Source organism: Paenibacillus hunanensis (genome assembly GCF_014645615.1).
GTDB lineage: Bacteria > Bacillota > Bacilli > Paenibacillales > Paenibacillaceae > Saccharibacillus > Saccharibacillus hunanensis.
Genome location: NZ_BMMB01000002.1, coordinates 115,344 through 173,014, shown reverse-complemented (window position 1 = coordinate 173,014; position 57,671 = coordinate 115,344). Strand labels below are relative to the sequence as shown.

Below are 57,671 nucleotides of genomic sequence, written 5' to 3'. Positions count from 1 at the left end.
TCACCATTCGGTTCACTTTTCCGAGGATTATCATCGTTATGTCGATGAGGTAACACGCTTCAAAACGTTGTCGGATGATCCGTCCCTCTACGTACACAACCCGTCACGACTCGATAAAACGATGGCACCAGCAGGCAAATCGGCTCTGTATTTGCTCATGCCGACACCGAATCTGACAGGGGAGACCGATTGGGAAGCGAAGCGTGAAGCGGTGAAGGAGCAAATGCTGAATCGTGCCGAGCAGATTCCGCAACTTCGTGGTTTGCGTGATCGGATCGAGGAAATGCAATTTTTCACACCGCTGGATTGGGAGCGTCAGCTGGATGTGTACCAGGGTGCGGTATTCAACCTGACACATAACCTTGGGCAAATGATGGCATTCCGTCCGCATAATCAATTTGAGGAAGTCGAAAATGTATGGCTCGTTGGTGGAGGTACGCATCCGGGCAGCGGCTTGCCGACGATCTTTGAATCGGCACGCATTAGCACAGCGCTAATCTTCAAGCAGGATGGGGTATCGCATACTCATTCCGCAGATGCAGGTACGGTGCTAGCAGGAGCGGAGCCATCATGAGACGCAAACGAATCGCCATCGTCGGCGGTGGAATCGGCGGCTTGACTGCTGCATTACTGCTGAGCCAGCGCGACGTGGAAGTGACCATTTTTGAGAAAAGTGATCGTCTTGGTGGACGAATCGCCTTTGAAGAGCAGGATGGGATAGCGATCGATCAGGGCCCGACGATCGTGCTGTTGCCAGAAATGCTGCATAGCATTATGGAGGAAGGCGGCATTTCACGGGATCGGCTGCCATTAATCGAATGTGATCCGCTATACCGGATTCATTATGCGGATGGTCGTGTAATGACCAAGCATCGTGGTACAGAGCCGCAGGCAGAGGAGATTGAACGTCTGTTTCCTGGCTCCGGTGCAGGCTTTCGCCGTTTTATGGATGATATGCGTCCGTTATTTGCACGCGGACAGGCTTCATTTTTGGAACGCGATTTTCCGAATGCGAGCACGTTTTTCTCGCGTAGCAATCTGGCGCTGATGCGCAGCTTGCGTGCGTATCGTAATCTGAGCAGTGCAGCCGGCATTTATTTCCGTAATCAGCAGCTACGTGAGGCCTATTCACTGCAAAGTCTGTATATCGGTGGTATTCCGGAGAAAACACCGGGACTTTACACGATGCTACCGTATGCAGAGCATGCCTTCGGTGTCTGGATGCTCAAGGGTGGATATGCCGCATTGCCACGTATTATCGGCGAAGAGCTGCAACATCGTGGTGTGGATATTCGCCTCGGAAGTAGCGTGAATCATATCGAGGTGCGCAATGGTGTGTGTCTTGGTATTCAGACCGATGGAGAGAAAATGCCATTTGATGCGGTATTATACAATGGCGATTTCCCATTGATTCATGATCTGTTAACTGATTCACAGCCAGCCTTGAAGCCGCAACGTCGTCCATATCAGCCATCCAGTGGTTGTGTGTTGATCTATGCAGGTACGAATCGTCGTTGGTCTGATCGGCTTGCGCATCAGTTCTTTCTACCAGAGGATCTGAATGCAAGTCTGCGTCAAACCTTTGGTGAACGAAAATTGCCAAGTCAGCCATCTGTTTATGTGTTCAATCCGGTAGCACTTGATCCAGAAGCAGCACCCCAAGGACAAAGTGCATTATATTTTCTGATCCCGGTAACCGATGAGCAAGGAATCGCGTGGGAGCAGGATACAGGTGAGCTGGTGGAACGCGTATTATCCATGGTAGAGGAACGTGGCTGGGAAGGACTACGCTCGTCGATTACTTGGAAAAAGGTTCGCACACCGGCAGATGCCAAGCGTAGCGGATTATATGGTGGAGGTAGTTTCGGAATTGCGCCTATTATTCGTCAATCCGGTGCTTATCGTCCACAGCCCCGTCCGTTTCCGTCAATTCGCCGTCTATATGCGGCAGGAGCCTCTGTTCATCCCGGCGGCGGTGTACCGATCGTTATGCAGGGAGCACGAATGGCCGCACAGCAAATGTTAAAGGAGTTGGGACTTTGAAATACGCGACCGAAATGGACCTGAAAAGCTGTGAAGAGATGATCCGACATGGCTCATCGTCCTTTTATTACGCATTTAGCTGGTTATCCAGTCCGCAAAAGGAAGCAGTTCATGTTATTTATGCCTTTTGTCGTATGATTGACGATAGTGTGGATGAGCCAGAGCGCTCACCGTATACAATTCAGCAGCTGCAAGCGTTGTTTACGAATCTGGAGCAAGCGGAAGGTCATTTTATCTGGCCTGCGCTGCGCTGGCTGTTTCATGAATTTCCAAGCCTGTCGAAGGAGCCGTTCAAGCGTCAGATGGATGGGCAGACGTATGATCTGACCTTTACGCGTTATTCTACGATGCGCGAGCTGGAGCATTATTGCTATCTGGTTGCTGGTACGGTGGGAGAAATGCTGCTGCCTGTATTAAAGGGTGAACATAGTGAGCTTATTCGTCATTCCGGTATTGCACTGGGTAAAGGCATGCAGATCGTCAACATTATGCGTGACATCGGTGAAGACAGTCGCCGTGGTCGTCGCTATATTCCGCTGGAGCTGATGAAACGTCATGGTTATACCGAGCAGGAGCTAGAGAACGGTATCATTAATGAGCGCTTTATCGCGATGATGGAGGAGCTGCGTCTGTTAGCCGAGCAGTGGTTTGCTACCGGACTGGGTGATCTGGACGAATATCCAGAGCGCAGTGCATTTACAGTAGAGCTGGCAGCGACCTTCTATGCTGGCATTATGGATGTCATTCGTGAGAATCAATATGATGTGTTCACACAGCGTGCCATCGTTAGCGATGAGCGTAAGCTGTATATGCTGATGGGCATTGCGGAACGGCATGGTGTGAGCAAGGACATGTTAAGTCGTCCGGCGGTATCGTAGGATGGGCTGGATTTTTTGGATATGGTATGGAATTGGAGCCGTGCTCCTGTTAACGATTGGTGTACCGAAGATGCTTGATTTCTCAAATGGGTTATTTCTTGTCTTCTATGCGCTGTATGCGTTATCTCTCATACGGCGCAGTCAACCCCAATACAATATGTCCGACTGGTCAGTCAGTAAACGGGAGACGATCACGTTCTCCCGCTTACTGATGGCTGCGGTGCTAATGTGGCTTGGCGGCATGGCGCTGGAATGGATGGGTGTACATACAGGCTGGCCATTTGGTGAGTACGAATATAGTAGCATTTTAGGTGGTCTGGTATTTGGCGTACCGTGGACGCTTGGTTTTGCATGGATCGCAGTCGTATCCAGCGGTATCCTGCTGGCAAGCGGACGTGCAGTAACCGATTCGATGCGTGCGCGTCTGTTACGTGCTGTACAGGTTGGGGTATGGATTATTATTCTTGATCTGGTGCTTGATCCGGTGGCTGATGCGCGAGGCTTCTGGACATGGGGCGGAGATAGCGGATTTTATGGCGTACCGTGGAGCAATTTTATCGCCTGGTTTATCGTGGGCGGGGTACTGTCATTAACGATTCCGATCATCCGACTTGATCTATCGGTTGCCCGTCAATCGGTCTTTCTGTATCAGGGGATTTTATTCATGTTCGGGCTGTTAGCATGGCAACAGGGATTGATCGGTTCGGTTATTGCGGGTGTGATTGGTATTGCACTGGCAGAAGGGAGCTATCGGTATGATCGCCGCCAACAAGTCAGCCGCGTTTGAGCAGGTATTTCGTTTGTATAATGAATGGTATCTGCTACGGCGTCAATTTCATTCGTTTATGATTAGCGGAGAACTGGATACGGTGCCTGCTGGACAGCCGGCGGTCTATATGATGAATCATAGCTCGTGGTGGGATGGACTGCTGGTGTATCATGCGCTCAAGCGCACATCGTCTGCCGAGCATTATATGATGATGGAGCAGCGCCAGCTGGAGCGGTACCGCTTTTTTGGCAAAATCGGTGCGTTTTCGATCAACAAAGACAGTCCGTCTGATATTCGGCAATCGATGCGTTATGCAGGACAATTGCTGGAGCAGGGGCAACGGGTATGGATTTTTCCACAGGGAGAGATTCGTCATCTGGAGACGCGCCCACTTGATTTTCGTGCAGGCATTAGCTTACTACTGCGCCAGTCCAATCTACATATACCGGTGATTCCGGTGACGCTGTATTATGGGCTATTTCAGCATGCACGGCTGCAAGCTAGTCTAATGGTTGGACAGCCGCTGCTGGAGGACTGGCGTGCTCTATCTGCGGCTGCCTGCGGTGAACTATTGGAGCAGCGCTTAACGACTCAATTGGATCAGCATCGTGCAGAGATGATTGCCGCACAGGGTGAATGGCTACAAGGACGCGATCTGATTCCGCACCGCCGCTCTACCGACGACAAGTATGACCAATACCGCAAATGGAGAAAAAGGTGAGCCGATGGAACTGCTGTTATTCGTCATTACCTGCTGGCTACTGCTTCAGCTTGCATTTACGGTCTGGAATTTGAGCCGAATGCCGAAGCTGGGCAAGCCGGTGCAGCGTCAGAAGTGGGAGCAGGAGTATGATTTTCCAGATGTACATCATCAACATGGAAATAAACCGTTACTGTCTGTACTGATTCCTGCGCGTAATGAAGAACGCAATATTCGTGAGTGTCTGGAGTCGGTCACTGCCTGTCGCACCGATTCGATCGAGCTGGAAATTCTGGTGATCAATGATCATTCGGAGGATGCTACCGAGTCGGAGATTCGTAAAGTGATGGCGCAGGATGATCGCATTCGTCTTTTTCATGGTACGACATTGCCCGAGGGCTGGCTGGGCAAGTCATATGCTTGCCACCAGCTATCCTTGCATGCACGCGGAGAATGGTGGCTATTCGTCGATGCGGATGTACGGCTTCAGTCGGAAGCGCTGGAAGCAGCGATGGTCACGGCGCGTTCGCAGCGTACAGGCTTGATCAGCGGCTTTCCGCGGATGGAGACAGGGACGTGGCTGGAGCATATTGTGGTGCCGATGATGGCGTTTATTATTGGCTATCATTTACCGATTATGATGATTCGGCGCAGTCCGCGTCCAGTCTTTCTCGCTGTGACAGGTGCGTGGCTCATGATCCATCGGGATAGCTACACTCGCAGTGGTGGGCATGCCCATATTTATAATCATATCGTGGAGGATATGGAGCTGGCACGCGCGGTGAAGCAGGCAGGTGATCCGGTGACACTGGCAGATGTGCATCGTCATACGTCCGCACGCATGTATCGTAATGCGGCTGAGGTATGGGAAGGATATAAGAAAAATATTTTCGCGGGTACAGGGCGTAATCCGCTGCTTGTATTCGGCGTGACGATTTTTTATTCGTTATTATTTATATTCCCACTTGTGATGCTGCTCTGGAGTATAGCAACAGGGCAGCCCGTACTTGCTACATGGTCAGGAGCAGCTATGGCAATAGGAATGGTCACGAAGGGAATTATCGATCGATTTAGTGGCAAATCCTTTTGGCTGGGCTTGTTCATGCCGATCAGTGCGGCATGTCTAATCCTGATTCTACTTGATTCGTGGATTGCCAGTCTGAACGGAAAAGGATACCGCTGGAAAGGCAGGACGTATGGATGAATAGTTACGGACAGCCCGGTTCACGCCGGGCCATCATTATTGGCGCTGGATTTGGCGGCTTATCGTGCGCAATTGGGCTTGCCTCGGAAGGTTATGAGGTTACCATACTGGAAAAGCAGCCCACGATCGGTGGGAAGCTACAGTCGCTGGAGCTGGACGGCTACCATTTTGACCGCGGACCAAGCACCATTACGATGCCACATGTGTTTCGTAGTGTATTCGAACGTGCCGGGCGTCAGATGGACGATTATGTGCAGCTGTATGAGCTGGAGCCGCGTACACGTAATGTGTTTGCAGATGGTCATACCGTTGATCTTAGTCGTCATGCAGAATATACCGCCGAGCAGATTGCTGCCTATAGCCCGGAGGATGCGCGTAATTATAGTCGCTTTTTACAAGAGGCAAGCGCGATGTATCGCGAAGCGGATCAACAATTTTTGAACACATTATTACTATCCTGGCGCGATAAATTAAAGCCATCGATGGGACGCAGTCTGTTACGCGTGCGTCCATTGACAACATTACAAGCGTTGCTCGGACGCTACTTTCGCCATCCGAATACTTTGATGCTATTAGGACGTTACGCAACGTATGTGGGCGCATCTCCATACCAGGCACCAGCGATCTTCGCGATGCTGGCACATGTGGAGGCAGTAGATGGTGTGTATGGCGTGTATGGAGGGACAAGTAATATTGTCCGTGGTATGGCTCGCCTTGCTGTAGAGCTTGGTGTCACAATTCATCCGAATACCGAGGTCACGCGCATTCGTGTACATGCTGGAGCCGTCAGCGGTGTAGAAACGAATAGTGGCGATTATGAAGCATCCCTTGTCATTGTAAACGGCGATGTGCTCAGTGCCAGCCGTATGCTGCTATCCGAGAAGGAGCGTCCTTCACTTCCAGATCATCGCATTGCATCGTACGAGCCATCATTATCCGGCTTTGTTACACTTGCAGGTGTGGCAAAGCGCTATGATCAGCTTCTACACCATACGGTCTTTTTCCCAGAGCAGTATGAACCAGAGTTCCAATCCATTTTCACTCAAAAAACAGCACCGTCTGATCCAACGCTATACATCTGCCACTCCGGTCATTCCGAAGCGGGCATGGCACCCGATGGCGGTAGCAACCTGTTCATCCTTGCCAATGCGCCTTACACCTCCAAGCAATGGAACTGGCAAACCCAACAGCAAGCCTACGGCGAACGCATCGCGACCATGCTAGAAGGCTACGGCTTAACCGGTATCCGCAGCGGCCCTGTCTGGCAACACTACACACCAGAAGACATCCAGCGCGACACCTACGCCCATCGCGGAGCGATCTACGGCATCTCATCCAACGGTGCCAAGCAAACCTTCTTCCGCCCCGGTAACCGTAGCCCTGACGTAAAAGGCCTATGGTATGTCGGCGGCACGACTCATCCCGGCGGTGGAACCCCCATCGTTACCCTATCCGGTCAACTGGTAGCCAAGCATATTGCGAGCCAGCGTTAGGTGCTAAAGAATAAAGGATTGTGACAGGGATGAAATTGCCAGATCAAGTGGGAGTGGATAGGCTTCATCATAGATAGATGCAAATGCATCAATTGCGCAGACTTCGTAAGGATCAGAATGGCTAGCTATATGCATCTTTTATAGTTAACTATTTTTAATATTTAACAGGTTTATATAAGCTGTATAAACGATTATTAATTTTAAATAGCTAAAATGATCTCTTTTCTGCTCATATTTCATGACATAGGCTGCGATAAGCACGGAACGAAGGAAAGGAAATAAGGGAAAAGGACTCCTTTGGAGGGGCGGGAATCTTCATTCACTGCTAATCCAAAAGATTCCCGCGGCTCCACCCGAGTCCGTTCCCTTATTCCTTCCCGAAGTGATTGACGCAGCAGCACAACATTCAGCAAGCGATCATCCACCCACGAGCAATTCTTTTCCCACTCGACCTGTGGCTTTCCCTCATTTACTGCTATAGTTGATATAACGAACGCCACAACTCACCTAAAGAAAGGAAGCGGATATGACTCATCCATCTCAAGAAGGACATATTTCAGATCGCAAAAGCGCACATGTCCGATTGTGCCTTGAAGAAAATGTAGCCGGTGAAGGTATCACGTCGGGCTTTGAACAATATCGGTTTCGCCATCAGGCGCTACCAGAGCTAGATTTTGCAGCGATTGATCTGACGACTTCGCTATTTGGCATCGCGCTAAAGGCTCCACTGCTGATCAGCTCCATGACCGGTGGCAGTGCAGCGACTGGCGAGATCAATCGCAGACTTGCACGCGTAGCACAGCGGCGCGGCTGGGCGATGGGGCTTGGCTCGGTGCGTGCAGCGATTGAGCATGACGAGCTAGCAGCAACGTTTAATGTGCGTAGCGATGCACCGGATATCCCGATCATTGCGAATCTGGGAGCGGTACAGCTGAATTACGGCTTTGGTGTGGAGCAATGCCGACGTGCAGTAGAGCTGGCCGAGGCCAGTGCGCTCGTACTGCATCTGAACAGCTTGCAGGAGGTGTTTCAGCCCGAAGGCAATGTGAATTTTGCAGGGTTATTACAGCGAATGGAAGAGGTGGCGACAGCACTGGATGTGCCTGTAGGTGTCAAGGAAGTAGGCTGGGGCATTGATGGCGAGACAGCGCAGCGTCTTGCTAGTGCAGGTATGGCATTTATCGATGTAGCTGGTGCTGGCGGTACATCATGGAGTCAGGTAGAGAAATTCCGTAGCCATGATCCGGTACGGCGTGCAGCCGCCGAAGCCTTTGCAGGCTGGGGTTATCCGACCGCAGATTGTATCCGTGATGTACGCAACCATGTGCCTGATATGCCACTGATCGGTAGTGGAGGTCTGTACAACGGTGTAGATGCCGCGAAGGCGATTGCGCTTGGTGCAGATATGGTCGGGTTTGGACGCTCCTTGCTCGGTGCGGCAGTAGAATCAGAGGAAGCACTGGAGCAGGTATTGGAGCGCGTAGAGCTTGAGCTGTCCGCGGCGATGTTCGGCGTAGGAGCAGCTTCGGTGGAACAGCTTCAACAAACAGAGCGGCTATATCGCATGAATTAGAGGCATAGTATGTATGTAGATGGTATGTAATGCATCGATATACAAATGATCGTCCATGAATGATGAGGATGAGTATTGGATCATCCCGAGTTGTTTTAGCATATCGTAACAAAGCATCTATATTGCAGCAAAGATTCGGCTACGTGCCGGATCTTTTTTTTGTCTGCATCATTAAGCGCTAAGGTACTGTTGATATCGTCTAAGCGATTGTACTTCTGTTCATATCACCTGTATTCCATACTATGAAGTTTTACTCTTACACGCACTCTATATATCTATACAGATGGATGAAAATAATGCCTTTGCTCCGAATAAGCCTTCCTTTTATACAATAAATTCCTCACTGTCCTAAAAAAATTTATTCATTCCCCTTCTGTCCTAGTCTGAAATTGTTGCATTAAATGACGCTTAACCGAAATTTTCTGAAAATTTACGACAAAAAACAACAAAATACTTTAATAGCTATACAAAATAAGCTGCTTGACGTCGATAATAAATGGGTACTTTGAACTATTAGTCTATATGTCACTATGTCACAGGTATATACATCATAAGGAGGACAACACGTGAAGAAGCATTCATTTATGAGATTGGGACTGCGTCCTAAACTATACTTAATTATTTTAATACCGTTATTGTTAATTTGCGGACTCACGATGTGGACGACGCAGCTGCTCATCCAAAAGTCATCGCTATCCACATTACAGCAGAACAATCAAATGCTGACGACAAACACGATCGCGCAGCTGGATAAAAATGCAATTCAGCAAATGTACACCAGTACGAATCCCGAACAGAGCACGCAATATAAAGAGCTGCGTCAGCGGCTAAACAATGTGCGTCTGGAGACAGGTGCGCTGTATGTGTATATGTTCAAACGGGTGGATGACCGCTGGCTTTACACCGTCGATGGTGCTGCATGGGATGACAAAGATTACAGCCCATACGATACCGAACTTACACTCGGCGCCGATCGTACATCCGCATTGCTGGCAGGACAGGCGATCACCACGAATGTGTCAAATGATCCAGAGTGGGGTGAGTTATTTTCCACCTTTATGCCGATTCGTGATGAGGCCGGTAAGGTGATCGGTTATCTCGGGATCGATATTTCAGCGAACACGGTCAATTCGGTTTACTCGGTAACGATCAAGGAAGCGTATAAGCTTGTCATTCCGATTTTTGCAGGTGTATTCATTCTGGCGGTAGCTGCGGCAATGCTGTTCATTCGTCGTATGCTGAAGCAGGTGAGCGAAATCAAGCATAGTATGGAAAAGGTTACCGCAGGTGATCTGACGGTTCCGTCTCAGCGTATTACAGGCGATCAGCTGGGCGAGATCAGTGATCTGAACAATGCGATGATTCAGCATATTACCGGGATGATCGGCAGTATTCAGCATAGCTCTACGACACTTCAGCAGTCCTCTGGCTATATCCAGGAAGTTGCAGGTAGCACACTGCGTCAGACGGAAGAGCTATCACGAGCGATTCAAGAGATTGCCAGTGGAGCAGGGCAGCAAGCAGAGCAAACCGAGCATTCTGTCGATCAATCGGCACGTCTGGGCGGTATTATCGATGAGATTGGCACGTATGTAGATCAATTTGGCGCGACGGCAGAGCAGCTTACCACCGTGCGCAATACGGTACTGCGTGAGCACGAGCTGCTTTTACAACAGGGCAAGGAAAGTGTAGCCAGCGTACAGCAGCTTCAGCAGCTATCCAGCACACTGGCAGAGCAATCGCGTGAGGCGGCTGGCATTAGTGGACAGGTGCAGGATATCGTGAAGCAGACGCAAATTCTGGCATTAAATGCTTCGATTGAAGCATCTCGTGCAGGTGAAGCAGGTCGAGGCTTTGCTGTTGTTGCCCACGAAATGGGACAGCTTGCACAGCAGTCTGGAGAGTCGATTCGCGAGATTGATCGGATCATGGGACACTTTGTAGAGCAGATTCGCCTCATTCATAACGAGTTTGAGCAAAGTCTAACGGCTGCCGAGCAGCAGGAAAATCGCATTACAGAGTGTATGGATTCGTTTGAGCAGGTGAGTCGTGTATCCGAGGATGTACAGCGTCTGGCACATGATCTGTCAGAAAATACCGACCGTATGCAGCATATCCGCCGTGAGGTAGAAGAGCATCTGACCCACATCGCAGCGACAACAGAAGAAACCTCCGCGATGACCGAAGAGGTGTCTGCGAGCGCTACAGAGCAGCAGCAATCGGTAGCTGAATTGTCGGACATTTCCGGTAATTTGAACCGCCTTGCTGTAGATTTGAAAAAACAAGCGGAACAATTTATCGTTTAATCGTTTGCCACGCCTGTGGTTGTCATATATAATAGTGTGGAAATTCATGAAGAGTCTGTCACCAATTCAAATATAGGAGTTGTCAGCATAAATGGCTTTGAAAGCTGGTATCGTTGGATTGCCAAACGTCGGTAAATCCACACTTTTTAATGCAATCACACAGGCGGGCGCAGAATCCGCTAACTATCCGTTTTGTACAATTGATCCAAACGTCGGTATCGTTGAAGTACCGGACGAGCGTCTGGACAAATTGACTGAGCTTGTTGAACCGAAAAAAACCGTTCCAACGGCATTCGAATTTGTTGATATTGCTGGTCTGGTGCGTGGCGCAAGTAAAGGCGAGGGTCTGGGTAACAAATTCCTTGCTCACATTCGTGAAGTCGATGCGATTGTACACGTTGTTCGTTGTTTTGAAGATGAGAACATCACACACGTAGATGGCAAAATCGATCCGATCAGCGACATCCAGACGATCAATCTGGAGCTGGTACTGGCTGACCTGGACAGCGTCGAGAAGCGTATTGATCGCGCGAAGAAGAATATGAAGGGCGGCAACAAGCAGTACGCTCAAGAGATCGAGATTCTGGAACGCGTGAAGGAAACGTTGTACAACGATATGCCTGCACGCAGCATCGAGCTGACCGAAGACGAGCGTCTGATTATCCGCGACCTGCATCTTTTGACAATGAAGCCAGTATTGTATGCGGCTAACGTAAGCGAAGATGGTGTAACAGAGGCAGACACAAATCCTTTCGTGCTCAAAGTAAAAGAATTTGCCGCTGCTGAAAATGCAGAGGTTGTTCCGATCAGTGCGAAGGTAGAAGCAGATATCTCCGAGCTGGAAGATGAGGATCGTGCGATGTTCCTCGAAGAGCTGGGTCTGCAAGAATCCGGTCTGAACCGTCTGATCAAGGCGGCGTATCGTCTGCTCGGTCTGTACACGTACTTTACAGCAGGTGTGCAGGAAGTACGCGCATGGACAATCCGCAAAGGAACGAAAGCTCCTGGCGCAGCAGGCGTGATTCATAGTGACTTCGAACGCGGCTTCATCCGTGCAGAGGTAGTGGGCTATGAAGACCTTGTGAACGCAGGCTCTATGAACGGTGCGAAGGAACGCGGTCAATTGCGTCTGGAAGGTAAAGACTATGTCGTGAAAGACGGCGACGTTATGCACTTCCGTTTCAACGTGTAATATCGAATCGCACTCTGTATAAGAGTTCGTGCATAAATAAAAGCCTGATCGGCACAGCATACGAGATGTAGAATTACATCCGTTGCTAACCGATCAGGCTTTTTTGTTGTATATCGTGAATGATAGGTGATAGAAGGAGCATCGCAAGCATAAGTCATAAGGTAAGACGAGCTTGCGCACATAGGTAGAGTAGCAGTATCGCAGGGCTACTTAATCTTACTTAACGAGACGGTTCCATAAATGGTAAATACACTTCGTCTGTACTCGACAGCATAGGGATATCTTCAAATGGCACATAAGCTGGATGCTGACGCTCAAGTGAAGAATGAAGCTGTACACGTCGATGCGCCTCATCCATATAGAACAATAGCTGTCTTACAAATGAAAGCATGTTATTTCCATATAGATTTAATAATTCAAAATGATATTGTCGGTAATGTCCATTACCAATGACCAGCATTTGATTATATTTCACACCAGGGCTTGAAGTCATAATTTCTTTGTAGGAAGAAGCTGAGACGTAAAGTTGTCGAATGTCAGTCAAAGCCATCGTTGAGAACACGAAGGGTTGATTTGGCTTTTTGGTGCACATGACTAATTCCTGATCTGTGACTACCAGCAGATGAAGTGGTTCATAATCCGCTTCTTTTTCCCGTTCGGTCAAATCGATCGTATCTGAGAAGTTTTGCTGAGTGAACTTTTTCCATTGGGGTTCACTTACATTACTATGCGCAGCATGAATAACTTCATCAGGATGTAGTACACCGATCGAATACAGGCGCTTTGCTAAACGAATACTTTGTTCCATCTCAATCTTGTCTGCCTTCAATCGGATACGTGTGAGAAGGAGAAAGGCTGCACCCATCAATCCAAATAGTAGAACCCACCAATTGAATGCATCACTGAGGCAAAATAAAACCATACCAATTAAATAGATGCTGAGGGAAAAATACATCCACTTTAATTTGGCAGCTTCTGAAATACGATAGTAGCTGAATCCTTTACCTGCCCTGTAATTCTCTGTACGGGGATTGATGGTCAGGCTATGGATGTAGGTTGGTGCAAAAGCGATCAATAAAGCAATGGCAAAGAAGAATATAAGCCCGAAGCCTGAAGTAGACCATGCGATGAAAGCAAACAGTGCTAGTGCAAACCATGCCACAGAATTAAATATATAGGCTTTCCACTCGCCACGCTGAATCTGGCGGAATCGTTTCATAAAATGTGCTCCTCCTGCTGTTATGTACGGATCGGATCATGATCACAGCCATGCATCAACAAAACGACAATGCACCACTTCTACGATAAAAATCCGATCCAATCATGCATCATGGCTACAAAACTATACGGACGAAGGCTGTACGCTAAATGGTACATACTCCTCTTCCGTACTCGACAGCATCGGAAAATCCTCTAACGGAACATAGTCGGGATGATCCCGCTCGGGTAGCTCATCCTCATCGAATTCACGCAGATGAGCATCGTCCATACAAGCAAGCAGCTCCGATACAAATAAAGACAACCCGCTATACAGCCTGCTTGAAAATTGAAAATGATACTGGTGATCCTCACCATCACCAATCACGATCATTTGCTTGTTCATTTTAGGCCCTGACTCGCCCCCAACCTTTTTGTAGGAGGCACTGGATACATACAATTGCTGAATATAAGCTAAAGGTATAGTCGAAAACATAAATTCCTCATCAGGATGCTGTGTGCACATAATTAATTCTTCATCCGTCACGACCAATAGGTGGAGGGGCGTCTGCACCTCATTCGGTTCATAATCGATCCAGTCGATGCTTTGTGGCTGATCGTTCGCTAATGCGAGCCAGGCCTCAGTGGATATGTTGCCATATGCCGCATAAATGCGTTCGTCTGGTGTCAATACCCCGTAGGCATACAATATTTCGGCACAGGCGATTTGCGTGCGGATATCATGATACGTTTTTTCCTTCAGCCAGTAGTAGACGCCGGGGAAAAGAAAGGCTATGACGATCCCATATAAGAATGTCCACCGATCAAAGCTAGCGTCAAAGCAATACACAAAAAGCAAAATTACCGAGCAAGCAAAGCCAGTCCAGCTCAGTATCATTTTCGTTTTTTCGGGCATCCGATAATACGTAAACCCTTGATGAGGCTCATAGTCATATGTGCGTTCATTCTTTAGGAGTGCAAAGTACGCAAAAACCGCATACATCACGAAGCCGACGATTGCGACTACCAACAGAAAGCCCCATCCATTGTAATACCCTACCGCTACAATCAAGCTTGCCATCACGAGCACGCCTAACGAAGCAATCAAATAACCATACCATTCCCCGAGCCGAATTTGACGAAATGTGTGCATAGAGAACTCTCCTTTTCAAATGGGCGATTGTCTGTTTATTGTGATTCATCTGTATAGCTGAACGATTGTTGCCGGATTGCTCAAATTCTTTATGTATGGAGTCTATTTCCATTATCGGTCGAGGGAGGGCGATGTATGATATATGCTGGAGATAAAGGTAGATATAGGCATACAAAAAGCGGCGAGCGTAATAGAATACTTCGCTCGCCGCCTGGATCAATCTATAGTAAAAATCAGATGCAGTGCGTACCTAGATAGAATAGATCAGAGATGATACCTGCATGCACAGGCATGACAATGCGCAACAGATTATTGTATGCTCACAATTGACCTTCCTGTATCCTTATCCATCAATGATTCAGTGTTTTCATCCCGTTTTGCTCATAACGCTCGCCCGCCGCACTTCCTTTTGGTGCTGCGGCATCGATACGCTGTAGCTCTTCCTTCGTCAATTTAACGTTGACTGCACCGACATTTTCCAGCAGATACTTGGTCTTTTTGGTACCTGGAATCGGTACAATATCGTCACCCTGAGCAAGTAACCAGGCAAGAGCAAGCTGGGAAGGCGCACAGTTTTTCTCTGACGCAATTTCGCGAATACGATCGACCAGATCGAGATTCTTCTGGAAGTTCTCACCCTGGAAGCGTGGGGAGAAGCGGCGGAAATCATCCTCAGCCAGATCGTCGAACGAGCGAATCTGTCCAGTCAGGAAGCCACGTCCAAGCGGGCTATATGGGACAAATCCAATCCCAAGCTCACGACATATCGGCAAAATCTCATCCTCCACATCACGGCTCCATAACGAATATTCCGTTTGCAATGCCGTGATCGGGAATACTGCATGCGCACGACGAATCGTTTCCGGGGCGGCTTCGGACATACCGAGATAACGCACCTTGCCCTCACGCACCAGCTCACCCATTGCACCGATCGTTTCCTCAATCGGCACATTTGGATCGACGCGATGCTGGTAATACAGATCGATCGTATCGACACCAAGCCGTTTTAGACTTTTCTCACATGCTTCGCGGACGTATTCTGGCTTGCCACTAATGCCCAGATAAGAGCCGTCCTCCCCGCGCACATTACCAAATTTTGTCGCGATGACGACTTCGTTTCGATGCTGGCGAATAAATGGACTAATAAACTGTTCATTTTCCCCGTTACCGTACATATCTGCCGTATCGAAAAAGGTAATGCCACTATCCAGTGCAGCGTCCAGCGTGCGAAGCGATTCCTGTTCATCAGGATCGCCATAAAATTCCGACATGCCCATACAACCAAGTCCGAGACGAGACACAAGTAATCCCTGTTGACCTAATGCCACCTTTTCCACTTGTACAACCTCCTCATAATCTATGGATATGTGATGAGATGAAGCACAGACAAAGTAAACGGATAGCTATTATCAAACAGATTCATAGCTGCCCAACAGTCTTAGTATAGATAACCAGCAATCACAGAAGCAAACCTACCGATACGCCACATCGATAAATTCATATTTGAACATAACAGATAAGTAAATTCATTTATAGGAGTGAGGTGTATGAAGGGAGTTATCAATTAGGCTGTAGTAGAGACACCAAGCAGGAGCGAGAAGGATAGAGTGAAGGTACCCATCTTATGTAGGGATGATATCTATACAGAATGAAGTGGATCAAGAGAAAATTCTTCTATTTTCGTTGATTTAAGGATAGGAAAATACGATGTTCTGTGCTATAATTAAGAGTCGTAACCTTGTATTTTTGTGCATTCGTCATTGGAGTCATGAATCGGCAGAATGCTGTCAGAAGCAGGGTTTTTCTTTTTATACAAATGGTTGAACCTATTTTCTGCTCTATGATATCGATAGCGGAAGTGGACATTTTTTTAGATAAGCCGTTTCGGCTACATGTATTCCAAGCAAATGAACAATTAAAGAGGTGGTTACCCGTGTTAGATCGTTTACAGGCTTTAGCAGACCGTTATGATAAATTAAGTGAGCTGTTGTGTGATCCGGACGTGGCAAGTGATTCCAAGCGTCTGCGTGATTATTCCAAGGAACAGTCGGATTTGCAGCCGACCTATGAGGCATATATTGAGTATCGTAAAGTAACAGAAGAGCTGGATGCAGCCAAGCAACTGCAAGGTGAGAAGCTCGACGATGAGATGCGTGAGATGGTCAAGTTCGAAATTGATGAGCTGTCCACACGCAAAACAGAGCTTGAGGAACTGATCCATGTTTTACTTCTACCCAAAGATCCAAATGATGATAAAAACGTTATCGTGGAGATTCGCGGCGCAGCTGGTGGAGACGAGGCGGCATTGTTCGCAGCGGATCTGTATCGTATGTACACACGCTTCGCTGATACACAGGGCTGGAAAGTGGAAGTACTCGATACAAACGTCAGCGATCTGGGTGGCTTCAAGGAAGTAACATTCCTGATCAATGGACGTGGTGCGTACAGCAAGCTCAAGTTTGAGAGCGGCGCACACCGTGTACAGCGTATTCCAACGACTGAATCCGGTGGGCGCATCCATACGTCTACTTCTACTGTAGCTGTGATGCCGGAAGCGGAAGAAGTGGATATTGAGATTCATGATCGCGATATTCGTGTCGATACGTTCTGCTCCAGTGGTGCAGGCGGGCAGTCTGTTAATACGACCAAATCGGCTGTACGTGTAACACATATGCCGACTGGTATTATGGCAACCTGTCAGGATGGCAAATCGCAAAACTCTAACAAAGAAAAAGCACTTCAGGTTCTGCGCGCGCGTATCTCGGATATGATGCGTCAGGAAGAAGAAGCAAAATACGCTGGTGAGCGTAAGAGTAAAGTCGGTACAGGTGACCGCAGTGAGCGTATCCGTACGTACAACTTCCCGCAAAGCCGTGTAACCGATCACCGCATCGGCTTGACGCTGCACAAGCTGGATCAAGTGATGAATGGTGAGATCGAAGAAATTGTCTCCGCGCTGACATTGGCTGAACAGGCTGATCTGATGGCAAAAGAGGCGTAAGTATTGACCTTGATATCTTTTACGATGAAGCCGCAACAAAGCATAAGAGAAGCCTATGTTGAGGCTTCTTCTTTTTTCAGACAGCATGATGTGATGGAGCCGGAGTCCAATGCAAAATTGCTGCTGGAATGGGTGCTTGGCTTGTCAGGCGCAAGTTATTATATGGCATTACCTGATCCATTTCCAATGGAGCACCAGGCAGCATGGGAAGAGGCAGTTCAGCGCAAAGTGGCAGGTGAGCCTGCGCAGTACATCATCGGTGAACAGGAATTTTACGGCGAGGTGTTCAAGGTGACACCTGCCGTGCTGATTCCGCGCCCTGAAACCGAGCTGCTAGTTGAAGCTGTCGTCGAGCTGTCGTCCCAATTAGGCTCCCCTCATTCTGATACAAATGAGGCACAGACTTCATCTATTGTAGAGCAGGATCAATTGTTCCACGGGGAACGTTTGCCCCATCGTAGCGAATCTGCTTCTATGTCAGATGCAGTCCATTCTATCGAGGAAGCAGCTCAGACAGCAGATGGATCAGGTCGCGTGGAACATAGTGCGCCTCGCTACGTATGTGTGGATATCGGAACGGGTAGCGGAGCGATTGCGCTCACACTGGCACGGCTGTGTCCACAGTGGGAAATATGGGCAAGCGATATTTCACCGGATGCGCTACAGATTGCGCAGCAAAATAGCGAGCGTCAGGGGCTATCGATCGGCTGGAAGCAGGGTAATCTGTTAGAGCCGTTTGCTGGCTGTGCTGTTGATATCGTTGTGTCGAATCCGCCCTATATTCCCGATGCGGATATCGCTGAGCTACAGCCAGAGGTGCGCGAGCATGAGCCGCTGACTGCACTGGCAGGTGGACCGGATGGATTAGGGCCATATCGTATCATGATGTCGCAGTTGTCCCTGCTCGCCAGGCAGCCGCGCATGGTTGCCTTTGAGCTTGGGATGGGACAGGCACAGGACGTAGCACAGATGGTCCGTGAAACAGGATACCCGAAAATTCATATCATAAAGGACCTTGCAGGCATTGAGCGGCATGTGATCGGGATGCTGGAGTCGTAGTGTCGCAGGGCTACACTGAAAAGGGGACAGAGATGATCACAAAGCTGAAGCGGATCGATTGGACACTTTTTACGATTCTTTTGATATTGATGGCGACAAGCCTGGTCGTGATCTATAGTGCGACCCATTCGAGTGCGAAGTTTGGTGATTCTACCAGCAAGATGGCGATGTATTATGTGCTGGGGTTTGTTGTATTTTTCGTTATGGCTTTTGTCGATTACCGCTTCTGGCTGAAATATTCATTATATATTTATATTGTCGGTCTGGCGCTATTGCTGCTCGTTATGGTGATCGGTAAAACGCTCAATAATGCGCAGGGTTGGCTCAATCTGGGTGGTATTAGCTTACAGCCAGCAGAGCTATTCAAAATGGTGCTAATCATGTTCTTATCGGTGCTACTAGCCGGCAAGCGAAAGCTCAAGCTAGGCTTCTGGCGCGATATTACGCCACTACTGGGTATTACCTTGATTCCATTTGGACTCGTTATGGTGCAAAATGACCTGGGTAATGCACTCAGCTATCTCATCATTATGATGGCACTCTTCTGGATCGGTAATATGAAATATACGCAGGCAGCGCTGATTACCTTGCTGGCGATTACGATGGTAGTCGTTGGGATTCGCAGCTATGTCGCGTATCATGATAATATCGAGACGTATCTGAAGAACCTGAATCGTGAGCACTGGATGGAACGGATTGATCCATGGCTCATGCCAGATGAAGCGACGGAAAAGGCGATTTATCATACACGAAATGCCAAGCTTGCGATCGCGTCAGGTGGATTGAGTGGAGAAGGCTATATGCAGGGTAGCTCGGTGCAGGCAGAGCGTGTGCCGCTGACCTATTCGGATTCGATCTTTGTCGTGGTGGCGGAGGAGTTTGGCTTTGTCGGTGCAGCGGTGCTATTGTTGCTTTACTTTACACTGATTCATCGTCTTGTGCTGGTGTCGCTGGAATGTCGTGAGCGTGCAGGACCGTATTTGATTATCGGTATTGTAGCGATGCTGCTCTATCAGATTTTTGAAAATATCGGTATGTTTATCGGCTTAATGCCATTGACCGGGATTACGCTGCCGTTTATTAGCTTTGGTGGTACATCGCTGCTAATGAATATGGCGTGTATGGGACTCGTCATGAGTATTCGTGTGCACAGTCAAGTGGAGACGGATGAGCTGACAGTCGAGAGACCAGGCCGCTATACGAGAAGCACTGCACAGTAAGATGAGATACCGTATTCCAACGCAAGCAGGACGGAAAAAGGAGAACCCGGCGCAGCCTGTGGCTCTCCTTTTCGCTTTGGAGAATGATTAGCATTCAAATGATGAATATAGATGTGAGAACATAAATCGAAAGGAGGAGGATACCGATGGAACATCCATCTAAGCAATCTATAGATTCAGTGATAGCTGGCGATTCATCTGTAGCGGGTTCATCCATGCAGCGGTGGTCTGCTATCGAGCCCAATATAGCAGGCTCTGCGTTACAAGAAGCAGGAGCCGTACTCGCATCCGGTGGTATCGTTGCTTTTCCAACGGAGACGGTATACGGACTTGGAGCAGATGCACGTAATACGTCGGCAGTTGAGGCTGTGTTTGCCGCTAAAGGCAGACCGTCCGATAATCCGCTGATCGTACACATTTCCCAGCAAAATCAGCTTGATTCCATCGTACAACGAGTATTACCGCTGGAACAGCAATTGATGAACACATTCTGGCCTGGTCCCCTTACGCTCGTTATGCCAGTGATTGAGGGAGCGCTATCTCCACGTGTAACAGCAGGGCTGGATACGGTGGGAGTACGTATGCCAGATCATCCTGTAGCGCTGGATTTGATCACTGCGGCAGATTGTCCGCTTGCAGCACCCAGTGCTAACCGTTCGGGGCGCCCAAGTCCAACCACAGCAGCGCATGTGGCAGATGATCTTGCTGGACGTATCAACGGCATCGTAGATGGGGGCAGTGCAGGTGTAGGTGTAGAATCGACCGTTATTCAGGTGGAGGAGGATGGTCGTATTCTGATCCTGCGTCCGGGCGGTATTACACGTGAGCAGCTATTAACGGTAGCGGATCGAGTAGAGCTTGATCCTGCTTTATCCGGTGTAGCAGCAGAAACGGCACCGCGTGCACCTGGTATGAAATATACACATTATGCACCTAAAGGCAGTATGAGTATTGTAACAGGTGAGCATATGAACGAAGTAGCTGCTTTTATGCAGGAGCAGCTAATCGCAGCACAGGCACGTGGCGAACGGACAGGTGTATTGGTTTTCGATGAGGACAATACCGTATACGAGGGCTCGTTACGTTTAACACTAGGAAGCCTGTCACATCTGGAGGAAGCTGCCAGTCGCCTCTATAGTCAACTGCGTGAGTTCGATGAAGCGGAGATTACCTTTATTCTGGCACAGGGCTGCGCTGAGCAGGGTGTTGGATTGGCTGTGATGAATCGTTTGTACAAAGCTGCTGGCGGTCAGTTTATTCGCGTTTAGTATAGGCAAATAATCTATACAAGTAATATATAACGAGCAGAAAGCCCCAGCCGACAACGATATACGAGTAACTATACAAGCGATATCATATGTATCCTCTATAGTAGAAAATACGAGTATAGTAGAAACTACGAGGAACATGCATACCCTATTTTTAAAAGCAAATTCACTACACCTACAGCCGTAGTGCACATGTACAGAGTTTGATATAATACATTCACGGATCAACGCCTCATCGCAGGCGGTTCCGAATGACAAAGGAACGGGAGGCAGGAGCATGCACCATATTTTGTTCGTATGTACCGGCAATACCTGCCGGAGTCCGATGGCAGAAGGCTTTATGCGTAAGCTAGCAAAAGAACGCGGCATTCCTGTCGAGGTTCGTTCCGCTGGTGTAGCTGCAATGGACGGCATGTCCATGTCCCGACACGCAGAAGCTGTACTGCGCGATCATCAGATTCAAGATCATATTACGTCCTCGTCACTATCTGCTGATGTACTGGAATGGGCAGATCTCGTACTGACCCTGACCGGAAGCCATAAACAAAACGTACTTGCTCGCTTTCCTTCAGCCGCAGGTAAAGTATATACACTCAAGGAATACGCCGAAACCGATGAACACATCCTCAGCGACCTTGAAGAGCTGGATCGTCTGTACGCATCGATCGAAATTAGACGCTCTCTCGGCGAATCCATCGATTCCAACGACTATGAGCGCCTGATCGAAATGCAGCAACGCATGCCGAGCTTCGACATCGTCGACCCTTTCGGCGGCACCCGCGACGACTACGAAATCGCCGCCGCAGACATCCGCTCGGCCCTGGAAAAGCTACTCGACAAACTCGAGGCGTATCGCCCACGTTGATCGGTTGTTATGATTTTACTGCTAAATAAACCTGTTAGAATTTAAGACATGTTCACTTGTATGCACGAGTCTACGAATGCGACAAGCACGGAACGGAGGGAAGGAAATAAGGGAAAAGGACGACCTTTGAGCATGGGAATCTACAATGTATTGCTAATCCGCAGATTCCTGTGCGAGACCGGAGTCCGTTCCCTTATTCCTTCCCGGAAGTGATGGTTGCCTTCCACCCATACTCTTGCAAACAACAGGAATAAAATTTCAACAACCATGTTGATTTTACAAAAAACATGCCTTATGATGAAAGCACAAGGACAGATCCGATGTAACTGGCGACAAGAGTGGAGCTTAACCACGATGGAGCATCGGAACATACGGCCGGTCGCCTGGGCAAAGAGCAGATGCACATTGATGATGTGCATCCTGCTCTTTTTTGTTCTTTTGCATATTTTACAAACGACTGTCGCCGTTATCTCATGTCCGCGCTATAATGATAGAGGAAAGCGACAGGCTCTAACGAGTCTGCCGACTGCACACCGTTCATCTGGACGCTGCACAAGGAGGCTCATATGATGAAGGATCATGAGAAAATCGGTACGATCCGAAGCGATGCAGCACGTATTGCTCGTGAGGTAGCCGAGGTTGCGAAGCTTGGACCGAACCAGATTCTGGTTATCGGTGCAAGTACAAGTGAGATTGCTGGACAGCATATTGGCACATCCGGTACGCTGGATATTGCTCAGGAGCTGGTTGAAGGTATACGTGAGGTTCAGCAGGAATTGGGCTTTCAGCTTGCTTTTCAATGCTGTGAGCATCTGAATCGTGCGCTGGTTATTGAGCGTGAAACGCTGGAGCGTTATCGACTGGATGAGGTTGCGGCTGTGCCGGTGCCCAAAGCAGGCGGTTCGATGGCTGCTTATGCGTATCGCACGATGGCTGAGCCATGTCTGGCGGAAACGATTGAAGCACATGCCGGGATTGATATCGGTGAGACGCTTATCGGAATGCATTTAAAACGAGTCGCTGTACCGTATCGTACCGAGCTACGCTATCTTGGCGAAGCGAGAGTTACGGCAGCACGCACACGACCGAAGCTGATTGGCGGCGAGCGCGCAGTCTACGCACCGATGCCAACGGTAGAAGGAACTTGTGATTGATGCGGCGTGTTCCTACGCATGACCGCTTATTATTTTAATTTATGAATAATGATCAGGGGGAAATGAACAATGATGGAGCAATTGAGAAACAGCGATCCTGCCGTACTGGAAGCAATGGGACTGGAACTGAAACGTCAGCGTGACAATATCGAGCTGATCGCTTCCGAAAATATCGTAAGCGAAGCGGTTATGGAGGCAATGGGCTCTGTACTGACGAACAAATACGCAGAAGGCTATCCAGGCAAACGTTACTATGGCGGCTGTGAGCACGTGGATATCGTCGAAGATATCGCACGCGATCGCGCTAAAGAACTGTTCGGTGCTGAGCACGTGAACGTACAGCCTCACTCCGGTGCACAGGCCAATATGGCTGTTTATCTCGCTGCACTCAAACCAGGTGACACAGTTCTCGGTATGAACCTGGCGCACGGTGGCCACCTTACACACGGTAGCCCGGTTAACGCATCCGGCTTGCTGTACAACTTTGTTGCTTACGGTGTACGTGAAGACAACTTCCTGATCGATTATGATGACGTTCGCAAAGCAGCCTTCAAGCATCGTCCTCGTCTAATCGTAGCGGGTGCAAGTGCATACCCACGTACGATTGATTTCGAAGCACTGGCATCGATTGCTAATGATGTAGGCGCATTGTTCATGGTCGACATGGCGCATATCGCAGGTCTGGTTGCAGCTGGTGAGCATCCAAGCCCGGTGCCACATGCTCACTTTGTAACAACTACAACACATAAAACACTGCGCGGACCACGTGGTGGTCTGATCATGTGCCGTCAGCCATGGGCAGCTGCGATTGACAAGGCGGTATTCCCAGGTACACAGGGTGGCCCACTGATGCATGTGATTGCTTCCAAAGCAGTTGCTTTTGGTGAAGCTCTGCAACCATCGTTCAAAACATATGCACAGCAAGTTGTGAAAAATGCGAAGGTTCTGGCAGATACACTGATCGCAGAAGGCTTGACAATCGTATCTGGCGGTACAGACAACCACCTGATGCTGGTAGATACACGTAGCGTGAACATCACAGGTAAAGAAGCTGAGCATGTACTCGACTCGATCGGTATCACTACAAACAAAAACGCGATTCCATTTGATCCAACCAGCCCATTTATCACAAGCGGTATTCGTCTGGGTACACCAGCGGCAACCTCCCGTGGTATGGATGAGCCTGCAATGGAGCAGATCGGTAAAATTATCGCTGCAACACTGAAAGCACCAAAGGACGAAACCGTACTTGCACAAGCTCGCAAAGATGTAGCAGCGCTGACTTCCCGTTTCCCGCTGTACGAGCAAGTAAAGTACTAATCCGCTAACCTATCCAGCCCGCGATCAACCAACAGGATTCTCTTGTTGTGATCGCGGGCTTTTTGTTCAGCTTGGCTTTTCGCGCTATTCTGGAGCAATCCATATTATTTGCTGTCCGTATCCGTTATTTTCATGTATAATATGACAAAAAAAGGATATTGGAAATCTTCCTATTATGGTAGTAAATAAGCCGTTTTTTAGATAAAAAGCGGATGTATACGAGGCAAATCTATGTGCTAAAAGCAGACTACTTTTTCCAATAAATTTTTTTGAAAAAATTAAAATAATTTACCCCATTCAAGCCATTTACTATTATAATAGTAAAGACTGGGCGAATTCAGTAGGATTGCGCTATGATTTGGAAATTGTAAGCGTTATACTATCAGATTCGAGAATTGCATGAATTCAGTGGAGTTGCTAATGAAATTGACCTGCGGTAATGATATAATAGACAAGATTTACGGGGGGAAGCGTGTTCCCCGGTCCTTAATCGTGTGCAGTATGTCTGTGATTACATATGCAAAACAGAGGGACTTACCATTGTTATTATTGAACATATACCGGAGGGACAAATCATGGCAAAACTGGTGATATGCGATCACCCTTTAATTCAACACAAGCTCACATTCATTCGTGATGTGAACACTAACACGAAGGAGTTCCGCGAGCTTGTCGATGAAGTGGCTACCTTGATGGCGTACGAGATTACGCGCGATATTCCACTCGAGTCAATTCCGGTTGAAACACCGGTTGTAAGAACAGAAGGTAAAGTGATTTCTGGACGGATGCTCGGCCTCGTTCCTATTCTACGTGCTGGACTGGGCATGGTTGATGGCGTACTGAAGCTGCTGCCTGCGGCAAAGGTAGGGCATGTGGGATTGTTCCGCGATCCGCAAACGCTACAGCCTGTGGAATATTACGTAAAATTGCCAACAGACGTGCAGGAGCGTGAATTGATTGTGATCGATCCAATGCTGGCAACCGGTGGTTCTGCGATTGCTGCGATCGATGTACTCAAGAAGCGTGGCTGTACACAGATCAAGATGATGAACCTGATTGCTGCGCCTGAAGGTGTCAAAGCGGTACAGGATGCCCACCCTGATGTGGACATTTATGTAGCGGCACTGGATGAGCGTCTGGATGATCATGGCTACATCGTACCGGGTCTGGGCGATGCTGGCGACCGTCTCTACGGAACTAAATAAAGCGAGGTATAACCATTATCATGAAGAAAATTAAAGTAATGACGATTTTTGGCGTTCGTCCCGAAGCGATCAAGATGGCACCACTAATTCTTGAGCTTCAAAAGCATCCTGAGCATATTGAATCGATTGTGTGTGTAACAGCACAGCATCGTCAAATGCTGGATCAAGTGCTGGAAGTGTTCAACATTACACCGGATTATGATCTGGATGTAATGAAGGATCGCCAAACATTGAATGAAATTTCCATCCGTGTGCTGCAAGGTTTGGAGCCTGTGCTGCGTGAAGCGAAGCCGGATATCGTGCTTGTACATGGCGATACACTGACCACGTTTCTCGCGAGCTATGCTTCATTCATGCAGCAGATCAGCGTAGGTCATGTTGAAGCCGGACTGCGTACATGGAACAAAATGTCGCCGTACCCGGAAGAGATGAACCGTCAGCTGACCGGTGTGCTTGCCGATCTTCATTTCTCGCCGACCTCTGTGTCCGCAGGTAATCTTCATAAGGAGAATAAGCTTGCGTCAAGCGTGTATATCACAGGCAACACGGTAACGGATGTGTTTCAATATACTGTACAAGCTGATTACACACACCCTGTATTGCAATGGGCAGAAGGCAAGCGCCTGATCCTAATGACAGCTCACCGCCGCGAATCACAAGGCGAGCCGCATCGCAATATTTTCCGCGCTGTAAAACGTATTGCTGATGAGTTTGAGGATGTAGCGATTGTATATCCAGTTCATCCAAGCCCTGCGGTGAAGGAGCCAGCCTATGAAATTCTGGGCAACCATCCGCGCATCAAGCTGATCGATCCACTGGATGTTGTTGATCTGCATAACTTCTATCCGCATACCCATTTGATTTTGACGGACTCTGGCGGTTTGCAAGAGGAAGCTCCTTCATTTGGTGTGCCGGTACTCGTGCTGCGTGACACAACAGAACGTCCAGAAGGAATCGATGCAGGTACACTTGAGCTGGTGGGTACAGATGAAGCGAAGATTTACGAGCGTACACATGCATTGCTCACCGATGGAGAGCAGTATGCTTCGATGAGCGAAGCAGCCAATCCATACGGTGATGGGCAAGCCTCCAAACGAATTGTCAATGCGATTTTGCACCATTACGGCATTTTGGAAGAACGTCCTGAAGAATTTCACACAACGTTCAAAAAAGGCTCTGAAGCCGTCTTGTGAAAAAGCGGATTGCAGTATACAGTGATACTGTAGGGTACGTGCGGTTAATCGCGCAGTATCAAGTAATGATTCGTGAAGACTTTGCGTTAAAGTGCTAAAGCGAAATGGTTTGACAAAGACTTGAACGATTCAGTACAATGAACTGGGATTCCGAGGGTGGAGTGTATAATGACAGAACAACAGCAGCGCAAACCGGATGGTTCATCGCCATGGAAGGCGGTTGGACTGGTAAGTGCAATTGGCATCGATCTGACTGTATGTACACTCGCCGGATTCTGGTTCGGCTCCTGGCTGGATCGCTTATGGAATGGTTCCGGAATTGGAATCGCCGTAGGCGTGCTTACAGGATTGGCTGTAGGAATCGTAGGCATCATTGTCATTATTAAGAAAATAGTGGGGGACCCGAATGAATGAAATACCAAGTTACATTTATTGGCTGACCCGGACCACCTTTGGTTTTCTTGCCCTTTGCTTTTTATCTGTCGCTATTCTTCCGGACTATCGTTCGATTGCTTTTGGTCTGATTGTGGGTTCTGCCGTCAGCTTTGTGAATACAAAGTATCTGGCGCGTAAGGTTCAAAAGATGACCGATGAAGCAGCAAGCGGCACTGGGAAAAGATTCAAAGGCTTGGGCTTTGCGCAACGAGCGGCTTTTTCGATTGGGGCTGTGGTTTTGGCTGTCGAATTTCCGCAGGTATTTGAGATTCATGCCCTTGCGGGCAGTCTGGTATTTGCACCGTTTGCGCTTGTCGTTATCGGCTTTATCCTTTCTCGTCGCGAAAAGAAGCTAGACTCCGACAACGAAAGGGGTGAGAAAAATGCATGAAGCACCGATAGTTCAGATTGCAGGCTTAAAGTTTGACCTCGCACTGATTCTAACCGTAATTGTAAGTGGTATCATTGTATTCGCACTGGCGAAGCTTGCTACTCGCAATCTATCGGTAGAGAATCCAGGTAAGCTGCAAAACTTTATGGAATGGGTAGTTGAGTTCGTACAGGGTTTGATCTCCAGTACAATGGACTACAAAAAGGGAGCACCGTTCTTATCGCTCGGTCTGACATTAATTATGTTCATTTTTGTCAGTAACATGCTCGGTCTACCGCTTGTCGTTCCATTCAAGTATACAGACCCAGCAGCAGCTAATTTCTTCGGATTGCCGCTCACAACGGTTCTTGATGGCCTGAATTCAGGCAAGGAGTATGTGGAAGTAGGCTGGTGGAAATCACCAACCGCTGACGCTGCGTCCGCAATGGGATTAGCACTGATCGTATTCGTTCTGGTTCACTTCCTGGGTATTGTGAAGAATCCGAAGCACTATTTCGGTCACTACTTCAAACCGTTCTTCTTCTTCTTCCCAATTAACCTGATCGAGCAGTTCTCCAAACTGTTGACACACGGAATGCGTCTATTCGGTAATATTTTTGCCGGTGAGGTTCTGATTTCCGTATTGCTCAAAATGTCGACACTGTGGTTTGGGGTAGGGGCAGTTGCCTCTGTACTCGGCTTGATCGTATGGCAAGGATTCAGTATCTTTGTTGGTACAATCCAGGCCTTTGTCTTTACCATTCTGGCTATGGTATACATATCGCAATCGCTGGAGACGGATGAGGATCATTAAACTCATTATCGACTTTTGAGAATGCATTTTGAATAGCGTGGTCTGATGGTTTTTTGTAACTGGTTTCACAGTTCGGAAGTTGGATATCCCTTCATACCGGGCTCAACATAAATAATAATTCACACACTCTAAGGAGGATTTTTTCAATGGGAGCATTAGCATTTCTGGCGGCAGCTATCGCCGTAGGTCTGGGCGCATTGGGCGCAGGTATTGGTAACGGTCTGATCGTAAGTAAAACAGTAGAAGGTATCGCTCGTCAACCAGAAGCAAAATCCACACTGCAAACGGTAATGTTTATCGGTGTAGGTCTGGTAGAGGCACTGCCAATCATCGGTGTAGTACTGGCGTTCATTTTCTACGCTGCTGCATAAACAAAGGACAAACGAACTGGCGGGGAAGGCCACAGCCATCCGCGCCTTCTTTTTAGCGTATGTGTGCGTGAAGATATAAGATTCGGCTAGTTTCTTCATTAAATATCATGTTATTTCGATTTGGAAGTTTCGGGGAAGGAGTGAACTGATTTGCATTTTGAATGGACTAACCTTGTGATCGTGATCGTCGCGTTTCTGATCCTTTACTGGCTCTTGAACCGTTATGCATTTGGTCCGCTGTTTTCGGTGATGGAAAAGCGCCGTGAACTGATCAAGCAACAAATGGACGAAGCAGCTCAGACGCGCAATCAGGCAACTCAATTTGTAGAAGAACAAAAAGCAGCGTTGCAGCAAGCACGCAAAGATGCTCAGGATATCATTGAGCAAGCTCGTCAAACGAGCAACAGCCAGGCTGAGCAACTGATCAACCAGGCAAAAGAAGAGTCGCTGCGTCTTAAAAATGAGGCTGCACGCGATATCGAAACTGAGAAAAACAAAGCCGTGGCTGCACTGCGCAGCGAAATCGGTGCTGTCTCCGTACAAATCGCTTCTAAAGTATTGCAAAAAGAAGTTGATCCGAAAGCGCAGGAGCAACTCGTTGATAACTACCTGAAAGATGTAGGGATTAGACAATGAGCCGGGATACTGTAGTATCATCGCGCTATGCAAAGGCACTTTTTGAAGCGGCGTCCGATAGTGGACGTGTTGAAGAGACAGGTCAGGAGCTAAAAGCCGTTGTTGATGCGCTTACGGCGGATCATGATTTCCGTAATTTTATCGCGACACCGAATATATCGCTCGCCGATAAGGAAAAGGTGCTGGAAAATGTCTTCTCAGGCAAAATTTCCGATGCACTGCTTCGCACACTGCTGTTGCTGATCGAGCGCGGCCGGTATGAGGTGTTTCCGGAACTGCTGAGCAGCTACAATAACATTGTGAGCGCTACGCTCAACATTGCGGATGCACGTGTATACACGCCATTCCCACTGACAGAGCAGGAGCAAGCAGAGGTTGCAGCAACTTTTGGTCAATTATCGGGCAAGCGTCTTCGTATACAAAATGTAATTGATGAGTCATTGATCGGCGGACTCAAAGTAGTCATCGGCGATAAGCTGTATGACGGCAGCGTTTCCGGTAAACTGGAGCGTCTGGAAAAGTCTTTTCGGAGACAAGCATAAGAGACAGGAGGGACTGACTTGAGTATCAGACCTGAAGAAATCAGTACATTGATTAAAAGTCAAATCGAGCAATACAAGAGCGATATTGAAGTTGTAGAAGTCGGTACCGTTATCCAGGTAAGCGATGGTATTGCCCGCGTATATGGTCTGCAAAATGCAATGGCAGGCGAATTGCTTGAGTTTTCCAACGGCGTAATGGGTATGGCTTTGAACCTTGAAGCGAACAACGTCGGTGTCGTTATCCTCGGCACTTATACAGATATTCGTGAAGGCGACCAGGTGAAACGTACTGGACGCATCATGGAAGTTCCAGTTGGTGAAGCACTGCTGGGCCGTGTTGTAAACTCCCTCGGTGAGCCTGTTGATGGCAAAGGCCCAATCAACGCTACCGAAACTCGTCCGGTTGAAGGACAGGCACCTGGCGTTATCGACCGTAAATCGGTTCATGAGCCAATGCAAACAGGTATCAAAGCGATTGACGCTATGGTTCCAATCGGTCGCGGTCAGCGTGAGTTGATCATCGGTGACCGTCAAACAGGTAAAACCTCGGTTGCGATCGATGCGATCATTAACCAAAAAGGCCAGGGCGTAAAATGTATTTACGTTGCTATCGGTCAAAAGCAATCCACAGTAGCACAGGTAGTGGAAACACTGCGCCGTCACGGTGCATTGGAATACACGATCATCGTGACGGCATCGGCTTCCGATCCTTCTCCAATGCTGTACATAGCTCCATACGCAGGTTGCGCAATGGGCGAGTACTTCATGTATAAGGGCGAGCATGCACTGATCATCTATGATGATCTGTCCAAGCAAGCTGCTGCATACCGTGAGCTGTCCTTGCTGCTCCGTCGTCCACCGGGTCGCGAAGCATTCCCGGGTGACGTTTTCTACCTGCATTCTCGTTTGCTGGAACGTGCAGCGAAGCTGAGTGATGAGCGTGGTGGCGGTTCCCTGACGGCACTGCCATTTATCGAAACACAGGCTTCCGACGTATCCGCTTATATCCCAACTAACGTAATCTCCATCACGGATGGACAGATCTTCCTGGAAGCTGACTTGTTCTATGCAGGTCAACGCCCAGCGATCAACGTTGGTATCTCGGTATCCCGTGTTGGTGGTTCCGCACAGATCAAGGCAATGAAAAAAGTTGCCGGTACACTGCGTCTGGACCTCGCACAATATCGTGAGCTGCAAGCTTTCGCACAGTTCGGTTCCGATCTGGATAAATCGACACTGTCGCGTCTGAACCGTGGTGCGCGTATGATGGAAATTCTGAAACAGGGCGTTAACCAGCCACTGCTTGTTGAACAACAGGTTGTGAGTCTGTACACAGCGGTTAAAGGTCATCTGGATGATATTCCTGTGGCTGATGTCCGTCGCTTTGAGTCCGAGTTCCTGTCCTTCATGACTAGCCAGCACGATCACGTACTGAAGTCGATCCGCGATACAAAGGATCTGACAGCAGATAACGAAGCTGCGCTGGTGGAAGCGATCCAAGCGTTCAAAAAAGGCTTTGCAACAAGCTGATTTCATCTGAGGAAATCTAGCCGACCATTTTCCAATCAGCGAATAAGGCGATGCCTTAACGCTACAACGATATAACAGGGATTACGAAGTAGAAGCTTGCTTCTGCTCGTATTCCTGTCAGACAGGCATCTACAGGTCAGGATGGCTAGCTATGCCAACTGACCTGCGGCATGTTTGCAGAAGTCACTGTTTTTGGTCAGACAAGGGACTCCCGAGCCCGGCCACAGGCTGTGCGGCAGCTGACCGCATGACTTTGAACGGGATTCAAAGGTTAAGGTGGTGAAACATATGGCTAAAGGTATGCGTGAGATTAAAAGGCAAATCAAAAGTGTCCAGAACACGAAGCAAATCACGAAGGCGATGGAGATGGTAGCTGCCTCCAAGCTGCGTAAAGCACAGGAGAAAGCAGAATCTGCACGTCCCTATTCGGAAAAGCTGCGTGAAGTGGTCACAAGCATTGCTGCGGGTACAAAAGGGATCAAGCATCCAATGCTGGATAAGCGTCCGGTTAAGCGTGTTGCTTATCTGATCGTAACATCTGACCGTGGTCTGGCTGGTGGTTATAATGCCAACATTTTGCGTCACGTGAGCAACGAAATTCGCCAGCACCAGAATGAAGGTCGCGAATGCGAACTGTTCGTTATCGGACGTAAAGGCCGCGACTACTTCCGTCGTCGCAGCATGTCGGTTACGGATACGGTAACTGAGCTGACAGACTTCCCTACGTATGCTGATATTAAGGCGCTTGCTCAGGCAGCGATCCAGGGCTACGAAGAAGGTCGTTATGATGAGCTCTACGTATGTTATAACCGATTTGTAAACGCATTGACACAGACACCAACCTCTGCGCTGCTGCTTCCGATGGATACAGGCAGCATGGAGAAAAGTACGCTTGCGGCAAGCTATGAATACGAGCCATCTGCGGAAGAGGTACTTGCTGAGCTGCTTCCAAAATACGCACAAACACTTATCTACGAAGCATTGCTGGAAGGCAAGGCAAGTGAGCAGGGCGCGCGTATGACAGCAATGGGCAGCGCAACGAAGAACGCTTCGCAGATGATCAATGATCTGTCACTCGTTTACAACCGTGCACGTCAGGCAGCAATTACCCAGGAAATAACGGAGATTGTTGCGGGCGCGAACGCTCAAAGCTAACAATTGTCTGCACACTCGTGCATAGCATAACAGTTTAAAGGCGATCCGCTGCGCAGGACGAAATGGCGCAGGTTCGCTTAACCCATATTTGTTGTATACAGTAAGTCAGTAGGAGGGAAAACGATAATGAACAAAGGACGCGTTGTAAGTATTCAGGGTCCGGTCGTTGACGTTGAATTTGAACGTGGACAATTGCCGGAAATTCTGAACGCGCTCAAAGTCGATGTGACACTGGATAACGGTAACAAAATCGACCTGACGCTTGAAGTATCCAACCACCAGGGTGATAACATGGTGCGTTGTATTGCCATGTCTTCCACTGACGGTCTTGTACGTGGTCTGGAAGTACAGGATCTGGGCGGACCAATCTCCGTACCAGTAGGTAACGTAACACTGGGCCGTGTATTTAACGTACTCGGTCAGCCAATCGATGAAGCGGGTGACGTGGTAGCTGAGGTTCACAACCCAATTCACCGTGAAGCACCAAAATTCGATGAGCTGTCCACACAGGCAGAAATGCTTGAAACAGGGATCAAAGTTATCGACCTGCTTGCACCTTATGCAAAAGGCGGTAAAATCGGTCTGTTCGGTGGTGCCGGCGTAGGTAAAACGGTAACAATTCAAGAGCTGATCAACAACATCGCTCAGGAACACGGTGGTATCTCCGTATTCTCCGGTGTTGGTGAGCGTACTCGTGAAGGTAATGACCTGTACCACGAGATGAAAGACTCTGGCGTTATCAGCAAAACAGCAATGGTATTCGGTCAAATGAACGAGCCTCCAGGTGCGCGTCTGCGCGTTGCCCTGACTGGTTTGACAATGGCTGAGTATTTCCGTGATCAAGAAGGTAAAGACGTACTTCTGTTCATCGATAATATCTTCCGCTTTACACAAGCGGGTTCTGAAGTATCCGCACTGCTCGGACGTATGCCGTCTGCGGTAGGTTACCAGCCAACCCTCGCTACGGAGATGGGTCAGCTGCAAGAGCGTATCACTTCCACTAAAAAAGGTTCGGTTACATCCATTCAGGCGATCTACGTGCCTGCGGATGACTATACTGACCCGGCTCCAGCAACAACGTTTGCTCACTTGGATGCAACGACGAACCTGGAGCGTAAAATTTCCGAGATGGGTATCTTCCCTGCGGTTGACCCACTGGCATCCAGCTCTCGTATCCTGACACCTGAGGTTGTCGGCGAAGAGCACTATAACGTAGCTCAGGGCGTACAGCGCATTCTGGCTCGTTATCGTGAATTGCAGGATATCATCGCGATCCTCGGTATGGACGAGCTGAGTGAGGAAGATAAGCTGACTGTTGCGCGCGCGCGTAAAATTCAGCGTTTCCTGTCCCAGCCTTTCCACGTTGCCGAGCAGTTTACCGGTATCAAAGGCTGCTACGTGCCTGTTAAAGAAACAGTACGTAGCTTCAAAGAGATTCTGGATGGTAAACACGATGAGCTTCCAGAAGCAGCATTCCTCTTTGTAGGCACAATCGAGGAAGCAGTGGAGAAAGCGAAAACACTGTAAGAGAATGCCTGCAAAACGTGAGGAGGGATGAAAGTGAGCACGTTTTTACTGGAGATCGTTACACCGGAGCGCATGGTCTTCTCCGAACAGGTGGATCGTTTGATTGCGACAGGTGTAGACGGTGAAATGGGAGTTCTCGCCGGTCATATTCCAACGGTAACGCCGCTTAAAGTGGCTCCGCTGGTATTTCAGGCTGGCAACAAAAGAACAAACTTTGCGATTCAAGGTGGATTTCTCGAAGTGCGTCCAGATAAAGTAGTCGTACTTGCAGAAAGTGCTGAACGAGCGAACGATATCGATGTGGAGCGCGCACGCGCTGCCAAAGAGCGTGCCGAACGCCGTCTGAACAACCGTTCCAGCCAGGATCATACCGACTTCCGTCGTGCTGAGCTTGCGCTACAGCGTGCCATGAACCGTATCAAAGTATCTTCTTCGGGTGAAAACCGATAATACAAACAAGCCGGTCCGTCTTATGCGGTCCGGCTGTTTATATTTTAAGCGGGTGCTTGCTAGGTGTTTAGACCCATAATAGGGGAGAAGCGGATTGCGAAGAAGTGTATCATACAGACAGCACAATCCAGAAAAAACCGCAATTACGCGCGAAAAAGACGCATAATCTATGAATATTTTCAGCAAATGAATAAATATGACAAGAATACGGCGAAATTTGTAAATTTGGGACTGGATTCTTTGCGAAAGGGCAAGTATTATAGAATAGTCCGTGTTAAAGGCTGATTGCTAAGTAATTTCTGTAAGGAGGCTGTGAGCTGATGAATACAGTAGATGCGGGAGCCGCTGTTGGCACAAACGGTTTGCTATCGATTATCATCTCGCTGCTTTGCATAGGTCTTTCATGGTGGGCATTGCAAAATTTCAAGTTTGACCTGCTAGTTCGTCATCCCAAGAGCGCTGCTGGTAAAATGCTTCATCTACTACTAGCGATTGTGCTTGGGCATTTCGTATCTGCGTTTTTACTGGATTATCTTCAGTGGACGCAAGCGCTCCGTTTCATGTTTTGAACACGGTGATAACGGTTATAACTGTTTTAGGCTTATTTAGCGTACTGCGGAATAGCCACTGCAATGCAAAACATGCTTTTTAATTATGTTCATTATTGCTTTTAATGATTGTATTGAACTGTCACTGGAACACTAATCACAACATCAACTATTAACATTTACATGCAATAGGCATCTTAAAACGGAACCGAATAGCATAATACACAGGCAGGCACTTCATAGTCAGTCAGCAGGATCACCGCCACCGCCATGTTCACCTTACTATTCACAACCACTTATTATGCCGTACAAGCAAAATGACGCGCGGAGGGAAACCTAATGAGCAAATTTATCGTCCGCGGTGGCAAGCGATTGACAGGGAATGTCAAGGTAAGCGGAGCTAAGAATTCAGTTCTCCCGATTATTGCTGCCTCTTTACTGGGAGAAAAAGGTGCAAGTATTATTCATGAAGCACCTTCCCTAGACGATGTAATGACAATCAACAAAGTATTGGAATCGCTGGGAGCTGTGGTTACATACCAGAACGAGACGATCCATGTGGATGCACAGGAGCTAACTTCCTGTGAAGCACCATATGAATGGGTAAGTAAGATGCGTGCTTCGTTCCTGGTCATGGGTCCGCTTCTGACTCGTCTTGGTCAAACTCGTATCTCGCTGCCAGGTGGTTGTGCGATCGGAACTCGTCCGATTGATCAGCATCTGAAAGGCTTTGAAGCGATGGGCGCTCAGATTAATCTGGGACAGGGCTACATCGAAGCCAAATGTGACGGTAGACTGCGTGGAACGAAAATCTATCTGGATGTAGCAAGCGTAGGCGCAACCGAGAATATTATGATGGCTGCGACACTGGCTGAAGGCATCACAACGATTGAGAATGCAGCCAAGGAACCTGAAATTGTAGACCTGGCTAATTTCTTGAACGGCATGGGTGCAAAAGTACGCGGTGCTGGTACAGGTGTGATCCGTATCGAGGGTGTGGAGAAGCTCCACGGAACCGAGCATACGGTTATTCCTGACCGTATCGAAGCAGGCACGTACATGGTTGCTGCTGCAATCACAGGTGGAGATGTATACGTAGAAGGCGCGATTGCCGATCACCTCGGCCCTGTTATTGCGAAAATGGAAGAAATGGGCGTTGAGATCACACCAGACGAAAATGGTGTGCGTGTCGTTGCTAATCATCCACTGCGTGCTGTGGACGTGAAAACATTGCCTTATCCAGGTTTCCCAACCGATATGCAGGCGCAAATGATGGCGCTAATGCTGGCTTCCGAAGGGACTTCTATTATTACAGAAACCGTCTTCGAAAACCGCTTTATGCATGTCGATGAATTTAACCTGATGAATGCTGGTATTCGTATCGAAGGCAGAACTTCGATCGTAACGGGCGGTGCAGCTCTTGTAGGTGCAAAAGTATGTGCGACCGATCTACGTGCAGGCGCAGCTCTCATTTGTGCAGGTCTGGTTTCAGAAGGCACAACTGAGGTTGGCGGTACGCATCATATTGATCGTGGATATGTGCATCTGGCAGAAAAGCTTTCCGGTCTGGGCGCGAACATCTGGCGTCTGGAAGACGAAGAAGCGAAGCCAGCTGTAGCAGCTCCTGCTGCTTCGGAAGAAGTAGCCAGCCAGCCTAAGCTCACAGGTACTCCTGTACTGAACGTACAGCCAACTGGCGTTTAATCGCCAGTAATGCAGGTGACTCGTAAGCGATTTGGTAATGCGCACTGAACGCTTTGTTGATTAGACACCTTGCTGCTGTGCAGTTGCAGCGTACAGTCAATTTTCATAGTTAAATGAACAGGCCGGACCTTGTGTCCGGTCTTTTTATGTGGAAATATGCTGATTTCCGAACATTCGCCCTCTTCTACAGGGATTTGTCATATAATAGCGTTGAATACGTGTATCAAGTATGCTAATTTTAATAAAGATTGACCGTGATTAGAGTTTGACGATCTGAGCATTTGGACGAAATGCGAATTCTGAGATAAATGGCATCCGCCACTGATTCAGACAGCTATGTTGGTGAATTCGCCCTGACGGTGTGGTGATAAGAGACTCTTTTACCGGAAATACGACTTTTGGAGGCTCTTGACATGTTTAGCAAGGATATCGGAATTGATCTGGGTACAGCGAATGTGCTCATTCATGTGAAAGGCAGAGGTGTAGTTCTGGATGAACCTTCCGTTGTGACACTGGAGACGGACACCAAGCGTGTACTTGCAGTAGGCGAGGAAGCACGCCGTATGATCGGTAGAACGCCAGGGAATATCGTGGCGATTCGTCCACTGCGCGATGGCGTCATTGCTGATTTTGAAGTGACGGAAACGATGCTGAAATATTTTATTAACAAAGTAGGCGCGCGTAACTGGTACAGTCATCCGCGCATTTTAATTTGTGCACCGACCAATATTACTTCTGTGGAGCAAAAAGCGATTCGTGAAGCAGCTGAACGTAGCGGTGCGAAGGAAGTATTTTTGGAAGCTGAGCCGAAGGCTGCTGCAATCGGTGCAGGCATGAACATTTTCGAGCCGAGCGGTAACATGGTAATCGATATCGGTGGCGGTACGACAGATATCGCGGTATTGTCGATGGGCGATATTGTAACTTCTTCTTCGTTGAAGGTAGCGGGCGATCGCTTTGATGAAGCAATCATGCGTTATATCAAAAATGAATACAAGCTGATGATTGGTGAGCGTACATCCGAGGATATCAAAATCAATATTGCAACGGTTCGTCCAAATGGCATTCAGCGTGAGATGGATATTCGTGGTCGTGATATGGTATCCGGTCTACCAAAAACAGTGACCATTACGGCAAACGAAGTGCAAAATGCACTGGCAGATACCATTTCGTCGATCGTTAGCTCGGCGAAGCTCGTACTGGAGCAGACTCCACCTGAGCTGTCAGCAGATATTATTGATCGCGGTGTCATTTTGACAGGCGGTGGCGCATTATTGGATGGTCTGGAAGAGTTGCTTTCCCAGGAGCTTCATGTTCCTGTCCTTGTAGCTGAAGACCCAATGCATTGCGTCGTTAAAGGAACTGGATTAATGTTGAATAATCTGGATAAAGTCTCTAAAAAAAAGTTCTAAGCCAACCGATATAATACGTAACAGGCACATTCCGCGTAGTCGGGTGATGGCCGTCAATTGTCGGATATGATGAATGGATAATATAGATAAGCGTCGGAACGGAATTTTTAAAGTTGAGAGGAGTATCCGGTACATGCTAAGAGGTCTTTATACTGCCGCGTCGGGAATGATTACTCAGCAACGTCGTCATGATACGGTCACACAGAATATTGCAAACATCAATACGCCAGGCTACAAGCAGGTGGATAGTATTGAACGTGCGTTTCCAGACATGCTGCTGTCGCTCAGTAATGGCGATGAGGGCATGACGAATCGGCAGATCGGTCGCATTAACACAGGTGTACTGGCTGAGGAAAGTGTATCGATGAACGTACAGGGCGATGTACATCCTACCGATTCGGCAGATGATTTTGCAATCGTATCGGAAATCAATCTGGCTGATCCAGCAACCGGACAAAATATTCCTTTCGACGCTTCTGGCAAATATGTAGCACCGAACGGTACAGTAACGTATCGTCCGCAAGCCTTTTTTACCGTTACAGGTAAAGACGGTAATACAGGTTATACTCGTGATGGTAATTTCCACCTGAATGGTGCAGGTAATCTGTTAACGACAACAGGGAATCCCGTGCTGGGCACAACAGGGAATCCAATCACGCTGCAAGGCTCGATGGAGGATTACAATGTAGACTCGCGCGGTATTATTACAGCGAAGGCTACTGGCGGTGAAGTTGGACGGATCGGCATTACCGTAGTGAATCAGCCGGGTCTGATGACGCGCACAGGGGATGGATTGTTTACTGTGAATAATCCAGCTACAGCGGGTGTTAGACAGCTGCAAGCAGGCGACAACGTAGAGATTCGTCAGGGCTATCTGGAAGGCTCTACGGTAGATGCAGCAGCATCGATGGTTGAATTGAATGCTGCACTGCGTGCCTATGAATCGAACCAAAAAGTGATTCAATTTTATGATAAAAGCTTGGATAAAGCCGTTAACGAAGTCGGTCGTGTATAATAGGATGAAGCAACTGTCAATCAAAGGAGGTCAATAATGAACAACTCCATGATCAGCGCCATGGTGGCGATGAGCGGTATTCAACAAAAGCTGGGCGTTGTGTCGGATAATATTGCCAACTCGGATACGGTAGGTTACAAAAGCAAAGATGCTACATTTGAGGATGTATTCACTGTTGTGAAGCAACAGCCTGGAGCAGCTTCGCGCTTGCCAGGCCGTATCACAGCGAGTGGCTACAATATTGGCTTTGGTGCACGTATGGGTGAAGTGACTCGCAATATGTCTCAGGGTGAGCTACATCAGACAGATAGCCCAACTGACCTTGCGATTCAAGGGGATGCAATGTTCCGCGTGAGCGCAGATGGTAAAGAAGGCTGGACTCGCGAGGGTTCCTTTCACTATGTGCCTGTAGCCAATGAACCGAACAATGCGTATATGGCCACAGATCAAGGCTATCTGTTACTTGATCAGGATGGACAGCCCGTCAAAGTTCCTGCTAAAACGAAAATTGATATTGATGATAAAGGCGTTATCCGTTCGACTGATGCTCAAGGCCGTGTGAAAATCGCGACCAAGACCGTAACGGTTAATGGTCAGGATGTACAACGTCCAATGCGTATCGGTGTGGATCGCATTGTTCATCCAGAAGGTCTGTACCAAATGGACGGCAATTTCTTCACATTGCCAGCTAATATGCAGCGTAATCAGGTTGCTGGCGTGATGTCCGCAGATACCCAGATTCGTCAGGGTTATCTGGAAGGCTCGAACGTTGACCTGAGCAATGAGATGACAGACATGATTAATGTACAACGTGCGTACCAGCTGGCTGCACGTGCGCTGTCATCGAGTGATCAAATGATGAACATCACGAATTCGCTCCGTGCCTAGTCGTCGTTCAGCAATTCAGGAAGCAGCTAAAACGCAAAAGGCTGCACCGAATCGGAAGCTAACACGCAGACCGGAAGCTTCCGAATCGAAAGAGCGTGAGCAGGAGAAAAAGCCAGCAGCTACTGCCCGCTCGGCAGGGATGAAAACTCTGCAATTTATGCTCGTGTTGGTCGGATTCGCGGCTGCTCTGGTAATCGGAATGACTGTAGGCTATTCCGTGCTTGGACATCATAGCATTGCTGACGTATTATATCCCGAAACATGGGCTCATGTTTTCCAGCTTGTTTACGCACCATAAATAAAGCATCTTATTCAAAACTCCTGCTTTTGCAGGAGTTTTATTTTTTATGCCGAAACCGTTATAATGATGTGGAATGCCTGACCAGGCGTAATGGTTCGTTTCAGGCTGAGCAAGCGCTTGAAGCGTATTCCCTACTATGGATTCCACGTCTTCGATGGACGCTGGATGAGAGGAGTTTTATCTGCATGTACGATATACAGCAAATTCAGGAAATCATTCCACACCGCCCGCCATTTCTGCTGGTGGATCGACTGCTGGAGCTGGAAGAAGGCAAACGGGCAGTTGGTATTAAAAATGTGACGATGAATGAACCGTTTTTCACGGGTCATTTCCCAGGCTATCCGGTCATGCCGGGTGTGCTGATTGTGGAGGCACTGGCACAGGTTGGCGCCGCTGCTATTCTGAAAGTAGAAGCAAACCGCAGCAAGCTGGCAATGTTTGCTGGTATTGACGGTGTCCGTTTCCGTGGACAGGTTGTACCAGGTGATACATTGCGTCTTGAAGTGGAAATTACACGTATGAAAGCATCGATCGGTAAAGGTCGTGCTGTCGCTACAGTAGACGGCAAGGTCGTTGTTGAAGGCGAAATTATGTTTGCCCTTACGGATCCGGAAAAAGCCTGATCGGTAAGAAAAACACATATTGGATAGGTTGTACCATACTAACGGGTAGAGAAGGGATGGATATAATGACAACACTTAGCGAACAAGCAAAGCATAACCTGGATCAATGGCTGGGCGATCCGTCGATTGACGAGCAGACCAAACAAGAGCTGCAAAGCCTGGATGGACAGGTATCCGAACTGGAAGACCGTTTTTATAGAGATCTGGAATTTGGTACAGGGGGTCTGCGCGGTGTAATCGGGGCAGGCAGCAACCGGATGAACAGCTATACAGTTGGCCGGGCGACACAGGGTCTGGCGGAGTATATTTTGTCAGTACATACGGGAGCGGACAAGCCATCGGTTGTCATCGCGCATGACTCTCGTCACTTTTCGCCTGAGTTTGCACTGGAAGCTGCACTGGTACTTGCAGGTAACGGTATCGTTGCAAAGCTATTCCCATCGCTGCGTTCCACACCAGAGCTTTCCTTTGCCGTTCGTCATCTGAAAGCAACGGGCGGTATTGTGATTACAGCAAGTCACAACCCACCGGAGTATAACGGCTACAAAGTATACAATGCGAGTGGCGGACAGCTGGTACCACATGAAGCAGAGCAAGTCATCGAGCAGATTCGTCAGGTGTCTTCATTTGCGAACATCAAGCGTGTAGAGCGCGAAGCAGCGGAGCAGCAAGGATTGCTTGTATGGCTCGGTGACGATGAGGATCAGGCGTTTCTGGATACGGTCACTTCGATCAGTGTGAATCGTGAGCTGCTTGCTGGTGAAGCAGGTCAAAATCTGAACATTATCTATACACCGCTGCATGGTACAGGCTATCGTCCGGTCAAAGAAGGATTGAAGCGTCTGGGCTTCACTAACGTAACGATCGTTGAGCAGCAGCAGGAGCCAGATGGTAATTTTAGCACAGTAAAATCGCCAAACCCGGAAGAACGCGAAGCGTTCACACTCGCCATTGAGCTGGGTGAGAAGATCGGAGCAGACATTCTGATCGGTACCGATCCAGATAGTGACCGTATGGGAGCAGTCGTGAAGGACAATAATGGCAAGTATTTTGTTCTGACAGGTAACCAATCCGGTGCGATCATGATCCATTATTATCTGGGTCAATTGCAGGAGCAAGGCAAGCTGCCAGCGAATGGTGCAGTCGTAAAAACGATCGTAACGAGCGAGATGGGTGCTGCGATTGCAGAGCATTATAACGCTACGGTATACAATACGCTGACAGGCTTCAAATATATCGGCGAGAAAATGAACCAGTTCGAGCAAACAGGTGAGCATACATTCCTGTTCGGTTATGAGGAAAGCTATGGCTACCTGGCTGGCAACTATGCACGTGATAAAGATGCGGTTGTAGCTGCACTGCTGATCAGTGAAGCAGCGGCTTACTACAAGCAACAGGGCAAAACATTGTATGACGTGCTGCAAGAGCTGTATACCCAGTTTGGTTATTTCCAGGAAAGTCTCGAATCCCGTACGCTAAAAGGAAAAGACGGCGTAGCACAGATTCAAGCGATTATGGAAGACTGGCGTAGCAACAGTCCAGCCGAAATCGGAGGCGTGAAGGTAACAGAAGCGCTCGATTACTCTAAAGGACTGAATGGATTGCCAAAGGAAAATGTACTGAAATTTATGCTGGAGGATGGTTCATGGTTCTGCCTGCGTCCATCTGGCACCGAGCCCAAGATCAAAGTATACTTTGCGGTACGCGGAGATTCCTTGAGCGATTCCGAAGCACGCATGAATGGACTCAAGCAAGCGGTAATGAGTCGCGTTGACGGTTGATTTTTATTTTGATAGAAGTGGAATTGAGTGTAGGCTTTAAGCGAACAAACAGTATATAATAAAGCAGATGAATGAAGAGGTTCCGTTGTCAGACGCGTACTCTGATGACGGAACCATTCGTTATGCCCAGCGTCAGAAGAGTCCTTTTGTCAGATGGGGGTAACGGAATTATTAAGGAGGTACTTGAGTGGTTCAGAAATGGCAACATTGGAACAATCGTTCTGCAAAATGGTTATGGATACTGGTTATTATTGGGATGGTTGCATCCTTACCGGTGGCGTACAGCCGTATCCAGACAGAGCACACGTCCCAAAATGTAGAGTTTGTATTCAACTATCGTGATCTGATTTCTATTGCGTCGTATCAGCCTCATCCCCAGGATTATATCAGGGAGCAGCTGCAATTGCTTAAAAATGCCGGAGTCGGCTCTGTAGCCTTGTATCAGAGTAATCTGCCTGAGCTGCAATCCTCTGGTCGACTGCATGTGTATAGTTCTGCGGATGTGGCTAATCGCCAAAATCAGGTGATTCCACTCAATGATAATTTTACGTATGTTCAATTTACGAGCAAAGAGAATGAAGAAATGCTTCGCCCTGTATTGGAGCGCGTATTTAACTCACTGGCAATTCCGGTTTCCTCGTGGACGTATCAGAATCTGCCTGGTCTGGTAATCCAAACCTCGACAGATGATGCAGGCTTGAAGCCGCTTGATCCTGATCCTGTAGCAATGAAAATGCTGCATGATATGGGCTTCCAGATCGTGCCGCGTTTGAATGATGCGCTACCTTACAATCAAAATGTGATGTCAGAAATGCTGGATGAGTTTACGACCTATGGCGTTAAAACCCTTCTGTTTGATGGGGCTAGCGTGACCGGCTTTAATGACGATATCGAAAAGCATACGATCACAGCCTTTGCATCGCTGCTGAAAAAGCATAACCTTGCCATTGCCGCGATCGAGAACTTGAAAAAGCCGCAGGATGGCTTTAGCAAGCTAGCTTATTTGAATAACTACAATGTGGTACGCTTGTACTCACTGAGTCAGGCGGATTCACAGCTGGATCCGATTACGGTAGCTGATCGCTTTGTACTGGCAAGTAAAGACCGTAATATTCGTATGATGTATATCAATCTGGCTGTTTCTCGTGATACCACGAAGGCAGCGATGACGAATTCGATCGACAATGTAATTTTGAGTTTGCAAGAGAAAGGGCATGCGATTCAGGATATTCAAAAGAATGGCTTTACATTGGGACCTGCTGTTGCTCGTGATGTGCACACCTTCCCGATGGAGCGCTATGTGAAACTGATTGTACTGATCGGTGCTATTGCAGCCATCGCGCTGCTGGCGTACTACTTTGTACGTAAACTCACACTGGCTGTATTCGTACTCGGCTTGATTGGTAGTGCCGGCTTGATCGCGATTCACAAATCCTTGCTATTGGAGCAGGGTGTAGCCTTACTGGCAGCGATCAGTATTCCGACAATTGCCATGATCTATGCCGTGAAGGCTGTAGACCTTATGTATGAGTCGAGAAGCAGTCTGACCGTAGGTAAGCGAGTCGGTCAGTCCATATTACTCTTCCTGCGTACCTCACTGTGGTCGCTGACTGGAGCACTGTTCATCATCGGCTTGCTGGACGATATTACGTATCAGCTCGTTATTAATCAATTCCGTGGGGTCAGCCTGCTGCACTTTGCACCAATCGCACTGACTGCACTGTATATTGCCTTTTATCGTGGCAAAGAAAGCTTTGGCTTTGCAGGCATTCGTAAGCTGCTTACACGTCCGATCACATTAACCTGGGTCATCGTACTCGGAATTGTCGGTGTAGTGGGCATGTATTATCTGTCCCGTACAGGTAATGCAGGAACGGTATCTCCGCTTGAAATGCATTTCCGTAACGCACTGGAAGGACTATTTAATGTTCGTCCACGTAACAAGGAATTTTTGATGGCACATCCGATCTTTATTGTAGGTATCTTTATCGCTGCGAAATACCGTCAGGCGATTTATCTGCTGATCATTGCTTCGATTGGACAATTGTCGATGGTCGATACATTTGCCCATATCCACTCACCTGTACTGATCTCGTTAACTCGCGGTTTGCTCGGTATGGCGCTGGGTCTGGTGCTTGGACTCGTGGCGATTGTGATCTGGCAAATTATCGAAAGGTGTTGGCGTAAATGGGCTCCGTCTCTGTTCAAATCGTAATTTCCGGCTATTATGGATTTCGAAATAGCGGGGATGAAGCTGTACTCAAATCTATTCTGAACTCTCTTGCTCAGCAAGGGCAGGCAGCAGGGATTACAATCGTCCCTGTTGTACTGTCTAATGATCCGGAATGGACAGCACGTATGTACGGTGTGCGCTCGGTGCACCGGATGAAGCTGGGTGAGATCCGTGCATTGATGAAGGAAAGCGATGGTATGATTAGCGGTGGGGGAAGCCTGCTTCAGGATGCAACCGGTCCGCTGACCATTCCTTATTACCTTGGCATTATCCATATCGCACAGTGGGCACGTAAGCCGGTATTCATCTATGCACAGGGTGTAGGACCCGTTGAAAAAGGTTTCTTTTTCAAATGGATTCGTAATGTATTCCGCAAGAGTGCCTATGTTTCAGTACGCGATCAGGAATCAGCTGCCTTACTGGGCAAAATGGGATTGGACCCGAGTCGTATTACAGTAGTAGCTGATCCAGTTATGGGCTTGCCTTTGCCTGAAAATATAGTCTCTACAGCTTCACAGCCAGTCGGAGAGAATCAAATGAACATGGCTAAAGTCACAGAAACTGGTCATCATGCTACCGAAAATGATATGATACCTTTAGCTGTGGACAGCAATGCAGTGGATTCGAACGAAAACAGCGAATCTGTTGCTAACACTGTACCACTTATTGGAATCTCGCTTCGCTTCTGGGATAAGCAGCGCCGTGAGCTACATGGCATTGCTGATGCACTCAAACAGCTGGCAAGCCAGCGTCCGGTACATTTACGTTTTCTGCCATTTCATTTACCAGAGGATGAGCAGGCTTCTGCTTATGTTATCGAACGAATCGGCGATGTTCGTGCATCTGGCAGTACGATCAGCACCGCCGAACAGGTAGTAGATCCACAGCAAATGCTGGCAGAGGTCAGTCGCTGCGATCTAGTGCTGGGAATGCGTCTGCACAGTCTCATTTATGCAGCATCTCAGCATGTACCGCTACTGGGTATTTCCTACGATCCGAAGATCGATCAGTTTTTAAATCGACTTGCGATTGAGCCGTCCGGTACGAGCGAAGCCGTGCAGTCGGAACGTTTACTGAACGATATGCTGCATGTGCTGGATACAACAGCAGAGTGGAAGCAGGCAAAAGCTCCATATATTGCAGCGCTTAAGCAGGATGCTGCACAGCCAGCGCAATTTATCGCTCATTATTTTTTAGGACAAAGGTGATCTGTACATGAATGCATCGTCTACCATTCCGACTGTACCGATCTACGGTCTGAATGTTTCCAAACTAAATATGGATGATACGGTACGCCATGTTGAGCATCTTATCGAACAGCGGCAACCGAATCAGATTATTACGGCCAATCCGATTATGATTATGACTGCACTTGAGCAGCCTCAATACATGCAAGTGATGAAAAATGCAGAGCTACTCGTTCCCGATGGAGCAGGTCTTGTATGGGCAGCTTCGACATGCGGACAACCGGTAGCGGAGCGTGTAGCTGGATTTGATCTACTGCATCGCTTGATGGATCTTGGACAGCAGCGCGGCTGGAAGGTTTATCTGCTCGGCTCCTCGCTGGACGTGATTCAGGATACAGCGGCTCGGTTACAAAGTTTATATCCGGGTACTGTGATTGCAGGCTATCGTGACGGCTTCTTTGGGCCCGATCAGGATGCTGAGGTGATCGCAGCCATTCGCGAGGCCAATCCAGACATACTGTTTGTGGCACGCGGTCTGGATACGCAGGAACCATGGATTGGCAAATACAAGCAAGAGCTAGGTGTACCGATTATGATGGGAGTTGGCGGCAGCTTCGATATTATCTCCGGCAGATCCAAACGGGCGCCGGTATTATTTCAGAAGATGCGAATGGAATGGTTTTACCGTCTATTAAAGGAGCCACACCGTTATAAGCGAATGCTTGTGCTGCCCAAATTTGCTGTAAAAGTGCTCAAAGATAAGGAAAGTGTAACAAAAGTGCAGTAAATCATCATTTTTTTTGCAAAATCAGCTGGAAAATCGTCAAAAAAAGCTTGGTGTTTAGATTCGAACGGAGTATAATTGGCTCCGTGAGATAAATTGGGGGTCGAAAAGCCAAATGTTAATCGTTTGTATTCTTGGGTTTGTGCTGGCGCTCGCTTTGGCGCTTGTTCTTACACCACTCGTCAAAAGGTTTGCGATTCGAATTGGAGCAGTTGATGTTCCGAATGCTCGCAAGGTGCACACACGTATTATGCCACGTATGGGCGGTCTAGGAATTTTCCTAGCTCTAGTCATTGCATTTCTGGTTGTGTTGCCGTTCTTGCCTTTTGATCTTCCTGCCCGTGATGCCAATTTCATGAAAGCCTTCTTTACTGCAGGCTCTATCATTGTACTGATCGGTGTATTGGATGACCGCTTCGAGCTGTCAGCCAAAGTGAAACTGATCGGACAACTCGTCGCTGCATGCACAGTTGTATTTGGATACGGTATTCGTGTTGATTTTGTAGATATTCCTTTTCAGGATAATTATTTCGCTCTGGAAAACTGGATTTCGATTCCGCTTACGATCTTCTGGATTGTCGGTGTAACGAATGCCATTAACCTGATTGACGGTCTGGATGGACTGGCAGCTGGTGTTTCCGCTATTGCGATCGGTAGTATTTTTACGATGTCATTGATTATGGGCAACTATCCAGTTGCACTGCTTTGTGTACTGCTGTTAGGCGCGATTGTCGGATTCCTGTATTTCAACTTCCACCCAGCCAAAATTTTCATGGGTGATACGGGTTCCTTGTTCCTTGGCTTCAGTCTTGCGATGCTGTCCCTGCTAGGGTTCAAACAGATCGCAGTCGTCTCGTTTATTACACCGCTGATTATTATCGGCGTACCTTTGTCGGATACGTTCTTCGCTATTATTCGTCGCTGGGTACATAAGAAGCCGATTTTTGCACCGGATAAAGGTCACCTGCATCATTGCTTGCGTGAGCTTGGACTCAGCCATCGCCAAACGGTATTGCTGATCTACGGAATCGCAGCATTCTTCGGTGTACTGGCAATTATCCAGTCTTCGGCAGCTTTGAATGACGCCAACTGGGTTACCTTTGCCGTCATCTGTGTGATGATGTTCGTAATGCAGATCGGTGCTGAACTGATCGGTCTTGTCGGCCAAACGAAGCGGCCTTTGCTAGATCTTATTGCACGCCTGCGCGTAAAGCCTGATCCAACACGTGGTAGTAAGCCTTAATGTAAATTGCCAATCAACCATTTCAAACTAAACACCAAGTCTTGATATGGAAAGCCTCCACATCGATGCGTATAGCACCGATGCGGAGGCTTTTTTGGTGTCAACAGAGAAGGGACGAACAAAATAAAACGAGTTTCTTCTATTATATATGTATTCGCTTCTCTCTTTTGCTTCAAATTGAATGAAAGGCGATCATTATTATCAATCCGCGCTACGACTGGGCTTGCGCAAGTATGCAAAAAAAGCAAGTGTAAAATTTTGTCCATATCTTAACGATTGCGCGATTCGAATACGATGTTTTTTCTTGGAATTTCCTAATTTTATTAAAATCTATACTATCCTTGCCGATAAAAAGGATAGACAGGTTAAGCCCGCCATACAGAACCAAAGCTGTGAGCGGAACAAGAGGAGGAACATTATTTTGAAGAAATTACTATCGATGCTATTGGCGGTAGTCTTGTTGGCTGGCCTTTTGCCTCAAGGAATTGGCGGTAATGTGGCACAGGCAGCAACAGGCAACTTTTTCATTTTTCCGAATGAACAGTATGATATCTCTACACCGCGTATCGCTAACAGCGATCGTCTTACGGTGACAGGTAGCTACAGTAACATTAACGCAAACTCGATTTCGTATGATGTCGAGCAAATTTCTAAAAACGGTGATACTGTTACTGTTATCAATTCTAATAAAGGATTGAGTGGCAATATTACTGCAAGCACTACTGGTGGATCAAGCCTGACAATCTCCGATATTCCTCTGTTTGCAGGTTTGAACCGTATTACGTTTAAAGCAACGCAAGGCGTTTCCTCTCAAGTTGCAGAGTCCATTTATGTAGAGTACCGTGATGGACCTACTATTTATAACTTAACAGGCGTACTGGATAACGATACCGTTGCGCTGAAAGAAAATACGCCAGTTGTACTGACAGCAGCCAAAGGTGGAATTAATGACGGACAACAAACAGCCAATATGTCGCTGAGCGGTTCTGCACCAAACGCGACAAAAGTGACTGTACTCGTTAACGGTGGTAACAGCCGTACAGCGATTGTTTCAAGCGCGAACAATTATCAATTTACCGTGGCACCAATCGCATTGAAGCTCGGTAAAAATACACTGACGATTCAGGCAATTAACGGAACACAGGTGCTGGAAACAACACGCGAAGTTACGTTCTATAATGGTCTGACTACGTTCTATGATACGTATGCTAATAGCGATTCCAATAAATCTTCTGATCTAGCTTCATTTCCAGACTTTACTGTTTCTAAAAATACATTTAGTGTAACTGGTAAAGTCGTTGTACCTCTTACAAATGGTGCTCTTCCAGATGATCTGAGTAATTATATCAGCTATACTTTTAGCGGAGCTGGTGTAGCAAGCGGATCAACATATACTGGAACTACAGCGGCTACAAAAATTGCTGCAGAAAGTACGACAGCATATGCCACACTGCAGTATACAATTCCTGAAGATTCATCACGTACGTTTAACTATGATAAAGGAATTAATCTTGCTATTGTAGCAAATGGTAGTTCTAGCAGTGGTATTGGATTAACACTGAGAAATAGCGCTGCATCTTACATTTATAAGGTGAATTATTTGTCAGGTTATACTGCAAATACAAGCGCTGATTCAGCTAGTGGTATGAATGGCACTACATTAGATGGAGCTAATATTTTCTCATTACCGACTGCTTTGGAAGTTTTTGTGGTCAATGGTGATAGCAATACGAAACTGAATATTAGCAAAGTAGTGGATGCTACAGGAAAAGAGTCTACAGACAAGCCAACAATTGAATTCATTAAATCTGAATCAGTTGTACAAACGGTTAATGGAAATTCGCAACGTATGCAAAGATTGCTTTATAAATTGACTAAAGTTCCTGTGAATGGTACGCAGACATTGTATTTCACAGGTGCTAAAAGTGATGCACAAGGCAATCTTGTTGCAAATACACCAGAAGTTCCAGCAACAATTAATGTTTTATTTGGTCCATATGCAAGTTTTAATAAAGCATATGATGGTATGGTCATTCAGAATAGTCAGAATGTAGCGGGTGCTGACACGAGAATCGTTGCAGGCACATTGGATAGTTTCTCTGGTAAACTACAAAATGTAACTGTGGCTACGGATATTCGCTATGCAGATAATGGTGCGAATAAGCAAACGGTATTCTTTTACGTCAATAACACGCTTATACCGTTAGTGCCAGCAAGTGGTAACGCCAACGATCCGAATTTTAAAATTCAAGATATTAGTTCGGCTTATAAAGCAATGTTTTCTGGTGAGAATACTATCAAATTAGTATTTAAAACGGATAAAACATCCTATGAACTATCGGTGAAGATTAATCTTGTACCTACAGATGTACCTGTTATTCCTGTAGATACGACCTTAGGAATTTTCCCATTCAAATATACAGGTGGTAGTGATGCTATTCCTACTGCTAGAGATGCTGCTTTCACAGCAAATGGCACTGTATTTACGACAAAAGAAAAGAACTTTAATGTTTATGGTACGTTTGATTTTGTGGATTTGGGTACTACGAAAACAGCTGTAGAGAGTGGATTGAATTCGATCACTCCGGCGAATTATATTTTGAAAGTCACCAAATCCGACGGAAGTACAGTAGCTACTTGGAGTTTGGATCAACGCTTTAATTCCACTACTGGGGATGTAATTAACGACAAAGCCAGTGCTTCAAATAATTTAAGCGTATTTTATGATTATAGTAAGCAGTCATTCTCTTTCATCCTTAGAGGACAAGCTGTTCCAGATGATAACAGTCCAGTGGTATATAACTTTACTGTTTATAACACGGGTACAGGTGGACCAAGTACGTCGGCTCGTATGGAGATCAGCAAACAAACTGATACGTATATTATCGCTCGTCCAGTAGAAGCGCAAAAACTAACAAACAGTAATTTTATTGATGTAGTTATTAATTCAAAGAATGCTACTTCTGTTGTTATTAATAAAGAAACAGCTACAAAAGCACCTTTCTATACAGATCCTAGCGGCAAAGCCAATGGTAACCCTCCGGAATACCCAGATGCTTATAAAGTAACCGTTCGTGATTTAAAACCAAATAAAGAAACTAAGATTCCAATTGTAGTTACAATTGCCGGTCAACAAATCAAGGATCAGATTATTGTTAAGTATGTACCTACGAATATTCCAGGCGCACAATTCATGATGGATATGAAAAACTCCGCCAAAGTATTTGATGGCGATGTTAGTCTTAAATTCCCATCTGGTACGAACCTGATTCGTAGAGATATTGGTACAACTGCTGAAGATCAACGTAAAAATGAAGTATTCTCAGGCAATACGCTTTTATTCGGTATTGGTAATAGCCAGGATGGAGTTATTAACCGCTATAACTTCGAGCAAGTTCCTACTAATATGGATCAGAAGTTCAAAGTAGGACAACAAATTTTTGTGAACCAATTTAATAATCACTTTGTAAAAAGTAGTCCAGTTTTTTGGATCGACCCAGGTCTAGCAGATAATCTTGATACACCTCAAGATTATGATCCTGTTAAAATGGGACAAGATCCATATCAACCGTCCGATTCTACCGTACCTAGCTTCTACGAGCGCGATCCACGCAATGAGCTGGTTCCATCGAAACGCGGAACACTGACACTGTCTTACTCGGATAACGTAGCTGAAGACGCGGGTAAACTGATCACCGTATTCTTCTTCGACCGCTCGCTGGGTAACAGCTCTGGTCAATGGGAAGATATCGGTGGGGTAGTGAACGCAAAGAGTCATACTGTGACTGTACCTTTTGATCGCTTCGGTTATTATGTAGTTGCTAAGCTCAGCTATTCTTATACCGACATTGTTCAGCACAATTATGCGCGTGACTATATGGAAGCTCTGTTTGCTAAAGGTATTATGAAGGCGACAGATCCAGATAGCTCGTTTGGTGCAGACCAATATGTAACACGTGGTGAGTTCACTCGTGCAATTGTAAGAGCGAAAGAAATGCCGTTTGACTTCCAGGGACCTAAGCACTTTATTGATGTGAGTAGTAATGATTCACAGATTCTCCCTGATGCATTATATGATTATCGTTATATTGAAACAGCAGCCCGTGCCGGCTTTGTTCGTGGTACACAGCCACAGGTGTTCAGCCCAGGTGAAAATATCAGTCGTCAGGATGCGGCAGTTATTATTGCCAAAGCATTGAACCTCAAGCTGGAAACCGATCAGACCAAAATCGATGCAGGCCTGCAAAAGATCTTCAAAGATGCAAGCACAGTTGATCGCTATGCAAGAGCTTCTGTTCTAGCTGTAGCGAAAAAAGGCTTCATCAATGGATCCGCGATTGATGGCGATTCAACAAAAGGCTTCAACTTTACTCCGACAGCCAAAATGCTGCGCTCTGATACAGCTGTAATTCTGGCTAAAGTCATGATCAGTGATAAAAAGCTGCCGAAGATGTAAAGGATAAGATATAACTTCAATCTAGTAATAGAGTTAAAGGAAAGAGCGTTCATCTACAAAGGTGAACGCTCTTTTTATTATTCCAGAAGATTTCGCAAATATATTTTGATGAAGTTTAGAAATGAAAAAACGCTGTTATATCAAGGGTTTTAGGTGTTTTTTAGATCTGTATAATCATTGAATTTATAAAAAATCAAAAAAACTTTAAAAACCCTGCAACCTTTTTGCAACACCCTGCGTCTATAAGTTTGGAAACAGCGAGAGCAGCACTAAAAGTTCTCCTGAGCCCAAGTGTTTAAAGAACAACAAACCTGTTTAGGTACTACTTAGAGTTATTAAAAAGTAGCTTGCAGTTACGGGTGAGTGGGCGAAGTTGGTAATCTCTTTAAAAGTATAGTAAGATTAATAAGGTTGTGCCAAAAAAATTTTTGAAGGCACTGCAACTTTTAAAGAAACCCTGCGTCTATATATACGAACCTGATGAAATGACGGCAAAAAACATGCTAACAGGTTGTTGAATGACAATGAACCCTAATGGAATATTCAACAATCCCGATGTGAAAAAATGTCTTTACGGCATCATTGGCGCAAGTGTATAATACCATTGGACACTGCGGTCTTCTGATTGGCGAATGTTCCGGTTACGATTTTCTGTGATTTTCACAGATATCATCATACAATGGGATTTGCTTATACTCGGGAAGGGGGTGTAACAACATGAGTAATAAAATCCATAACAAACAAACAAACAAAAATAATGTTTATGATATTCAAGGAGGAGAAAAAAAGGTTATGAAAAAGTCTACTAAAAAAGTTATTAACGTAGCAGCAAGCGCAGCTCTGCTGGCTGGTATCGCTCCAGTTGCAGGTGTACTGGCTCCAACAGCAGCACATGCATCCGGTTCTTTCGATGTTTACAACGTTCCAACACTGAACACAGATTCTACTCCAGCTAATCCAACAGATAATCAATATACACAACTTGGTCGTGTAAAAGTGAATGTTGACCAATTCACTCTTAAAGGTGGAAGCCAAACACTGACTTTCACTCTTCCACAAGGATTTGAATTCCGCAATGATCAAGATTTCACTTCTTTAGCTGATACAGCTACTCCAACGGTTGGACAAAACACTTACCAACTGCGCGGTGGCGTAGGTAGAAGCGGTATTACTTCTGTTTCCGTTGCTAAAATTAGCAATGATAACAAAAGTGCTCAAATCACAATTACTGGTACAAACAATTCTGATGATGTAGAGTTGTTCTTGAACCTGAACGGTATTATTTCTACTGGTCCTAGTTCTGGAGATGTTAATGTAAGTTTCTCCGCATCGCCAAACAGTGGTCTTCCAACTGGTAATGTTAAAGTTGCTACTGTAGTATCTTCCGGTCAAGTAGCTTTGGAAGCTCGTGATACACAATCCAGTAGCGACGACTTTGGTTTTACACTTCGTCTTACTGAATCTGTAGCTGCTTCCCTTAAAACAGGTAATGCAGTTAAATTGAAACTTCCATCCGGTTTCGAGTGGTCTTCCCGTGGTACAGCTACTTCTTTGTATGGTGTACTTACAAACGAAGATGTGAACGTATCTTTTGATGGTGATACAGCTACAATCTCTGCAAAATCAATTTCTAACACAGCTTCTTCTTTCGATCTGCCACTGACATTTACAGTGCAAGACGAAGATAAAGTTAAAGAAGGCGATGTAACAGCTACAGTTAGTGGTAGTTCTTCTTCCAATGTATCTTCTCTGGTAGTTGGTACTTATGGTCAATACGGTGGTGGTGTAACAGTTGCTTCTCCAACTACTGTAGTAGCTGGTCAAGATGAGCAAAAAATTGGTAATGTAGTAGTTAAAGAATCCGTTGCCGGATCTTTCATCGCTGGACGCACTGTAACTCTGCAACTACCAGAAGGTGCTCGTTGGCAGTCAGTTTATGATGGTGGCGAAAATGTAGGAAATGTTACAACTGGTTCCATTGATACTGCTAATGGTCTGGTTCGTCCAACTATCGATTATACTGGTACGGATGGTCGTACTCTAAAACTGACTTTCCCAAGTCAAAACACTTCTAACAAAGCTGGTTCTATCACTTTGAAAGATGTTGAAGTAGCAGTTCAACCAGGTTTCACTGGTGATCTGAACGCTACAGTAGCAGGTAGCCAAGGTCTGACTGGTACAGTTAAACTGGCAACAGCAGTATCTGGCGTATCCCTGACTGCAACTAACGCAACTTACAACATTGCAATCGGTACTGACAATGCTTCTATCGGCGATCTGATGATCAAAGAAGGCGCTGCTGGTGCACTGACTGACGATGGTACTGGTCAAGTTCAAGTTCTCCTGCCAGCTGGCGTGACTTTCGGTTCCACTCCAACTGTATCCGTAACTGGTGGCGATCTGCGTATCCGTAACGTATCCGTTGACACTTACAACAACAGCGGTACTCAAGGTGTTCTGACTTTCTACGTAGATAGCGAGAGCGCAACTGCAAGCACAATTACTGTTAGCGGCGTTAACCTGCGTATCGACCGTACTGTACCACAAGGCGACATCGTTGCTAAAGTACAAGGCGACGGCGCAGCTTACACTGCATACCACGGTGCTGGCGATGTAGCCGACACTTGGAAATCCAGCTACAAATACGCAGCTAAAGCAGCTATCGCTACAATCGGTACTGCACCAGCTGGTGAGACTGACAACGCTGTAACAGCTATCTACACAATCGGTAGCACTGCTTACACTGTAAACGGTCAAACTCGTACTGCTGAAGTTGCTCCTTACGTTGAAAACGGCCGCACTTACCTGCCAGTTCGTTATGTAGCAGAAGCTCTGGGCGTATCCCAAGCGAACATCCTGTTCGACAAAGCGACTTCTGTTGTTACAATGATCAAAGGTGATCGTGTAGTTCAGCTGAAACTGAACACTAACCAACTGACAATTAACGGTTCCACAATCAACATGGACGTTAAAGCAGTAACTAAAGCTAACCGTACTGTACTGCCTATCGCATGGGTTGGTAAAGCTCTGGATGCAGTAATCCAATACGATGCTGCAGCTAAAACTGTAACAGTAAACAGCAAGTAATATGTCTGATATTACAAGCTAAACCATAGAAGGTAGTCATACCTTCACTGAGATACCTCGGAGTAGGCAACTGCTCCGGGGTATTTTTTATTTTCTAATTTGCTTATAAGTCTGATTCGTTAGTATGATATAGTGAGAGAAAACATGCTATTCAAGGATGAATGAAAAGTAAAAGGTTTCGTATTACAAACAATGAGGAAATACGGGAAATTGTCGTATATGCAATGACCATTTATTTATCGAAAATAATACCAATTTATAATAGAACTTAATCTTGGAGGTACATGTTATGGGGAAAAGATCAACATGGATGCTCGCAGTAGCAACCATCGGCATTGGGGTATGGGTAGGAAGTTCGTTCACAACTGTTAGTAATGCTAGTAGTCAGTTAGGTTCAGCTGATGATCCAGTGGTGACTAAAAGCTATGTCGATCAACAAATTCAGAAAGCACTGGGTGGTAACTTAAATTCTGGAGCTTCAAATAGTTCTTCAGGCAGCTCGGCAAATAATAACTCCAACACATCCAGTGGAACAAAAAATAATTCGAGCTCTTCTTCAAACAATTCATCCTCTAGCTCCAATACGTCAAATTCGAATACTGGAGCCGCTACTGGAAGCTCTAGTAATTCAGCTTCGACCTCAGCTACCGCTAAAATTGATATTGTTGAGCTAAGACCAGGCAAAACATTAATTGCAAAAGCAGGTACACAGATCATTGTGAGACATGGTAATGCTACTGTATATAGCGATGGGACCAATGGTATTGTTGATGTAACGGATGGAACGGATTTGGGTGGTAATCAGGCTATTACTAATAATCACTTACTGCTATTTCCTCGTGATGGTCGTGGCGTAATGGTCACTGCTAACCAGACATCTAATGCAACACTGATGGTTATCGGAAGCTATGATATACAATAATACAATTTGATTTATGGGTACCTTTGTTGGTTGAGCGCCTCTGTGCAGTAAAGGTATCCTACATAAGTGAATGAACTTCATGCATAGAATGCAATAAATATAAAAATACTTTCTTCAACGAAGGTATAATCTTATACGCAATATATTGTAATTTTTTGGTAGTTCGGTTACTTGAAGTATTTTTAATCGATTGTATTCTTTATGTGATCATGCAGGATATACAATGAAAATAATATTAAATAAACAATACCGACAGGATTAATTGGTTATGATGGTTTGACACCTCTAGCTAAATGGTTTATCATGACCTGTAAGGCTTGTAAAGCGACCTTTTCCATATGGGAAGGGTTCATTTTTTGTGTGGGAGCACTTTGAAAGGCTGTAATGCAATACGCATTGGTCTTACTATCCATATGGGAGGTTGAGTTTGTGTCGACAATTAAAAAGCATTTATTTACATCAGAGTCCGTAACTGAAGGACATCCCGATAAAATTTGTGATCAAATTTCTGATGCAGTTCTTGATGCGTTTTTGGCTAATGATCCTAATGCGCGTGTAGCGTGCGAGGTAGCAGTAGCAACAGGTATGGTGCTGGTCATTGGTGAAATTAGTACGAAATCGGAATACGTTGATATTCCTTCAATTGTACGTAATACAATTAAGGAAATCGGTTATACACGTGCAAAATACGGTTTTGATTACAATACATGTGCTGTTCTGAGTTCCTTGAATGAGCAATCTGCTGATATTGCACAGGGTGTAAACTCAGCTTTGGAAACTCGTGATCCCGAGCAATTGAAGCTTGAAACTGAAAATATTGGTGCAGGCGACCAGGGCTTGATGTTTGGCTTTGCAACAAATGAA

At 46.9% G+C, this 57,671-nt stretch carries 48 protein-coding genes and 1 riboswitch (2 of these 49 cut by a window edge); of the genes, 45 read left to right on the top strand and 3 right to left on the bottom strand.

The window, feature by feature from the left end; all coding sequences use genetic code 11:
• The 10 genes from IEX62_RS04250 to ychF all read left to right on the top strand — a co-directional run.
• Window positions 1-574: the 3' portion of a phytoene desaturase family protein gene (locus tag IEX62_RS04250; RefSeq protein WP_188774184.1), read on the top strand. Its footprint begins 977 nt before the window's first position; 574 of the gene's 1,551 nt are visible here — the last part of the coding sequence; its start codon lies beyond the left edge, outside the window; the stop codon is at window positions 572-574.
• Window positions 571-2,043, top strand: a complete 1,473-nt coding sequence (locus tag IEX62_RS04245; protein ID WP_229685610.1) for a phytoene desaturase family protein — start codon at window positions 571-573, stop codon at window positions 2,041-2,043. Before IEX62_RS04250 ends, IEX62_RS04245 begins: the two co-directional genes overlap by 4 nt.
• Entirely contained in the window at window positions 2,040-2,921 is an 882-nt protein-coding gene (locus IEX62_RS04240) for a phytoene/squalene synthase family protein (protein WP_229685609.1), read from the top strand. The genes IEX62_RS04245 and IEX62_RS04240 overlap by 4 nt, the downstream gene beginning before the upstream one ends.
• A gap of 1 nt (window position 2,922) precedes the next feature.
• Entirely contained in the window at window positions 2,923-3,708 is a 786-nt protein-coding gene (locus IEX62_RS04235) for a carotenoid biosynthesis protein (protein ID WP_188774183.1), read from the top strand.
• A complete protein-coding gene (locus tag IEX62_RS04230; protein ID WP_188774182.1) occupies window positions 3,677-4,411 on the top strand; it encodes a lysophospholipid acyltransferase family protein in 735 nt (244 codons plus the stop codon). The genes IEX62_RS04235 and IEX62_RS04230 overlap by 32 nt, the downstream gene beginning before the upstream one ends.
• Window positions 4,412-4,415: 4 nt before the next feature.
• A complete protein-coding gene (locus IEX62_RS04225) occupies window positions 4,416-5,594 on the top strand; it encodes a glycosyltransferase family 2 protein (RefSeq protein WP_188774181.1) in 1,179 nt (392 codons plus the stop codon).
• Window positions 5,591-7,087 carry a phytoene desaturase family protein gene (locus IEX62_RS04220; RefSeq protein ID WP_188774180.1) on the top strand — a complete coding sequence of 499 codons (1,497 nt, stop codon included), beginning with the start codon at window positions 5,591-5,593 and terminating at the stop codon, window positions 7,085-7,087. The genes IEX62_RS04225 and IEX62_RS04220 overlap by 4 nt, the downstream gene beginning before the upstream one ends.
• 526 nt (window positions 7,088-7,613) lie before the next feature.
• Complete coding sequence (gene fni, locus IEX62_RS04215; protein WP_188774179.1) at window positions 7,614-8,660, top strand: type 2 isopentenyl-diphosphate Delta-isomerase; 1,047 nt, start codon at window positions 7,614-7,616, stop codon at window positions 8,658-8,660.
• A gap of 566 nt (window positions 8,661-9,226) precedes the next feature.
• Window positions 9,227-10,966, top strand: coding sequence for a methyl-accepting chemotaxis protein (locus IEX62_RS04210; RefSeq protein WP_229685608.1), 1,740 nt, complete (start codon window positions 9,227-9,229; stop codon window positions 10,964-10,966).
• Window positions 10,967-11,057: 91 nt separating this feature from the next.
• Window positions 11,058-12,158, top strand: a complete 1,101-nt coding sequence (gene ychF, locus IEX62_RS04205; protein WP_188774178.1) for a redox-regulated ATPase YchF — start codon at window positions 11,058-11,060, stop codon at window positions 12,156-12,158.
• A 220-nt stretch (window positions 12,159-12,378) separates the two neighbouring features.
• Here ychF and IEX62_RS04200 read toward each other — a convergent pair whose 3' ends face one another.
• The 3 genes from IEX62_RS04200 to IEX62_RS04190 all read right to left on the bottom strand — a co-directional run bounded on the left by IEX62_RS04200 (window position 12,379) and on the right by IEX62_RS04190 (window position 15,845).
• Window positions 12,379-13,377 (bottom strand): hypothetical protein, encoded by a 999-nt coding sequence (locus tag IEX62_RS04200; RefSeq protein WP_188774177.1) that lies wholly within the window; start codon window positions 13,375-13,377, stop codon window positions 12,379-12,381.
• Between the two features lie 123 nt (window positions 13,378-13,500).
• Window positions 13,501-14,508, bottom strand: a complete 1,008-nt coding sequence (locus IEX62_RS04195) for a hypothetical protein (RefSeq protein ID WP_188774176.1) — start codon at window positions 14,506-14,508, stop codon at window positions 13,501-13,503.
• A gap of 350 nt (window positions 14,509-14,858) precedes the next feature.
• On the bottom strand, window positions 14,859-15,845 hold the full coding sequence (locus tag IEX62_RS04190; protein WP_188774175.1) for an aldo/keto reductase: 987 nt from the start codon (window positions 15,843-15,845) through the stop codon (window positions 14,859-14,861).
• Window positions 15,846-16,441: 596 nt separating this feature from the next.
• On the opposite strand from IEX62_RS04190, the gene prfA reads away from it, so the two are divergent.
• From prfA to metK, 35 genes are all read left to right on the top strand, one after another.
• Complete coding sequence (gene prfA / locus IEX62_RS04185) at window positions 16,442-17,509, top strand: peptide chain release factor 1 (RefSeq protein ID WP_188774174.1); 1,068 nt, start codon at window positions 16,442-16,444, stop codon at window positions 17,507-17,509.
• A gap of 24 nt (window positions 17,510-17,533) precedes the next feature.
• Window positions 17,534-18,568, top strand: coding sequence for a N5-glutamine methyltransferase family protein (locus tag IEX62_RS04180; RefSeq protein WP_188774568.1), 1,035 nt, complete (start codon window positions 17,534-17,536; stop codon window positions 18,566-18,568).
• A gap of 32 nt (window positions 18,569-18,600) precedes the next feature.
• Window positions 18,601-19,788, top strand: a complete 1,188-nt coding sequence (locus IEX62_RS04175; RefSeq protein ID WP_188774173.1) for an FtsW/RodA/SpoVE family cell cycle protein — start codon at window positions 18,601-18,603, stop codon at window positions 19,786-19,788.
• A gap of 146 nt (window positions 19,789-19,934) precedes the next feature.
• A complete protein-coding gene (locus tag IEX62_RS04170; RefSeq protein WP_188774172.1) occupies window positions 19,935-21,056 on the top strand; it encodes an L-threonylcarbamoyladenylate synthase in 1,122 nt (373 codons plus the stop codon).
• 277 nt (window positions 21,057-21,333) lie between these two features.
• A complete protein-coding gene (locus IEX62_RS04165) occupies window positions 21,334-21,921 on the top strand; it encodes a low molecular weight protein arginine phosphatase (protein ID WP_188774171.1) in 588 nt (195 codons plus the stop codon).
• A 312-nt stretch (window positions 21,922-22,233) separates the two neighbouring features.
• Window positions 22,234-22,317, top strand: a riboswitch (ZMP/ZTP riboswitch).
• A 173-nt stretch (window positions 22,318-22,490) separates the two neighbouring features.
• A complete protein-coding gene (locus IEX62_RS04160) occupies window positions 22,491-23,075 on the top strand; it encodes a TIGR01440 family protein (RefSeq protein WP_188774567.1) in 585 nt (194 codons plus the stop codon).
• Between the two features lie 69 nt (window positions 23,076-23,144).
• On the top strand, window positions 23,145-24,395 hold the full coding sequence (gene glyA, locus IEX62_RS04155; protein ID WP_284446341.1) for a serine hydroxymethyltransferase: 1,251 nt from the start codon (window positions 23,145-23,147) through the stop codon (window positions 24,393-24,395).
• A 575-nt stretch (window positions 24,396-24,970) separates the two neighbouring features.
• On the top strand, window positions 24,971-25,600 hold the full coding sequence (gene upp, locus IEX62_RS04150) for a uracil phosphoribosyltransferase (protein ID WP_188774170.1): 630 nt from the start codon (window positions 24,971-24,973) through the stop codon (window positions 25,598-25,600).
• A 20-nt stretch (window positions 25,601-25,620) separates the two neighbouring features.
• Entirely contained in the window at window positions 25,621-26,793 is a 1,173-nt protein-coding gene (wecB, locus tag IEX62_RS04145; protein WP_188774169.1) for a non-hydrolyzing UDP-N-acetylglucosamine 2-epimerase, read from the top strand.
• A 168-nt stretch (window positions 26,794-26,961) separates the two neighbouring features.
• A complete protein-coding gene (locus IEX62_RS04140) occupies window positions 26,962-27,207 on the top strand; it encodes an AtpZ/AtpI family protein (RefSeq protein WP_188774168.1) in 246 nt (81 codons plus the stop codon).
• Complete coding sequence (locus IEX62_RS04135) at window positions 27,200-27,619, top strand: ATP synthase subunit I (protein WP_188774167.1); 420 nt, start codon at window positions 27,200-27,202, stop codon at window positions 27,617-27,619. The genes IEX62_RS04140 and IEX62_RS04135 overlap by 8 nt, the downstream gene beginning before the upstream one ends.
• Entirely contained in the window at window positions 27,612-28,412 is an 801-nt protein-coding gene (atpB, locus tag IEX62_RS04130; RefSeq protein WP_188774166.1) for a F0F1 ATP synthase subunit A, read from the top strand. The genes IEX62_RS04135 and atpB overlap by 8 nt, the downstream gene beginning before the upstream one ends.
• 146 nt (window positions 28,413-28,558) lie before the next feature.
• Window positions 28,559-28,783 (top strand): F0F1 ATP synthase subunit C, encoded by a 225-nt coding sequence (gene atpE / locus IEX62_RS04125; RefSeq protein ID WP_188774165.1) that lies wholly within the window; start codon window positions 28,559-28,561, stop codon window positions 28,781-28,783.
• 150 nt (window positions 28,784-28,933) lie between these two features.
• Window positions 28,934-29,419, top strand: coding sequence for a F0F1 ATP synthase subunit B (gene atpF / locus IEX62_RS04120; RefSeq protein ID WP_188774164.1), 486 nt, complete (start codon window positions 28,934-28,936; stop codon window positions 29,417-29,419).
• Window positions 29,416-29,961, top strand: coding sequence for a F0F1 ATP synthase subunit delta (locus IEX62_RS04115; protein ID WP_188774163.1), 546 nt, complete (start codon window positions 29,416-29,418; stop codon window positions 29,959-29,961). Before atpF ends, IEX62_RS04115 begins: the two co-directional genes overlap by 4 nt.
• 18 nt (window positions 29,962-29,979) lie before the next feature.
• On the top strand, window positions 29,980-31,491 hold the full coding sequence (gene atpA, locus IEX62_RS04110) for a F0F1 ATP synthase subunit alpha (RefSeq protein ID WP_188774162.1): 1,512 nt from the start codon (window positions 29,980-29,982) through the stop codon (window positions 31,489-31,491).
• 288 nt (window positions 31,492-31,779) lie between these two features.
• The gene (atpG, locus tag IEX62_RS04105; RefSeq protein WP_188774161.1) at window positions 31,780-32,646 is read left to right on the top strand and encodes an ATP synthase F1 subunit gamma; all 867 of its coding nucleotides are present in this window, start codon (window positions 31,780-31,782) and stop codon (window positions 32,644-32,646) included.
• A gap of 126 nt (window positions 32,647-32,772) precedes the next feature.
• Complete coding sequence (atpD, locus tag IEX62_RS04100) at window positions 32,773-34,173, top strand: F0F1 ATP synthase subunit beta (protein ID WP_188774160.1); 1,401 nt, start codon at window positions 32,773-32,775, stop codon at window positions 34,171-34,173.
• A gap of 33 nt (window positions 34,174-34,206) precedes the next feature.
• Window positions 34,207-34,623, top strand: a complete 417-nt coding sequence (locus IEX62_RS04095) for a F0F1 ATP synthase subunit epsilon (protein ID WP_188774159.1) — start codon at window positions 34,207-34,209, stop codon at window positions 34,621-34,623.
• A gap of 320 nt (window positions 34,624-34,943) precedes the next feature.
• Window positions 34,944-35,192 carry a DUF1146 family protein gene (locus IEX62_RS04090; protein ID WP_188774158.1) on the top strand — a complete coding sequence of 83 codons (249 nt, stop codon included), beginning with the start codon at window positions 34,944-34,946 and terminating at the stop codon, window positions 35,190-35,192.
• 318 nt (window positions 35,193-35,510) lie between these two features.
• On the top strand, window positions 35,511-36,875 hold the full coding sequence (murA, locus tag IEX62_RS04085) for a UDP-N-acetylglucosamine 1-carboxyvinyltransferase (RefSeq protein WP_188774157.1): 1,365 nt from the start codon (window positions 35,511-35,513) through the stop codon (window positions 36,873-36,875).
• Between the two features lie 413 nt (window positions 36,876-37,288).
• Complete coding sequence (locus IEX62_RS04080) at window positions 37,289-38,287, top strand: rod shape-determining protein (protein WP_188774156.1); 999 nt, start codon at window positions 37,289-37,291, stop codon at window positions 38,285-38,287.
• A gap of 133 nt (window positions 38,288-38,420) precedes the next feature.
• Window positions 38,421-39,302 carry a flagellar hook-basal body protein gene (locus IEX62_RS04075; protein ID WP_188774155.1) on the top strand — a complete coding sequence of 294 codons (882 nt, stop codon included), beginning with the start codon at window positions 38,421-38,423 and terminating at the stop codon, window positions 39,300-39,302.
• A 36-nt stretch (window positions 39,303-39,338) separates the two neighbouring features.
• Window positions 39,339-40,190 (top strand): flagellar hook-basal body protein, encoded by an 852-nt coding sequence (locus tag IEX62_RS04070; RefSeq protein ID WP_188774154.1) that lies wholly within the window; start codon window positions 39,339-39,341, stop codon window positions 40,188-40,190.
• Entirely contained in the window at window positions 40,183-40,488 is a 306-nt protein-coding gene (locus tag IEX62_RS04065; RefSeq protein WP_188774153.1) for a DNA-directed RNA polymerase subunit beta, read from the top strand. Before IEX62_RS04070 ends, IEX62_RS04065 begins: the two co-directional genes overlap by 8 nt.
• 188 nt (window positions 40,489-40,676) lie before the next feature.
• Window positions 40,677-41,114 (top strand): 3-hydroxyacyl-ACP dehydratase FabZ, encoded by a 438-nt coding sequence (gene fabZ, locus IEX62_RS04060; protein WP_188774152.1) that lies wholly within the window; start codon window positions 40,677-40,679, stop codon window positions 41,112-41,114.
• Between the two features lie 65 nt (window positions 41,115-41,179).
• Complete coding sequence (locus tag IEX62_RS04055; RefSeq protein ID WP_188774151.1) at window positions 41,180-42,895, top strand: phospho-sugar mutase; 1,716 nt, start codon at window positions 41,180-41,182, stop codon at window positions 42,893-42,895.
• Window positions 42,896-43,082: 187 nt separating this feature from the next.
• Window positions 43,083-45,110, top strand: a complete 2,028-nt coding sequence (locus IEX62_RS04050) for a DUF5693 family protein (protein ID WP_188774150.1) — start codon at window positions 43,083-43,085, stop codon at window positions 45,108-45,110.
• Entirely contained in the window at window positions 45,083-46,336 is a 1,254-nt protein-coding gene (csaB, locus tag IEX62_RS04045; protein ID WP_188774149.1) for a polysaccharide pyruvyl transferase CsaB, read from the top strand. Before IEX62_RS04050 ends, csaB begins: the two co-directional genes overlap by 28 nt.
• A gap of 7 nt (window positions 46,337-46,343) precedes the next feature.
• On the top strand, window positions 46,344-47,102 hold the full coding sequence (locus IEX62_RS04040; protein WP_188774148.1) for a WecB/TagA/CpsF family glycosyltransferase: 759 nt from the start codon (window positions 46,344-46,346) through the stop codon (window positions 47,100-47,102).
• Window positions 47,103-47,214: 112 nt separating this feature from the next.
• Complete coding sequence (locus tag IEX62_RS04035; RefSeq protein WP_188774147.1) at window positions 47,215-48,342, top strand: MraY family glycosyltransferase; 1,128 nt, start codon at window positions 47,215-47,217, stop codon at window positions 48,340-48,342.
• 421 nt (window positions 48,343-48,763) lie between these two features.
• Window positions 48,764-52,798 carry an S-layer homology domain-containing protein gene (locus tag IEX62_RS04030; protein ID WP_188774146.1) on the top strand — a complete coding sequence of 1,345 codons (4,035 nt, stop codon included), beginning with the start codon at window positions 48,764-48,766 and terminating at the stop codon, window positions 52,796-52,798.
• Between the two features lie 717 nt (window positions 52,799-53,515).
• Window positions 53,516-55,885, top strand: a complete 2,370-nt coding sequence (locus IEX62_RS04025) for a copper amine oxidase N-terminal domain-containing protein (protein WP_188774145.1) — start codon at window positions 53,516-53,518, stop codon at window positions 55,883-55,885.
• A 289-nt stretch (window positions 55,886-56,174) separates the two neighbouring features.
• The gene (locus IEX62_RS04020; RefSeq protein ID WP_188774144.1) at window positions 56,175-56,807 is read left to right on the top strand and encodes a hypothetical protein; all 633 of its coding nucleotides are present in this window, start codon (window positions 56,175-56,177) and stop codon (window positions 56,805-56,807) included.
• 429 nt (window positions 56,808-57,236) lie between these two features.
• Window positions 57,237-57,671, top strand: partial view of a methionine adenosyltransferase gene (gene metK / locus IEX62_RS04015; protein WP_308422626.1) — the 5' end (the start) only. It continues 768 nt past the right edge of the window; the window shows 435 of its 1,203 coding nt (coding positions 1-435); the start codon lies at window positions 57,237-57,239; its stop codon lies beyond the right edge, outside the window.

Excerpts from the sequence above, each read along its gene's own strand:
- IEX62_RS04245 (WP_229685610.1), top strand. The coding sequence starts at position 571 with ATGAGACGCAAACGAATCGCCATCGTCGGCGGTGGAATCGGCGGCTTG.
- IEX62_RS04235 (WP_188774183.1), top strand. The coding sequence starts at position 2,923 with ATGGGCTGGATTTTTTGGATATGGTATGGAATTGGAGCCGTGCTCCTG.
- IEX62_RS04230 (WP_188774182.1), top strand. The coding sequence starts at position 3,677 with ATGATCGCCGCCAACAAGTCAGCCGCGTTTGAGCAGGTATTTCGTTTG.
- IEX62_RS04225 (WP_188774181.1), top strand. The coding sequence starts at position 4,416 with ATGGAACTGCTGTTATTCGTCATTACCTGCTGGCTACTGCTTCAGCTT.
- IEX62_RS04220 (WP_188774180.1), top strand. The coding sequence starts at position 5,591 with ATGAATAGTTACGGACAGCCCGGTTCACGCCGGGCCATCATTATTGGC.
- fni (WP_188774179.1), top strand. The coding sequence starts at position 7,614 with ATGACTCATCCATCTCAAGAAGGACATATTTCAGATCGCAAAAGCGCA.
- ychF (WP_188774178.1), top strand. The coding sequence starts at position 11,058 with ATGGCTTTGAAAGCTGGTATCGTTGGATTGCCAAACGTCGGTAAATCC.
- IEX62_RS04200 (WP_188774177.1), bottom strand. The coding sequence starts at position 13,377 with ATGAAACGATTCCGCCAGATTCAGCGTGGCGAGTGGAAAGCCTATATA.
- IEX62_RS04195 (WP_188774176.1), bottom strand. The coding sequence starts at position 14,508 with ATGCACACATTTCGTCAAATTCGGCTCGGGGAATGGTATGGTTATTTG.
- IEX62_RS04180 (WP_188774568.1), top strand. The coding sequence starts at position 17,534 with ATGAAGCCGCAACAAAGCATAAGAGAAGCCTATGTTGAGGCTTCTTCT.
- IEX62_RS04175 (WP_188774173.1), top strand. The coding sequence starts at position 18,601 with ATGATCACAAAGCTGAAGCGGATCGATTGGACACTTTTTACGATTCTT.
- IEX62_RS04170 (WP_188774172.1), top strand. The coding sequence starts at position 19,935 with ATGGAACATCCATCTAAGCAATCTATAGATTCAGTGATAGCTGGCGAT.
- IEX62_RS04165 (WP_188774171.1), top strand. The coding sequence starts at position 21,334 with ATGCACCATATTTTGTTCGTATGTACCGGCAATACCTGCCGGAGTCCG.
- IEX62_RS04160 (WP_188774567.1), top strand. The coding sequence starts at position 22,491 with ATGAAGGATCATGAGAAAATCGGTACGATCCGAAGCGATGCAGCACGT.
- glyA (WP_284446341.1), top strand. The coding sequence starts at position 23,145 with ATGATGGAGCAATTGAGAAACAGCGATCCTGCCGTACTGGAAGCAATG.
- upp (WP_188774170.1), top strand. The coding sequence starts at position 24,971 with ATGGCAAAACTGGTGATATGCGATCACCCTTTAATTCAACACAAGCTC.
- wecB (WP_188774169.1), top strand. The coding sequence starts at position 25,621 with ATGAAGAAAATTAAAGTAATGACGATTTTTGGCGTTCGTCCCGAAGCG.
- IEX62_RS04140 (WP_188774168.1), top strand. The coding sequence starts at position 26,962 with ATGACAGAACAACAGCAGCGCAAACCGGATGGTTCATCGCCATGGAAG.
- IEX62_RS04135 (WP_188774167.1), top strand. The coding sequence starts at position 27,200 with ATGAATGAAATACCAAGTTACATTTATTGGCTGACCCGGACCACCTTT.
- atpB (WP_188774166.1), top strand. The coding sequence starts at position 27,612 with ATGCATGAAGCACCGATAGTTCAGATTGCAGGCTTAAAGTTTGACCTC.
- atpE (WP_188774165.1), top strand. The coding sequence starts at position 28,559 with ATGGGAGCATTAGCATTTCTGGCGGCAGCTATCGCCGTAGGTCTGGGC.
- IEX62_RS04115 (WP_188774163.1), top strand. The coding sequence starts at position 29,416 with ATGAGCCGGGATACTGTAGTATCATCGCGCTATGCAAAGGCACTTTTT.
- atpG (WP_188774161.1), top strand. The coding sequence starts at position 31,780 with ATGGCTAAAGGTATGCGTGAGATTAAAAGGCAAATCAAAAGTGTCCAG.
- atpD (WP_188774160.1), top strand. The coding sequence starts at position 32,773 with ATGAACAAAGGACGCGTTGTAAGTATTCAGGGTCCGGTCGTTGACGTT.
- IEX62_RS04090 (WP_188774158.1), top strand. The coding sequence starts at position 34,944 with ATGAATACAGTAGATGCGGGAGCCGCTGTTGGCACAAACGGTTTGCTA.
- murA (WP_188774157.1), top strand. The coding sequence starts at position 35,511 with ATGAGCAAATTTATCGTCCGCGGTGGCAAGCGATTGACAGGGAATGTC.
- IEX62_RS04080 (WP_188774156.1), top strand. The coding sequence starts at position 37,289 with ATGTTTAGCAAGGATATCGGAATTGATCTGGGTACAGCGAATGTGCTC.
- IEX62_RS04075 (WP_188774155.1), top strand. The coding sequence starts at position 38,421 with ATGCTAAGAGGTCTTTATACTGCCGCGTCGGGAATGATTACTCAGCAA.
- IEX62_RS04070 (WP_188774154.1), top strand. The coding sequence starts at position 39,339 with ATGAACAACTCCATGATCAGCGCCATGGTGGCGATGAGCGGTATTCAA.
- fabZ (WP_188774152.1), top strand. The coding sequence starts at position 40,677 with ATGTACGATATACAGCAAATTCAGGAAATCATTCCACACCGCCCGCCA.
- IEX62_RS04055 (WP_188774151.1), top strand. The coding sequence starts at position 41,180 with ATGACAACACTTAGCGAACAAGCAAAGCATAACCTGGATCAATGGCTG.
- csaB (WP_188774149.1), top strand. The coding sequence starts at position 45,083 with ATGGGCTCCGTCTCTGTTCAAATCGTAATTTCCGGCTATTATGGATTT.
- IEX62_RS04040 (WP_188774148.1), top strand. The coding sequence starts at position 46,344 with ATGAATGCATCGTCTACCATTCCGACTGTACCGATCTACGGTCTGAAT.
- IEX62_RS04035 (WP_188774147.1), top strand. The coding sequence starts at position 47,215 with ATGTTAATCGTTTGTATTCTTGGGTTTGTGCTGGCGCTCGCTTTGGCG.
- IEX62_RS04025 (WP_188774145.1), top strand. The coding sequence starts at position 53,516 with ATGAGTAATAAAATCCATAACAAACAAACAAACAAAAATAATGTTTAT.
- IEX62_RS04020 (WP_188774144.1), top strand. The coding sequence starts at position 56,175 with ATGGGGAAAAGATCAACATGGATGCTCGCAGTAGCAACCATCGGCATT.